Raw genomic sequence first — 56,421 nt, 5'->3', positions numbered from 1 at the left:
GACATGGCCCACATGGCGCGCTTCGCCCTGCAATTCTGCGCCGAGGAATCCTGCGGCAAATGCACCCCGTGCCGCATCGGCTCGACCCGCGGCGTAGAGGTCATCGACCGCCTGCTGGCAGCCCCCGATCAAGGCCGCCGCGACGAGCAGGCGCTGATCCTCAAAGACCTGTGCGACACCCTGCAATACGGTTCGCTGTGCGCCCTGGGCGGGATGACCTCCTACCCGGTGGCCAGCGCCCTGAAGCACTTTCCCGCCGACTTCGGTCTGCAGCCCTCGGAGGCCGACCAATGATCAGTATTTTCGACCCTGCCACAGACATCGACCTCAACGCCGTGGACTTCGGCACCCCGGCCCGCGACAGCCAGGTGCAAGTCAGCCTGAACATCGACGGGCGCAGCATCAGCGTGCCCCAGGGCACCTCGGTGATGCGCGCCGCGGCGCTGATGGGCACCACCATTCCCAAACTCTGCGCCACCGACAGCCTGGAAGCCTTCGGCTCGTGCCGCATGTGCCTGGTGGAGATCGACGGCATGCGCGGCTACCCGGCCTCCTGCACCACCCCGGTCAGCGAAGGCATGGTGGTGCATACCCAAACGCCGAAACTGGCGACCCTGCGGCGCAACGTGATGGAGCTGTACATCTCCGACCACCCACTGGACTGCCTGACCTGCTCGGCCAATGGCAACTGCGAACTGCAGACCGTAGCCGGCCAGGTGGGCCTGCGGGAAGTGCGCTACGGCTATGACGGCGCCAACCACCTGGACGATCAGAAAGACAGCTCCAACCCCTACTTCGACTACGACCCCAGCAAGTGCATCGTCTGCAACCGCTGCGTGCGCGCCTGCGAGGAAACCCAGGGCACCTTCGCCCTGACCATCAGCGGCCGCGGCTTCGAGTCCCGGGTCGCGGCGGCCGGTGGCGACAACTTCCTGGACTCCGAATGCGTGTCCTGCGGCGCCTGCGTGCAGGCCTGCCCGACGGCGACCCTGATGGAAAAAAGCGTGGTGGAAATGGGCCAGCCGGAGCGGGCAGTGATCACCACCTGCGCCTATTGCGGGGTCGGCTGCTCGTTCCGCGCCGAGATGAAGGGCGAGCAGCTGGTGCGCATGGTTCCGGACAAGAACGGCCAGGCCAACCACGGCCATTCCTGCGTCAAGGGCCGCTTCGCCTGGGGCTACGCCACCCACCCGGATCGCATCACCAAGCCGATGATCCGCAAGCACATCAACGACCCGTGGCAGGAAGTCAGCTGGGACGAGGCGGTGACCTACGCCGCCAGCGAGCTGCGGCGCATCCAGTTCAAGTACGGCCGCGACTCCATCGGCGGCATCACCTCCAGCCGCTGCACCAACGAAGAAACCTACCTGGTACAGAAGCTGGTGCGGGCGGCCTTTGGCAACAACAACGTCGACACCTGCGCCCGGGTCTGCCACTCGCCCACCGGCTACGGCCTCAAGCAGACCCTGGGGGAATCCGCCGGGACCCAGAGCTTCGACTCGGTGATGCAGGCCGACGTGATCCTGGTGATGGGCGCCAACCCCAGCGACGCCCACCCGGTGTTCGGCTCCCAGCTCAAACGGCGCCTGCGTGAAGGGGCCAAGCTGATCGTCATCGACCCACGGCGCATTGACCTGGTGGACGCGGTGCACGCCCGCGCCGAACTGCACCTAGCCCTGCGCCCGGGCACCAACGTGGCCATGCTCAATGCCCTGGCCCATGTCATCGTCACCGAGGGCCTGGTCAATCAAGCGTTCGTCGACAGCCGCTGCGAGCCGCAAGCCTTCGCCCAATGGAGCGCCTTCGTCAGCCGCGCCGACAACTCACCGGAAGTGCTCAGCGCGATCTGTGGCGTGCCCGCCGCCGACATTCGCGCCGCCGCGCGTCTGTACGCCACCGGTGGCAACGCGGCGATCTACTACGGCCTGGGCGTCACCGAACACAGCCAGGGCAGCACCGCGGTGATGGGCATCGCCAACCTGGCCATGGCCACCGGCAACATCGGCCGCGAAGGGGTCGGGGTGAACCCGCTGCGGGGGCAGAACAACGTCCAGGGTTCCTGCGACATGGGCTCCTTCCCCCACGAGCTACCGGGCTACCGGCACATCTCCAACCAGGCGGTGCGCCAGGAGTTCGAGCAGGCCTGGAACGTCACCCTGCAAGCCGACCCCGGGCTGCGCATTCCCAACATGTTCGAAGCGGCCCTGGGCGGCAGCTTCAAGGGCCTGTACTGCCAGGGCGAGGACATCGCCCAGAGCGACCCCAACACCCAGCACGTGACCGCGGCCCTGTCGGCCATGGAATGCGTGGTGGTGCAGGACATCTTCCTCAACGAAACCGCCAAGTTCGCCCACGTGTTCCTGCCGGGCTCCTCGTTCCTGGAAAAAGACGGCACCTTCACCAACGCCGAACGGCGCATCTCCCGGGTGCGCAAGGTCATGGAGCCCCTGGGCGGCAAGGCCGACTGGGAAGGCACCCTGGCCCTGGCCGCGGCCCTGGGTTACCCGATGCACTACAACCATCCCTCGGAAATCATGGATGAGATCGCCCGCCTGACCCCGACCTTCACCGGCGTCAGCTACGCCAGCCTGGACCGTCACGGCAGCCTGCAATGGCCGTGCAACGACGCCGCGCCTGACGGTACGCCAACCATGCACATCGACGAGTTCGTGCGCGGCAAGGGCCGTTTCATGCTCACCGGCTACGTGCCCACCGACGAAAAGGTCAACGGCCGCTACCCGCTGCTGCTGACCACCGGCCGCATCCTCAGCCAGTACAACGTCGGCGCCCAGACCCGGCGTACCGACAACGTTGCCTGGCACGCTGAGGACCGTCTGGAAATCCACCCCACCGACGCCGAGAGCCGGGGCATCAATGAAGGCGACTGGGTGGGCATCGGCAGCCGCGCCGGGCAGACCGTGCTGCGGGCCCGGGTTACCGAGCGGGTAGCGCCGGGGGTGGTCTACACCACCTTCCACTTCCCCGAATCGGGGGCCAACGTGATCACTACCGACAACTCCGACTGGGCCACCAACTGTCCGGAGTACAAGGTCACGGCGGTGGAAGTCAGCCGCGTCTACCACCCTTCCGAATGGCAGAAGCGCTACCAGGCCTTCAGTGAAGAACAGCAGAGTCTGCTGGACAAGCGCGGCCGGTCGCGGGGCGGCAAGGCGGAGGTGCGTCGATGAGTACCGCCAACCTGATCAAGATGGCCAACCAGATCGCCGCGTATTTTGCCAACGAGCCGGATCAGGCGCAGGCGGTGCTCAGCGTGCGCAATCACATGCAGATGTTCTGGACCCCGGCCATGCGCAAGGAACTGCTGGCCTGGCAGACCGAGCAGCAAGGCGCCGAACTGCATCCGTTGGTCCAGCAAGCAGTACGTGACGCGGGCTGGGAAGCCTAGGCAAAGGCTCCCTGGCCGGCTAACCCCCGGCCGGGGACACTCACTGACCGGGGCAACGCCGGTCCGCTGGAGGCCTGGACGGGACCGCCAGCGGCAGGGTTGCCCCCTCGTAGGACGGCAGGCGCGAAACGCGGCAGCATGTCGATCTGCCTTGGCTGCAGTGGAAACTGCGGATAGTTGATGTTCGCCTGTTGATCGCTGCCGAAGCGCCCGGCCTTGGCCAAGCGCTTGCTGTCACCCTGGCAACCGGCATAGGCCTCACCGCGCACCTCGCCATTGGTGATCACCCGCAACTGCGCCGTCGGCACACCCAGGGGCGGCTCCGAATAAGGCTCCACCGGCTTGACGCTACAGGCGCCGAGCAACGATAGCAGCGCCAGCAAGGGAATATTTCCAGGTTTCATGACTGATCTTTCCTTTGTCTGAAGCGGTATGAGCGGCTGAGCAGGCTATCGGCCGAGTGGGGGCCGTCTGCACTGAATCATCGGCTATCCGCCGATGATTCAAAGCCTCCTCGCGCTTGAGCCCCAGAGTGCCTGGGAACGCTAGGTATAGAGCCCGCATAGGCCCACGCAAAAATAGTCAGATTTCAGGGGTTTACAGAACCCCGCCAATCGCTATAATCGTCGCCCTAACACGCCGGTATAGCTCAGTTGGTAGAGCAACTGACTTGTAATCAGTAGGTCCCGGGTTCGACTCCTGGTGCCGGCACCATACAAAACGAAGCCCCTGCAGAAATGCAGGGGCTTTGTTGTTTCCGTACTTCCGAAAAGCCTCACGTCATGTCGTGAGAGCGTCCACAAATTGTCCACACCTACGCTTTCGCTTCCTGGCCTGCACATTTTTCTTGAGCGTCTCGTCATGCACTCAAAAGCCTGCTTTCTTGTGAACGTTATCTGCTCATTCACCAGAAACGCAGATTTTGCCGACACATAAAGCCACTGCCCTCCTGCGCCTTCGATCACTCATAAAATATCGCCTCGCATATCAAGGGCAGAGCCGTGCCTGACCAAAAGCACGTTTCGAAATCGAGCTGAAGCACTGTTACCGAAACCAATGAATTGGATCACCGCAACATCCCCAAATCACCGCACTTCATGCTCCAATACCCGCCGATCCCCGTTGTACACAGGCCGCCCATGAAGTCCATTTCCCTATCGATCCTGACCCTGTTGCTCCACTCCCTGCTGTTCAGCGCTCCGGCCCTGGCCGGCGATGCCGAAGCCGGTGGCAAGCTGTTCAAGCGCTTGTGCAGCGGCTGCCACAATATCGGGCCTTCGGTGCGCAGTTCGTTCGGGCCGCAGCTCAACGGCATCATCGACCGGCCGGCAGGCAGTGCCACGGACTATCAATACTCAACGGCCATGAAGTCGTCGGGCATCGTCTGGACCCGGGACAAACTCATCCAGTACCTGGAAGACCCAAAAGCCGTGGTGCCCGGTACCCGGATGATTTTCTGGGGGCTGAGCGATGAAGAAAAAATCGATAATCTGCTGGCCTATCTGCAGACCTTCCCCTCCCCCTGATCCAAGCTCGTTTGCCTACAAGGATGTTTTGATGAAGTTTCCTCTGCTGTCGCTTGCCGCCACGGGCCTGGCCCTGGCTGCATTCATGCCCCAGTTGCAGGCCGCCGGTTTCGACTGCGCCAAGGCCTCGACCCGGGTGGAGAAAACCGTCTGCGATACGCCGACCCTGTCCGCCAAGGACGATGAGTTGAACCGCCGCTATAAGGAGCTCAAGCACCTGCAGGTGTTTCGCTTGTTGCAAACCCAGTGGCTGCGGGAAGTGCGCGACACCTGCATCGACAGCGACTGCCTGGAGTCGGCCTATCGGGCCCAGGTGAAGATGCTCACGCTGTTGCCGATCCCTCCGGCACCCGGCAAGGGCGAGCTGCTGCCGATGGACCCCACCCGGCAGTACCGCCTGCAGGACCCCGATGACTGGCAGCGTTTCACCCTGGCCAAGTTCACCGCCGCTCCTGCCCAGGGCGATTAGCAGATCGTCGACGCCCAGGTGCTGGATGGCGTGCTGCATGTGGTGCTGTTCGTCGGTCAGTACCAGAGGGGGCGGGAAGGCTATGTCGGCACCCTCTACGAATATGCCGATGACCAGCCCGGCCTACATCCCATTGCCCGGGATATCGGCTTTGTCGGCTGGGCCTCTCCGGGGTCCAACGATCAGGGCCTGCGCTTCGCCGGCATCGTCGACGGCGTGCTCTATTACCGCCAGCGCAGCGGCGGCGAACTGCAGCAAGGCATGCGCTATCGCCTGGGCTCGCGCAGTGCTCCCGAAGCCAGCCAGCAGCTGTTCCAGTCGCTCTCCAACACCCTGCGCCATGCCCGGGCGCGGGTCGGCCAGGATCTGAATCAGGAGAACTACAGCCTGTCCCTGGACTACGACCGGCAGAGCAACAACACCTACTCCGAGAACGTCACCGAGCACAATGAGGTCGAAGCCGGCTGGAGCATCGTCAATCCCACCTGGAGCGAAACCCGCCCGGTGATGTACTTCGATAACGAAGGGCCGCGGGCCTGTATCTGGCGGGTCGACGTGCAGCACAAGGTGCTGTCCAAGATCGTCCCGGAGCATGAGGCGATTTCAGCCCGTCCTGTGGACATCCATGGACGCGAGGCGGTGGTGTACCTGGAAGGCGATCAGCTGAAGTTCGCGATCAATCCGGATGACTGACGGGCAAGGTTGCTGAAGAAAAAGGCTCGCCATACGGCGAGCCTTTTTCATTGCGTCGGCAAGGCTCTGCTCAGGGCAGGCTGATCTTGTATTCGGCCAGTTTGGCCTGGTGCTGCGGTTCGACGTACTTCTGGTCCACCCGCTTGGCGAACTGGGTAAAGTCGGCGCGGGCATCGTCGGTCAGGCCCAGTTTTTCGTAGGCCAAACCCCGGTGGTAGAAGGCCCAGGCGTAGTCCGGCTGCTTCAGCAGGCCGGCGCTGTAGGCTTCAGCCGCCTCACGGTATTGGCCCAGGTCGTAGAGGGTCTGGCCCAGGTGGTAGTAGGTCGGCATGTTGAAGCCGCTGCCCTTGCCCGCCTCGCCCAGGTTGGCGTCGAGGTTGGACTGCACCAGTTCCAGGGCCTTTTGCGGGTTGCCCGATTCACGATAAAGACGGCTCAGGTCCAGCACCGCACGGGCATCGGGTTTGGGCCCCAGCTCGATGGATTTTTCCTTGGCGCTGATGGCTTCCGGGTAACGCTTGAAGCTGGCGTAGGCGTCGGACTTCAGCCAGTACACCAGGCTCTGCATCGGCTTGGACAGTTGGTTTTTCGACAGGCACAGGTCGGCCTCTTGCAGCACCACATCGAACTTCTCGGCCTTGGAGGCCTGGCCCACCAGGCGGCAATGGGCGTAGTTGATCTGGTCCTGGCTCTGCAGGCTGGCACAGCCAGTGACGGCAAGGGCACACACAAGCAGGATCGACCCGCGTACAGACAATGAAGGCATGTTTTTCAATCCAGCAGGTGAGCGTTGAGGTCAGGGCGATAGACCTGCAGCAGTGGCGCGGTAACCGTGCCCTGCAGGCTGCAGAAGATCGTGGTGCGACCTGAGATCGGCGCGTTGGCGATGCCTTTGTCGATGCTCAATACCCGCTCGACGAAACCGAACGGCGTGGCCACGCCGCCGACCAGACCTTCGGTGCGCCAGCTGTCGATAGGGTCGCCCACCCGACGGATCTCCACCCGGACCATGGCGCTGCGGTCTGCCTTCAGGCGGTGGTTGTCCACCAGCAGAGGTTTGAGCGCTGCGGCCACTTCACGGGGCTCACCCTCGGCAATAAACCCCCAGAACAGCAGGTTACCCACCGACTTCAGCGACTGGGCTTCGTTGTAGTAGCCCACCAAGCGCACGCCGTTGACCAGCAGCGGCTGTTCGAACGCCTGGTAGCGTCCGCCTTCCTGCAAGGGGTTCAGGACCTTGGGCGCACTCACCGCGCCGTACTTGGCTACGGTCAAGGTCGCGGCCGGCAGTTGGGCGGTGTTCAGGCTCTGGAAAAACTGCGCATCGCAGCGTGAGAACTGGCTGAGCAACTGCTCGGATGCAGTCGCTGGCTGGCCGTGGGCGATGCTGGCGACGCTCAGCAGGCACAGGCCGGATAACAGGGTACGGAACATCGAAATCATCCGTGACAGGAAGGAGCCGCGGACTGTAGCAAGATTGATATCGACCAACCACTCGCCGAAAATCCCGCTGCCCCGTGACCAGGCCATTCATGGCCAGACCTCCCTGCCCCCAAGGACCACCCGCAGATGGAACTGTCAGAAAGACTACTGAAAATCCTCAAGAACAACCCCAGCTGGATCGGGCGGGTGTATGAGTCATTCATCATTTCGGCGATCAAGGACTTTGAGCGCAACAATCCGCCGGCCCATAGCCCTGACTTTAAGCCAGAGACCAACCGTAGGCCTTACGGTTACCTGCACAACAAGCTGTTCGACCCGGTCAGCGAAGACAATGGCGAAAGCGATGTGGCGGATATTTACTTTGGCTATCCGCAACCGCTCCTGGATTCGTGCAAGGTCACCACTGATCCCCTGAACGAAGACAAAGACTGGTTCTGCCGAACCACCTGGAACGGCTGGGCGGTGGAAGTCAAAACCAAGCTCGTCGACAAGACAGAGCGACCTCTTCGTCACATGGCCTATGCCAACGAACTGAAAACCGCGCTGCCGGTGTCTCCCAAGGCAGCCTGGATGCAGACCCGCAATGGCAAGGAATTAACCAGTAATCAGCTCAAACGACGCTGGGCAGACCTCTACGTTTATATCCTCTACCAACTCGACGACGGTATTCCGGACTTCACGGGCGCTACCGGCACCTACATCATGGTGATCCCGACCTTCATCTTGAATGAAGCCTTGAAAGACACTGGCGAAAACGCGGAAACCATTCAGCTCAACAAGCTCATGAAGGTTCTGGCCCCTCACCACCTACGCTACTTCACCTACCTGACGGAACACATTCCAGGGAAAATGCTCCAGCTCGCCAGTGAACATTGGCAAGAAATGTTTGCCTACAAGCGCGAAGGCGACGCCTTGAAAAGACAGTGGTACGAAAACATCCACCTGCCCTCTCTGGCAAAACCCCGCAAGCGATAACCGAACATGAAAAAGCCCCGAACCAGTCGGGGCTTTTTTGCACGACAACCACCCAGAGTCAGGTGGTGATCAAACGCTCATCAGAACACGTTGATCGGGTAGTCGACGAACACACGCAGTTCGTTGCCACCTTTGTTGTACTCATACGACTTCTGCGACACACGCAGAACCGAGCTGCGCACTTTGACGCTCAGGTCCTTGGCCGGGCCGCTCTGCACCACGTACTTGAGCTGGTTGAAGATTTCTCGCTCGCTGCCACCCGTGCTGTTGACGGTGGTGATGTTGTCGCCACGCACGTAGGCCACGTTGTAGGTCAGGCCCGGTACGCCGAAGGCGCCGAAATCCAGACCGTAGCCCAGTTGCCAGCTGCGTTCGTCTTCCGCGTTGAAGTCGGACCAGTAGGAGTTGGCCAGGTAGATGGTGTTGCCGCCATCACCCACATAGCCGGACTTCTGATAACCGCCATAGGCGTAGCCCAGGTGGCTGTCGCCGGTGCTGCGCTGATGGGCAACGGTGAACGAGTGCGGGCCAGTGGCGAAGGTCGCCGCCAGGCTCCAGATCTTGTTGTCCTGGCCGCCGGCGTTGAGGTCCTTGGCGAAGGATTTGTCCAGCTTGGTGCGGTAACCGTTGAAGTCCAGGGTCAGGGACTGATCGGTGGCCAGTGGGAACACGTAGTTCAGGTTCACGTATTGTTTCTTCAGCACGTCTTCGACGTCGGAAGCGTACAGCGCGCCCTTGAACTGTTCGGTGAACTGGTAGCTACCGCCCAATACGTTGATCGACTTCAGACCACCGCTGTCACGGCCTTCGGCGCTCTTGCGCGATTCGGCGGTGAAGTGACCGGCGTTCAGCTCCAGGCCCTTGATCTCCTTGGAGGTGATCAGGGTGCCGGTGTAGCTTTCCGGCAGCAGACGCGAGCTGTCGTAGTTGAGTACCGGCAGGGCCGGCATCTGGTCACCGTAGGTCAGCACAGTATTGGACAGGCGGAACTTGACCGCCGCACCGAACTTGCTCAGGTCATCGGCGGCGTTGCCGCTGTCGCCTTGCTTGAAGAAGTCGATACCGCTAGCGCCGCTGCGGCCCTTGCCGCCGTCCAGGCGCAGTGCGTACAGGCCGAAGGCGTCAACGCCCACGCCCACGGTGCCCTGGGTGAAACCCGAGGAGAAGGTGCCGATGGCAGCCTGGCCCCACTCGGCCTTGTCCTTGTTACGGTCTTTGTAGTCACGGTTGATGTAGGCGTTGCGCAGCAGCACTTTCAGGCTGCTGTCTTCGACGAAGCCCTTGGCATCGGCCTGGCCGTCGGCCATGGCCTGTGTAGCGCTCAAAATCCCCAGTGCAATCAAGCAGATCCGCTGTTTCGACATTTTATTTTCCTTATTACGGTTTGATGACGCGCTGTGAGCTCTTTCGGCTATGGCGTTTGAACGCTCTTCTACCGTCGAAACAAAAAAGCCCGACCGCGGGTGATCGCGACGGGCCTTTTATTATTCTGAAATATGGCTCTTGGCCACAGGCGTTGGGGGCGAATCCTATCTGCGCCCTGAACAACGTGTCAATTTCGTGAATCGTCTTTGAATAGCTGAAAATGTTCTAAGAACTGCGGGCTAGAGCATTGCCAGCTGCACGCTATGGCTGTCGACGAATTGTTCGAAGTGGGTGACTTTGCCGTTTTTGAGGGTCCACAAATGGGCCACTCGCACATTGATCGGCTTGCCCGAGGCCTTGTAGATGCCTTGGTAGTTGCCATACGCGAACACCTTGTCGCCCTGGGCCACATAGTTTTCCACCTTGAAGGTGAAGTCCTGCCATTCCGAGCCCAGGCGCTTGAAAACATGCTCCAGCACCGCCTCGAAACCGACGTAGGTGCCGGCATAGGGAAAGCCCGCCGCTTCGGTCCAACGCGCATCCGGGGCCAGGGCCGCAGCGGTGTTGCGCGCATTTTCCTGGGAGTTGGCACCTTCATAGGTGCTTTTGATCAACGCTAGGTTATCCATGGGTGACTCCACGCAGGTCAGGTGAGATCAAAGCGCACAACCGTCCAGGCCACAGGCCTGGACCGCGCCATGTTGAGGGGCATTACTGGCCCCCTGGGAAGCCTTCAACCACTGCGCGAAGGCCTCGGGCTTGCCCAGCCAGGGGCTGATGTCGAGCAACTGATAGCGCCCGTCCCGCTCCAGCGCCAGGGTTGGGAAACCCTGGCCGCCAACTTTGGCCAGCAGCGCCCGGCTGCTCTTTATATGCTCGTCCAGCTCAAGGGCCACCGCCTGATCGTAGGCGACGGCGAACGGTTGTGGAGCGAACCCCAGGGTCTGCGCCAGTTCCAGCAGGACGTCGCGATCGGCAATCCGCCGGCCCTCCAGGTAATGAGCCGTCTGCAGGCGCCCCAGCAATTCCAGTCCACGACCGCCCAGGGCCTCGGCGGCCAATACAGCGGCGATCGGCGGTGCCGAGTCGAACACTGCCGTGTGGTCACGCAATAGACCCTCGAAATAGGCCTCGCCAAAAGGTTGCCCTGTGTACTCGGCAATGCGTCGGTCATGGGGCATGACGTAATCACGCAACTGCGGCGACACCGGCTGGCGGTTGCGACCGGTCATCATGCCACCGGCATGGGCCACCACCGGCACCACTGCCTGGGCAGCCTGGACCAGTGGCTTGGCGCCATAGCACCAACCGCACAGCGGGTCATAAATGTAGTGAAGGGTGGCCGAGGACATAAGGGACTCCAACAGGATCTTGAGCATTCGATGGCCCGCAGACTATGCCCCGCACGCCAGGGGAAAAACCTCGAAATGGCTTTTAGTCTGTTGCTGTATTCGGTCGAATCAGTCTGTTTAGCCTGTGTATGCGTGCAGATACGGCGCCGACATAATTAGAAACAATAGTGCAAAGGAACTTTTGGCGAATAATTAACATAAGTAAATAGCACGCATTATCATTCGCACCCCTTGACTCACCTTCCTTTCGGATGCGCTTCAGATGCCTGCCCATTTCCGCCTTACGCCCCTGTCACTGGGACTCTGCACCCTGCTGACCGCCGGTTTTGCCTGTGCCGCCAGCACCACCCTGCCAACGACCTCCATCAGCGCCGAAGCCGAGGCCGACCCCGACGATCCCCGGGTCAAGGAAGTCAGCACCGCGACCCGCACCGCCACCGCCGCGCGCTATGTGCCCCAGGCCATCGACACGATCAAGACCGCCAACGTCCTGGACTACGGCCACAACGATCTGGGCAGCGCCCTGAGCGGCATTCCCAACGTCAGCAGCGGCTCCGACACCCGCTTCGACAGCCTGCGGATTCGGGGTTTCGATGCCAGCAACGACTTCTACCTGGACGGCATCCGCGACGACAGCCAGTACGTGCGCGACCTGCACAACATCGAACGTATCGAAGTGCTCAAGGGCCCGGCGGCCGTGCTCTACGGCCGTGGCAGCCAGGGTGGCATCGTCAACCGGGTGAGCAAGCTGCCGGAGTTCGGCCGCCGCTCCAGCGTCGAAGTCCAGGGCGGCAGCCAGGACCTGCGCAGCCTGTACGCCGACCTCAGTGCCGATCCGACGGAGAACCTCAGCCTGCGCCTGAACCTGGGCAATCAGGACCAGAACAGTTTCCGCGACGGCGTCAGTGGCAATCGCCAGCTGTTCGCACCGTCCATGAGCTGGCAACTGACCCCGGAGCTGAACTGGCTGGTGCAGTACGAATACAGCCGCTACAACCGCACCCCGGACCGCGGCATCACCAGCCTCAACGGCCGCCCGGCGAACGTCGGCCGTGAAACCACCTACGGCGACCACCGCGACTACATCGACGACAAATCCCAGTCCTTGCGCTCCAAGCTGACCTACGAGCTCAACGACAGCTGGCAACTGCGCCACACCCTGGCCGTGTTCAAGCTCGACAGCGACTTCGACAACACCTACCAGACCGGCTACAACGCCAACACCGGCAAAGTGCAGCGCCAGCGCTGGCAGCAGGATCTGAAGACGCGCAACATCTACAACAACACCGAACTCGAAGGCCGCTTCGACACCTTTGGCCTGGAACACCGCCTGCTTACCGGCATCGAGATCGGCAGCCAGCGCCGCGACCCGATCCTCTACAACGCCGCCACCGCAGGCCCCGGCAGCCAGGCGGTGCCCGCCGTGGATCTGTACAACCCCAATCCGTACCAGAGCCACACCGGTCGCATGCAGGTCTCCAGCAACAACCACACCGAGGTCGAAAGCCGAGCGCTCTACGTGCAGGACCAACTGCGCCTGAACGAGCAATGGCAATTGCTCGCCGGCCTGCGTTACGACAACTTCGATGTCGAGACCACCAACCGCCGCACCGGGGTTTCCGATAGCCGCAACAGCCACAGTGTCAGCCCGCGTCTAGGGGCAGTCTGGACGCCACTGGAGCACCACTCGTTCTATGCCTCGTGGAGCAAATCGTTCTCACCGGTGGGTGGCGGCCTGATCGGTATCACCCCGAACGCCGCCGGTAACGGCAACGACCTGAGCCCGGAGCTGACCCGGCAGAAGGAGGTCGGGGTCAAGAGCGATTGGCTGGGCGAGCGCCTGAGTACCACCCTGGCCGTGTACGAACTGGAGCTCTACAACCGTCGCACCACCGATCCGCTGGATCGCAACATCATCCTGATGACCGGCCTGCAACGCTCCCGGGGTATCGAGTTGACTGCCAACGGCAAGCTCGTCGGCAACTGGTACCTGCGCGGCGGCATCGGCCTGCAGGACGCGGTGGTGGTCAAGGACAACAACGGTTTCGAAGACAAGCGCGTGAACAACGTGGCCAAGCGCAACGGCAGCCTGTTCATCACCTGGAAACCGGAACTGGGCTGGTACGCCGAGACCGGCCTGACCCTGGTGGGCGACCGCTACGCCGATGGCGCCAACACCGTGGTGCTGCCGGGCTACGGCCGTTGGGACGCCCTGGCCGGCTACCGGCACAAGGACTGGGACGTGCGCGCGGCGCTGAACAACATCGCTGACCGCGAGTACTACAGCTCCGCCACCAGTGCCTTCCAGATCCAGCCGGGGGAGCCCCGTAGCCTGGTGGTCACTGGCAACTACCGCTTCTAAACGACCGGCCAAAAAAAAGCGCTGCCATCCCGGCAGCGCTTTTTACAATCCGTCGTTTTCTATCCTTTCACCACATCCCACAGTGCCTGCAGTTCCGCCTCGCTGAGCAATCCAGCGGGGTAACGCTCAACGATGATCCGGCGCGGATCAGGTTCCCTGATCTGACGCGTTCCATTGGACTTCAACCATTGCGCCAGAACCTGCAGCGACTCGTTATTCATTGCCAAGGGATGGGGTGCCCGCTCGCTGACCATATTCATTCCAGCGCTCTCTCCTGGTATCTGAGCGGCCTAACTTATCCAAGGTTTATGACAGAACAACAAAAGTTCCACCTGTCTCAGAATCACCACGAAGCAGATACAAGAGCTATGCCAAAGTGCCAGGTGGCTCGACGTACGGCCATGAAAAAGCCCGCAACCCATCTGGGCTGCGGGCTTGCTGAAAAGCACCAGGTGCGGAATCGGTCCGACGCCGTCAAACAGGCAACACCATCTGTTACAACGGCACTCAAATTCGCTGCGGCGCGGGCTGCTGTTGGGTAAGGCAATGGATATTGCCGCCACCCAGTAACAGTTCGCGCCCCGGCACCATCACCACTTCATGCTCGGGAAACAATTCCTGGAGGATGGCCTTGGCCGGTGCATCCATCGGGTCGTCAAAACTCGGCGCAATGATCCCGCCGTTGACGATCAGGAAGTTCACGTAGGAACCCGCCAGGCGCACGGAGGGATTACGCTCCTGGCTGCCTTGCACGGCATCGACACCGGCGCATTCCTCTTCGGTGGCATACAAGGGACCGGGAATCGGCATCTTGTGCACCTTGAAAGTGCGGCCCTTGGCGTCGCGGGTGTTTTCCAGCACCTGCATGGCCGCTCGGCAGCGGGGGTAGTTCGGGTCCTGGGGATCGTCGGTCCAGGCCAGCAGCACTTCGCCCGGGCGCACGTAGCAGCAGAAGTTATCCACATGGCCGTCGGTTTCGTCGTTGTACAGGCCATCCGGCAGCCAGACGATCTGCTCCACCGCCAGGTGCTCGCGCAATACCGCCTCGATCTGCTCACGGGACAGATGCGGGTTGCGGTTGTGATTGAGCAAGCATTCCTCGGTGGTGATCAGCGTGCCTTCGCCGTCGACGTGAATCGAACCGCCCTCGAGCACGAAGCCTTCGGTGCGGTACTCCTGGCAACGCTCGATCTCCAGCACCTTGCTAGCCACCTGCTCGTCACGGTTCCACGGCGCATAGAGGCCGCCTTCGAAGCCGCCCCAGGCGTTGAAGCCCCAGTGCACACCACGCACTTCGCCGCTGTGGTTGATGACGAAAGTCGGACCGGTGTCGCGGACCCAGGCGTCATCGCTGGACATCTCCACCACGCGGATGTTGGGTACGTCCAGGCGCGCCCGGGCGTTTTCATACTGGCCCGCGGAGACGGCCACGGTCACCGGTTCGAAGCGGGCAATGGCCTTGGCCACCGCCGCGTGGGCGGCCTGGGCCGGCTTGCCGCCCAGGCGCCAGTTGTCCGGACGCTCGGGCCAGATCATCCAGGTCTGGGTCTGGGTCGCCCATTCGGCCGGCATGTAGAAACCGTCGGCGCGCGGCGTGCTGTGCAAAGTGCTCATAGTGTTCAGGACTCCAGGGAACCGTCGAGGGTTTTCAGCGCGCCATAGAGGTTCGGACGACGGTCACGGAAACTGCCCCAGGCGCTGCGGATGTGCTCGAGCTCGTCGAGGTCGAAGCTGTGCACAAGGATACCTTCTTCGGTTTGGTTGAGCTCCTGAACCTTCTCGCCGAACTGATTGGCGATAAAGGACGAACCGTAGAAGGTGATGTCGTAACCGTCCTGCTCTTCGTTGCCGATGCGGTTGCTGGCGATCAACGGCATCAGATTGGCCCCGGCATGCCCCTGTTGCACTCGCTGCCAGTGGTCGCGGGAGGAAATGCTCTGGTCATGGGGCTCGCTGCCGATGGCGGTCGGGTAGAAGAGGATTTCCGCGCCTTGCAACGCCATGCTGCGGGCGCACTCGGGGAACCACTGGTCCCAGCAGATGCCCACGCCGATCTTCGCGTAGCGGGTGTTCCACACCTTGAAGCCGGTATCGCCCGGGTTGAAGTAGTACTTCTCGTGGTAGCCGGGACCGTCCGGGATATGGCTTTTCCGATAAATCCCCAGGTTGCTGCCATCGGCATCGATGATCGCGATGCTGTTGAATCGCGCACGCCCCGCCAGCTCGTAGAAGCTGATGGGCAGCACCACTTGCAACTCCCTGGCAACTTTCTGGAAGTGCGCGATGGCGACGTTGCTATCGACCGTGGTGGCCAGTTGCAGGTAGTCCGGGTTGGGCTTCTGGCAAAAGTACGGGGCCTCGAACAACTCCTGGATCAGGATGATCTGCGCACCTTTGGCGGCGGCTTCACGGACCAGTTTTTCGGCGGTTTCCAGATTGGCCTCAAGGTCCCAGGAACAAGCCATCTGGGTAGCGGCGACGGTAACGATTCGGCTCATGGAACAACTCCCGGGCAATGGACGCGGTCGATGACAACGGATAGGAAAAGGACGGGGCACGACAAGGTCGCGCCTGACGACGGCCACTTTATATCCGATAAATATCGACTTTAGAAGCCGAAGAATTCTTAACCGAGAAAAATATCCGACAAAATACCGATAACAATCGAATAAGCACAAACACATTCGCCGGCAAGCCGGCCCCCACAGAAAGGTGTAGGAGCCGGCTTGCCGACGAATGGAGATGAACGCAAGCGAACGACGAGCCCTTACAGATCTTCGCCCAGCACCTTGTCCAGCATGTCGACGAAGAAATCCACGCTCTGCCGGCTGGTGACCATCGGCGGCTTGATCTTGAGGATGTTCAAGTGATCGCCAGTGGGCTGCATGAAGATCCCCAGTTCCCGCAGGCGATCACACAGCAGGGTGGTCTCCTCGGTGGCCGGTTCCAGGGTCTGGTGATTGCGGATCAGCTCCAGCCCCAGGTAGAAACCGGAGCCATGCACCGCACCCACCAAGGGATGCAGATCCTTGAGCGCCTCCAGGCGTTGCCTGAAATGTTCACCCACCACCCGGGCGTTCTCCCAGAGGCCCTCCTCCTGCATCACATCCAGCACGGCGATGCCGATGCGGCAACTGACCGGGCTGCCACCGGATGAAGAGAAGAAATAGCCCTCGGCCTCCAGCGCCTCGGCAATCTCGCGACGGGTGATCACCGCCCCAAGGGGCTGACCGTTGCCCATGCCCTTGGCCATGGTGATGATGTCCGGCACCACGCCCTGCTCTTCAAAGCCCCAGAAGAACTTGCCCATGCGGCCATAGCCCACCTGGACCTCATCGGCGATGCACACGCCACCCCGGGCCCGAACCCGTTCGTAGACTTCCTGCAGATAACCCGGCGGCAGCGAGATGCCCCCGGCATTGCCGTACACCGGCTCACAGATGAACCCGGCCAACTGACGATGCTGCGCCTCCAGCTTGTGCAACTGCTGGTCGACGCTGCGCAGGTACTGCGGTGTGCTGTCCTGACCGCGGAACTCGCCGCGATAGGTGTTGGGCGCCGTCACCGGGTGCACCCAGTCGGGACGGCTGGTGAGAGCCTGGGGATTGTCGGCGATGGAGGTCGACACCGCGTCGGCCGCCACCGACCAGCCGTGATAGGCCTCCAGCACGCTGAGCATGTCGCGCCCGCCGCTGTAGGCCCAGGCCAGGCGAATCGCCAGATCGTTAGCCTCGGTGCCGCTGTTGACCAGAAACACCCGATCCATGGAGTCCGGCGCCAGGGCCAGCAGGCGCTCGGAGAACTCGGCGATCGCAGCATAGTGAAAACGCGAGTTGGTATTGAGCAGCGACCATTGGCGCGCCGCCTCGGCGGCCATGCGTGGGTGACCGTGGCCGAGCACCGCGACGTTGTTGAGCATGTCCAGATAGGACCGCCCTTGCATGTCGATCAGGTGATTGCGCCAGCCGCGCTCGATCCGCGGCGGGTCGACGTAGTAGTGCTTTTGCGAGCGGGCAAAGCTGGCATCGCGACGCTCCAGCAGGGTCTGCGGGTCCAGCTCCGGCTCGGCATCACAGGCCAGCCCCAGCAGCGCAGCCGGAGAGGGGCACAAGGCCTGCCAGGCAGGCGCCCGGGAAGGGGTACAGAACAGCGGTGGATCCAGCTCGGCCGCTCGACACAGCTGTACCTTGAGCCGACCGTCGGCTACCACGGCCCCCAACACCTGCCCCTTGACCAGGGCCGCCCCCGGGTGCAACGACGGCTCGACGCCCCACAAGCGCACGCTCAACGCCGGGCCATCCAGGCGCAGCAGGCCGTTCTCGGCACGGTGCAGCACACCGGCGAACGGTGCTTCTACCTGCGTGCCTGCCGGTACTTGCAACTGCACATGCAACGGGCAGGTTTGCGGCTCCAGGGCGCTGTCGGGGCAGGTCCGCGACAAGCGGTACTGGCCATAGCGACTGGCGGCCAGGCCATGGGCAACAGCGGCTTCGGCCAACAGGCGATCATCGATCCCCGACTGCTCCCAATTGCCGGCTTCGAAGTGCGGGCTGAGCACTCCCAGGTCGATCAGGGCGAACTCGCGCCCTACCAGGCTCGGCAGCAGCGGGACGAAGCCGTCACTGCCAATGGCCGGCAGCGACTCCCCGACAGCGCTGAGAATGGCCGCTTCCATGAACTCGAAAGACACGGAGCTGGCGACCCGGAAAATCTCCCACTCGTGGTGCAAATTGGCGCGGCTGTAGGCGTTGCCCGGATCGATGCTGACCTGCTGCTCGCCACTGAGCACCAGCACCGCGGCGCGGGCCACGATCAATGGCCAGAGCGCCAGCAGTTCGGCCCGTTGCAGCGGGTTGACCTGGTGATAGGCCTGGATCGCCGGCAGGATGCGCAGCGGATCGCCCTCGGCGTGATGCAGCAGTGCGGCGCACGTCACCGACAGATCGGTGATGCGCCAGGTACGGATCAGGTCGCCGAAATCGATCACCCCCTGCAACTGCCAACGGCGCGCGGCATCCCGCTGCCAGACCACGTTGTCGTCGGTGATGTCCATGTGGATCGCCTGCACCGGCAATTGCTCCTGCAAGAGCTGCAGCCGACGTTCGGCGCGCTGCGCGGTGTCAGCGATCAAGGCCCGTTGCTGCGGGTCATGGATGACTGGCAACAAATGCCCGATCAGCGCCTGGGCATGCCGGGCATCCCATTGCAGGGTGCGTTCGAGCCCCGGATGCTGGAAACCTTCCAAAGCCAGGTCCATCTGCCCGCAGAGCCGGCCAAGGCCCGCCACCAGCTCGTTCCCCAGGTGCGGCAGGTGGGTCAGGGAGCGACCCTCTATATAGTCGAGCAACCGCACGTGCAGCGCTTGCCCGGCAATCTCCAGGGACAGCAGGTCCGCACCGTTTTTGGCCGGAATCACCCTGGGCACTCGCAGATCGGGGTATTGCTGCAGGTGCTTGAGGCCCGCGTGCTGCGCTTGCAACTCCAGGGCCGAGTAGTCGCCGCGGCAGATCTTCAGGACAAAGCGGCCCCGGGGACTGTCGAGGCGATAGTTGAGGTCCTGCTGGCTGCCCAGAGACTGCAAGGTGCCTTGCAGACCGTAATGGGTTTCCAGCAGCTCCAGCGCTTGCTGTGCAGTGACCTGTGGGCTGGGCAGACTGGCGCGGTGGATCAAGGTGGCGAGCAACATACAACGATCCCTGGAATTGTTATAAGCCGCTTATATCGCCATTGCCCAAGGCGTTACGCAAGCCCAAAGAACGGGAAACAGACAGGCACCGTCCCCGCCTCAACCCTGCACTTTGCGAAATTTCCGACCGCTCGCGGTGAAATCGACTGATGGCGCCTATTGCGCCTAAGACGTCGTGTCGACAAGCTATGCTGCATTTTTTGCAGTAAATGATCGTTTTCAAGGACACAGGCCCTCCAACATGCGCATTCTCGTCACCGGCGGAGCCGGATTCATCGGCTCGGCTCTGGTCCGCCATCTGATCCAGCACACAGAACACGAAGTGCTGAACCTCGACAAACTGACCTACGCAGGCAACCTGGAGTCGCTGCACAGCATCGCCAGCGACAGCCGCTACGAATTCGTCAAGGCCGATATCGTCGACCAGGCCACCGTCAGTGCGGTGCTCGCACGCTTCCAGCCCCACGCGATCATGCACCTGGCAGCCGAGTCCCATGTCGACCGCTCCATCGACGGGCCGTCCGACTTCATCCAGACCAATATCGTCGGCACCTACAGCCTGCTGGAGGCAACCCGCGCTTACTGGCAGAAACTGCCCGAAGCGGAAAAGGCCGCTTTGCGCTTCCACCATATTTCCACCGACGAGGTCTATGGCGACCTGCATGGCGTCGACGACCTGTTCACTGAAACCACGCCCTACGCCCCCAGTTCGCCCTACTCCGCCAGCAAGGCTGCGTCCGACCATCTGGTCCGCGCCTGGCAGCGTACCTACGGCCTGCCGGTGCTGATCACCAACTGCTCCAACAACTATGGCCCGTTCCACTTTCCCGAGAAGTTGATCCCTCTGGTGATTCTCAACGCCCTCGCAGGCAAGCCGCTGCCGGTCTATGGCAATGGTCAGCAAGTGCGCGACTGGCTGTACGTCGAGGATCACGCTCGGGCGCTGTACAAGGTGGTGACCGAGGGTGTGGTCGGCGAGACTTACAACATCGGCGGCCATAACGAACAGAAGAACATCGACGTGGTACGCGGCATCTGCAGCCTGCTGGAAGAACTGGCCCCGCAAAAACCCCAGGGCGTTGCCCACTACGCCGACCTGATCACCTTCGTCCAGGACCGCCCGGGCCACGACCTGCGCTACGCCATCGATGCCGGCAAGATCGAGCGGGAACTGGGCTGGGTGCCAGAAGAAACCTTCACCAGCGGACTGCGCAAGACTGTGCAGTGGTACCTGGAAAACCTCGAGTGGTGCCGTCGAGTACAGGACGGCAGCTACCAGGGCGAACGCCTGGGTTCCACCGACATCAAGGATCTGATTGCATGATTAAAGGCATTGTTCTGGCGGGCGGCTCCGGCACCCGTCTGCACCCCATCACCCTCGGTGTCTCCAAGCAACTGCTGCCGATCTACGACAAGCCGATGATCTATTACCCGATCTCGGTACTGATGCTGGCCGGCATCCAGGACATCCTGATCATCTCCACCCCCCAGGACTTGCCGCAGTACCGCAACCTGCTGGGTGACGGCAGCCAGTTCGGCGTACGCTTCAGCTATGCCGAACAACCTTCACCGGATGGCCTGGCCCAGGCGTTCCTGATTGGCGAAGAGTTCATCGGCAATGACCCGGTGTGCCTGATCCTGGGCGACAACATCTTCCACGGACAGTACTTCGGCGAACAACTGTGCGCTGCCGCCAAACGCAGCTCCGGCGCTACGGTGTTCGGTTACTGGGTCAAGGACCCGGAGCGCTTCGGGGTCATCGACTTTGACAGCGAAGGCCGCGCCCTGTCCATCGAAGAGAAACCCAAGAAACCGAAATCCAGCTACGCCGTCACGGGTCTGTATTTCTATGACAACGACGTGGTGCAGATCGCCAAAGCAGTCAAGCCGTCGCCCCGTGGCGAACTGGAGATCACCGACGTCAACAACGCCTACCTCAAGCGTGGCGATCTGCATGTGGAGCGCTTTGGCCGGGGCTTTGCCTGGCTCGACACCGGCACCCACGATAGCCTGCTGGAGGCCTCGCAGTACGTGCAGACCATCGAGCACCGTCAGGGTTTGAAGGTCGCCTGTCTGGAGGAAATCGCCTACCAGAACCAATGGATCAGCCGTGAGCATCTGCTGGAGCGCGCCGCCTACTTTGGCAAGACCGGCTATGGCCAGTACCTCTTCACCCTGGCCGGGGAGACGCAATGAAGATCATCCCCACCGACCTGCCCGGCGTGCTGATCATCGAGCCCAAGGTGTTCGGCGACGAGCGTGGGTTTTTCTACGAGAGTTTCAATGCCAAGGCTTTCGCCGACGCCACCAGCCTGGATACTCAGTTCGTTCAGGACAACCATTCACGCTCGCAAAAAGGCGTGCTGCGTGGCCTGCACTATCAGTTGCAGAACACTCAGGGAAAACTGGTACGCGTGACACAGGGCGAAGTGCTCGATGTGGCTGTCGATATCCGTCGCAGCTCAGCACACTTTGGTCAATGGGTAGCCGTACGCCTCTCGGCCGAGAATCATCGCCAGCTCTGGGTTCCCGAAGGGTTCGCCCACGGTTTCGTGGTGCTCAGCGACTTTGCCGAGTTCCTCTACAAGACCACCGACTATTACAATCCCGCAGCCGAGCGCAGCATTCGCTGGGACGATCCGACCCTGGCCATTGACTGGGAACTCACCGAGCCCCCGCAATTGTCCGCCAAGGATCAGGCCGGCAGCCTGCTGGCCGAGGCCGATCTGTTCCCATGAGCACTCCCCTGAAAATCCTCATCAGCGGCCAGCACGGCCAGGTTTCCCGCGAGCTGCAGCAGCGGCTCGGCGACCTGGGCGAACTGGTGGTCCTTGGTCGAGACCAACTGGACCTGAGCCACCCGGAACAGATTCGCCAGCAGGTCCGCGCCATTGCTCCGCATCTGATCATCAACGCCGCCGCCCACACCGCCGTCGATCAGGCCGAAAGCGAGCCGGAGCTGGCCTTTGCGATCAACGCCACGGCCCCCGGGATCTTCGCCGAGGAAGCCCGGGCACTGGGTGTGCCACTGATTCACTACTCCACCGACTACGTGTTCGATGGCCGCAAGGACACGCCCTACGTAGAGGAGGACGAGCCCAATCCGTTGGGGGTCTACGGCCAGAGCAAGCTGGCGGGCGAACGGGCCATCAACCTGGTACAGGGCCAGCACCTGATCCTGCGCACCAGCTGGGTCTATTCCAGCCATGGCAAGAACTTCCTGCTGACCATGCAGCGCCTGCTGCAGGAGCGACCCGAGCTGCGGGTAGTAGCCGACCAGATCGGCGCGCCCACCTGGGCCGGCACCATCGCCAACAGCACGCGCGCCCTGATCGAACGCTGGCAGTCCGGGAATCACGGCGCCTGGGGCACCTATCACCTCACCGCCCACGGCGAGACCTCCTGGTTCGGTTTCGCCCAGGCCATCGGCGAGCAGTTGCTGGCCCTGGACAAGCCTTGTGCGGTGCTCGAAGCCATCCCCTCCAGTGCTTACCCGACCCCGGCTCCTCGGCCGCTGAACTCACGCCTGGACTGCAGCCGCCTGGCTCGCGAATGGGGCGTGATCCAGCCGGACTGGCACAGCGCACTGCGCGAGTGTCTTGCCGAGCAGGGCTAGGCATAATGCGCCTGTATCCACAGGCGCCCTTTCCATGACCGCACCTCTTCCCCGTCGTCCCCGCTGGCGCAGCCTGGCCCTGCTGGCCCTGTGCCTGGCGCCGTTGCTGTGGCCGCTGGAGCACTTGGCCGAGCGCTACTATCGCAACGAGCTGACCAGCCAGAATCGCCAGACCCTCGACCTCTACGTGGCCAACCTGCTGGGCACCCTGCACCGCTACGAAGTGCTGCCGCAGATCCTCGGCGACCTGCCGGCGCTGCGGGCGGTGCTGGGGGCCCCGGACGACGGCGTGACCCAGGGCAACGCCAACCGCCTGCTGAAAAACATCAGCGCCCAGACCGGCGCCGAAGTCATGTACCTGATGGACACCAACGGTAAAACCCTGGCGGCCTCCAACTGGGACAAGCACGACAGTTTCGTCGGGCGCAATTTCGCCTTCCGCCCCTATTTCAGCGAAGCCATGGCCGGACGCCTGGGACGGTTCTTCGGCCTGGGCACCACCTCGGCCAAGCGTGGCTACTTCTTCGCCGCTGCAGTGCGCGACGGCGAACGGATGCTGGGCGTGCTGGTGGTCAAGGTGGACTTGGACCATACCGAAAGCCTTTGGGGCAAGACCCCGGAACAATTGCTGCTGACCGACCACAATGGCGTGGTGATCCTCACCTCGCGCCCTGAATGGCGCTTTCGTGCGACCCGGCCACTGAGCGACGAGGAACGCCAGGCCATCGTCGCCATCCAGCCCTACCCAACCCGAGATCCGCGCCCACTGAGCCTCAATCCCGATGCCTGGCTGACCCAGACCCAGCAGATCGAGGAAACCCGCTGGAGCGTCAGCATCCTCGCCCCGCGCACCCTGATCGATCGTCCGGTGCGCACCGTGGTGGCGGTCGGCGCTGCTGCGTTGCTGGTGCTGATGCTGCTGCTCGGCCTGATGATGCAGCGCCGCCGCCACTACCTGGAGCGGATCGCCTTCGAAGCCAAGGCCCGGCGCGAGCTGGAGAGGCGCGTGGCCGAGCGCACCAGCGATCTGGAGAGCCTCAACCGGCGCTTGAAACAGGAAGTACTGGAACGCGAAACCGCCCAACAGGAACTGGTGCGCGCCCAGGACAATCTGGTCCAGGCCGGCAAGCTCTCGGCCCTGGGCACCATGTCGGCGAGCATCAGCCATGAACTCAACCAGCCCCTGGCGGCCATCCGCAGCTACGCGGAAAACGCCGAAGTGCTGCTGGACCACCAACGCACCGATGACGCCCGGGGCAACCTCAAGCTGATCAGCGAACTGACCGGGCGCATGGCCTCGATCATCGCCCACCTGCGAGCCTTCGCCCGGCGCGATCACCACGCCCCGGAAAGCGTCGCCCTGCAACCGGCCCTGGACGATGCCCTGGCCCTGCTGGCCAAGCGTCGCCGGGCCATGGAAGTGGAGCTGATCCGCGACCTGCCAGCCGCTACCCTGTGGGTCGAGGCCGGGGAAACCCGCCTGCGCCAGGTCCTCGGCAACCTGCTGGCCAACGCCCTCGACGCCCTGACCGAAAAGGGCCCGCCGCGCAAACTCTGGCTGAGTGCCGAGTCCACCGCCACAGGCGTCAATCTGTACATCCGCGACAACGGCCCGGGCTTCTGCATGGAGGCGCTGGGCCGCGCCGGCGAGCCGTTCTACACCACCAAGACACGGACCCAGGGACTGGGCCTGGGACTGGCGATCTGCGACACCCTGATGCGCGCCTTTGGCGGTGAACTGTCGTTCGCCAACCACCGTGAAGGCGGCGCCCTGATTACCCTGCGCCTGCGTGCCGGGGCCCCCGGCGTGAGCCTGCAGCCCTCCGAGGATCGCGGGGTATGAAACGCAGCGACAACTCGTTAGCCACCACGCCCGGCCCAGCGATGCTGGCCACGACACGACCTGGAAAGTGACCGATGACCCGTCCCGACAGCCTCGACCCTCAGCTGCAAGTGGTGTTGATCGACGACGATCCGCACCTGCGTCAAGCCCTGAGCCAGACCCTGGACCTGGCCGGGCTCAAGGTGCTGTCCCTGGCCGAGGCCCAGGGCCTGGCCCCGCGCCTGGAGCGGGACTGGCCGGGGGTGGTGGTCAGCGACATCCGCATGCCCGGCATGGATGGCCTGGAACTGCTCAACCAATTGCATGCCCAGGACCCCGAGCTGCCGGTGCTGCTGATCACCGGTCACGGCGATGTGCCCCTGGCCGTGCAGGCGATGCGCGCCGGTGCCTATGACTTTCTGGAAAAGCCCTTCGCCAGCGATGCCCTGCTCGATAGTGTGCGCCGCGCCCTGGACTGGCGGCGCCTGGTGCTGGACAACCGCAGCCTGCGCCTGGCCCTCAGCGACCGCCAGGAACTGAGCGCGCGGCTGGTGGGTCAGTCAGCGCCGATGCTGCGTCTGCGCCAGCAGATCGGCGCCCTGGCGGCAACCCGCGCCGATGTGCTGATCCTGGGTGAAACCGGCGCCGGCAAAGAAGTGGTAGCTCGCGCCCTGCATGACCTCTCGGGGCGGCGCAACGGGCCATTTGTGGCCATCAATGCGGGCGCTCTGGCCGAGTCGGTGGTGGAAAGCGAACTGTTCGGCCACGAACCGGGAGCCTTCACCGGCGCGCAGAAACGCCGCATCGGCAAGTTCGAATTCGCCAACGGCGGCACCCTGTTCCTCGACGAAATCGAAAGCATGAGCCTGGATGTCCAGGTCAAGCTGCTGCGCCTGCTGCAGGAGCGGGTGGTGGAACGCCTGGGGGGCAACCAGCTGATCCCCCTGGACATCCGCATCATCGCCGCGACCAAGGAAGACCTGCGCCAGGCCGCGGACCAGGGCCGCTTCCGCGCCGACCTTTACTACCGCCTTAACGTGGCCCCGTTGCGCATTCCACCCCTGCGCGAGCGAGGCGAGGACATACTGATGCTGTTCCAGCACTTTGCCGACGAGGCCAGTACCCGCCACGGCCTGCCACCCCAGGAACTGCAACCCGGGCATCGTGCCCTGCTGTTGCGCCATAGCTGGCCGGGTAACGTGCGGGAACTGCAGAACGCTGCTGAGCGCTTCGCCCTGGGTCTGGAACTGGCCCTGGACAACAGCGAGCCGGAGCAGGCTGCCATCGCCTCCCCGACGTTGATTGCCGGCGGTCTGAGCGAACAGGTGGAACACTTTGAAAAGAGCCTGATCGCCGCCGAACTGACGCAACCCCACAGTTCGATGCGCAGCCTTGCCCAAGCCCTGGGCATTCCGCGCAAGACCCTGCACGACAAGCTGCGCAAACACGGCTTGAGCTTCGCCGACGGCGGCGCCAGCCACTCCAGCGATGAATCCGAATGAGCCGCACCGTCAACCCTTCGTCCCTTGAGGCCCGTGCATGAACCGCGACAGTCGCTACCTGGAATCCATCCTTCACCACGACATTCCCCTGACCCGGGACATGGGCCTGAAGGTGCTCGACTGGCAGGCGCAGCAACTGCGCCTGCAACTGCCGCTGGACGCCAACGTCAACCACAAGAGCACCATGTTCGGCGGCAGCCTGTACTGCGGTGCGGTGCTGGCCGGTTGGGGCTGGCTGCATTTGCGGCTCAAGGAAGAAGGGATAGATGACGGGCATATCGTCATCCAGGAAGGGCAGATCAGTTACCCGCTACCGGTCACCGGCGATGCGGTGGCGATCTGCACCGCGCCTGATGACAAGCTCTGGAAGAAATTCCTTGCGATGTACCAGCGCCACGGTCGTGCCCGCCTGACCTTGCACAGCCGTGTGGTCAACGTCGGCAGCGACGACGACGCCGTACGCTTTGCCGGTCAGTACGTCCTGCACCGCTGACCCGTTTCGCAACCTGCTCAAATCTGTAGGAGCTGGCTTGCCAGCGAAGAGGCCGGAAATGCTTGCACAGGGCTCAAGGGCCCCTTCGCCGGCAAGCCGGCTCCTACACAAAAGGTGGCAGAGGCAAGTCGCCGTGGGGCGATCAGGCGCGGGCCAGCTCCAGCAGTTTGCCGCGCCACGGAGCCTTGGCCGGTAGCGCCAGGAAGAAGCCGTTGAGCAAGGATTCCCGAGGGGGATAACAGAACGGTGCGCCCGCAAGATCCAGCACTTCGCCACCCGCCCCTTCGAGTACACCCTGGGCCGCCGCGGTGTCCCATTGGGAAGTCGGCGCCAGGCGCGGATAACAGTCCGCCGCGCCTTCGGCCAGCAGGCAGAACTTCAGCGAACTGCCGATATTGGCCAATTGCAATTCACCCAGGGCAGCACTTAAGCCACCCAACAAGCGCTCCTGCTCCGGGCTCGAATGGCGCCGACTGGCCACCACGGTAAAGGCCTCGCCAACACCTGGCTGTTCACGCACCTGGATCGCTTGCGGCGCTTGCCCCTGATCCACACGCCAGGCGCCAAGGCCAGCACCACCGAGATAACAACGGCCATTGGTGGGCATCGACACCACGCCAAACACCACACGCCCCTGTTCGATCAGGGCGATGTTGACGGTGAACTCTTCACTGCCGGAAATGAACTCCTTGGTGCCATCCAGCGGGTCCACCAGCCACCAGCGCTGCCAACCGGCCCGAGTCGCCTGGGGAATATCGGCATCTTCTTCGGACAGCACCGGGATGCTCGGGTCCAACGCCGTCAGGCCAGCCACGATCAAGTGATGGGCCGCAAGGTCGGCGGCGGTCACCGGCGACTCGTCAGCCTTGTGGTTGACCGCCACTTCGGCGCGCCAGAACGGCAGGATCGCCTCGCCAGCGCGCAAGGCCAGCTCGGCCACCGGCGCCAATAAAGGATGGGGAAAATTCATCGCGTTCATGCTCATGCTGGAAAGGCTCCGCGCTGGCTCAGCAGGTCGCGGGTCAGGTACAGCGCGGCCAGGGCCCGGCCTTCGCTGAATTGAGGATTCTGCGCCAGGCTGGCCAGCTCGCGCAGGTTGATCTTGTCGACCCGCATCGGCTCCGGCTCATCGCCCTCCAGGCGCTCTTCATACAAATCGGTGGCCAATACCACCTGGATCTTCTGGCTCATGTAGCCCGGGGACAACGACAGCTCGGTCAGATGCTCCAGTTGCCGCGCGCCAAACCCGGCTTCTTCCTTGAGTTCACGTTCGGCCGCCGCCAGCACATCTTCTCCCGGCTCGATCAGGCCTTTGGGCAGTGACAGTTCGTAGGCGTCGGTGCCGCCGCAATACTCCTCCACCAGCACCGCATGCTCGGCATCGAGCATGGCCACGATCATCACCGCGCCATAACCCGCCCCTTTGCCCACCAGGCGCTCATAGGTGCGCTCGACGCCATTGGAAAACCGCAACTGCACCTCTTCGACACAGAACAGACGACTGGTGGCGACGATCTCGCGGGCGAGTACAGTGGGTTTCTGGCGCATAGCGGGCTCCTTGGCGATAGCGGGTTACTATACAGGCTGTTTTCTTACCGCTGGAGAAGTGTTCAATGGCCCTGCTGCCCTGGTGCGATATCGATACCGTCCTGCTGGATATGGACGGCACCCTGCTGGACCTGCACTACGACAACCACTTCTGGATGGAACACTTGCCCCAGCGTTACGCCGAATTGCACGGGGTCAGCCGGACCATGGCCGAGCTGGAACTGCAACCGCTGTTCGAACGCAACGCCGGCCAGTTGCAGTGGTATTGCCTGGATTTCTGGAGTACCGAGCTCAAACTCTCGGTGCGTGAGCTGAAGCTGGAGACGGCTCACCTGATCGCCCTGCGACCGGATGCCGACACCTTTCTCGCGGCGATCAAGAAGGCCGGCAAGCGGGTGATCCTGATCACCAACGCTCATCGTGATTCCTTGTCATTGAAGCTGGAGCGGATCGAGCTGGCGCCTTACTTCGAGCGCCTGATCAGTTCCCACGACTACGGGTTCCCCAAGGAGAATCCACAGTTCTGGGATGCACTGCAGGCCGATATTCAGTTCGATCCGGCCCGCAGCCTGTTTATCGACGACACCCTGCCGATTCTGCGCAGCGCGCGGGATTTCGGCGTAGCGCAGTTGCTCGCGGTGAGCCAGCCGGACAGCCGCAAAGGGCCGAAGGATACGGCGGAGTTCGCGGCGGTGGGAGATTACCGGGAACTGATCGAAGGGCTGTGAAAGCCTTCGCGGGCGATCCCGCTCCGGCACTGGGAGCGGCATCGCCGGCGAAGAGGGTCGATCATTCAGGGATGCGCAACACCTGGCCCGGGTAGATCTTGTCCGGGTGGGACAGCAGCGGCTTGTTGGCCTCGAAGATCTTGTTGTACTTGTTGGCGTCACCGTATTGCACCTTGGCGATGGCGCTCAGGGTATCGCCCTTCTTCACGGTGACGAACACCGCAGAAACCACCACGGGACCGGTCACCGTAATCTGGTCCTCGACACTGCTGACACCGGCGATGTTGCCCAGGGCCAGAAGGATTTTTTCCTTCTCTTCCTGGCTCGCCACTTCACCGCTGACGATCACCTTGTCGCCTTCCACCGTGGCATGGACATTGGGATTGCCCAGGCCGACCTTTTCGATGTGCTCCTTGAGCTGCTCGCTGGCATTGGCATTGCCCGGGGTCAGCAGGTCGATCAGTTTTTCACCGGCTTCTTTCACAAAGCTGAAAATGCTCATGTCGCACACTCCTTGGTTGATAGATCCAGACGCGAAAGACTAGACCAGCCTGGAACAATGAGGTTCCCGGGCGACCAATGACCCAAGGCCCAGCCACCACGGTAGAATCCCGGCCTTTTGCCGCTCCGGAGCGAAGATGGACCTCAAGCAGCTGAAATTCCTCATCGCCCTCGACGAAACCCGCCACTTCGGCCAGGCCGCCGCGCGCTGCCATATCACCCAGCCAACCCTGTCCATGCGCCTGCGCAGCCTCGAGGAAGAACTCGACCTGCCCCTGGTCAACCGTGGCCAGCGTTTCGAAGGCTTTACCGCCCCCGGCGAACGGGTGCTGGCCTGGGCCCGCAGCGTGATGACCGCCTATGACGGCTTGCTGGCAGAGGCCGCCGCGTGCCGGGGCAATCTGGTGGGCACCCTGCGCCTGGGGGTGGTGCCGCTGTCGAGCTTCGACCCTCTGCCGTTGATGCAGCGCCTGCATGCCGAACACCCGAACCTGCGCTTCGAACTCTCGTCCCTGAGCTCGGAGCAGATCCTCGAACAGTTGGCGAGCAATCGTCTGGACCTGGGCGTGTCCTACCTGGATCGCCTGGACAGCGAGCACTTCGACTTCCTGACCCTGGACCCGACCCACATGGGCCTGCTCTATGACCAGCGGTATTTCAGCTTCGGCGAACAGCCCTTGAGCTGGGAGGCGCTGATCGAGTTGCCCCTGGGCCTGCTCACCAGCGGCATGCACTTTCGCCAGTCCATCGACCACCACTTCCACATTCGCGGGCTGCAGCCGCAACCGGTACTGCAGACCGATGCCGTCCATCAATTACTGCGCATGGTCCACGGCGGCCTGTGCTGCGCAGTGATGCCCCTGGACAGCGGCCTGGAGATCGTCACCGAACACTTGCGCCTGCATCCCATCGCCGACGCCCAGACCCTGGCCCGCCTGGGCCTGATCATGCGCCGCAGCGCGCCGCGCTCGGCCCTGGCGCAAGCCTGCTTTACCCTCTACCAGGAATCCTTCAGCCCTTCTTGATCGACGCCATCTATCAATAGATCAGTACTAGCAATTAGACGCGACACAATGCCGCGCTTAGTCTTGGGACCCGATGGCCGCTGGTCCCTCATTCAATGCCAGCCCCGGCAACTCCCGCACCCGCGCTCGACGCCAGCCAGACCCACTGCGACCTTGAGCGCCCGCTAGCGGATGACACCAGCCAGGCCGCGCAAGGGCCGCGTCATCACCGCCTCAACCCTGCCCACCTGCCGCAGAACCGTGCGCCGCGGGTCCACAGCCCCGCGATGGAGAACCCCTGTGAGTACACACAACCAAGCCGATCAGACACCCGTTGCCCGCTACAAGCCTTACAAGGGCCCGGCCGGTGGCTGGGGTGCCCTGATCAGCGTGGCCCAGGCCTGGCTGACCAGCGACAACGCCCTGAAGAACATCCGCATGATGCTCAAGACCAACCAGAACGGCGGCTTCGACTGCCCGGGCTGCGCCTGGGGCGATTCGCCGGAAAGCGGCATGGTCAAATTCTGCGAGAACGGCGCCAAGGCGGTGAACTGGGAAGCCACCAAGCGCCGGGTAGACGCGGCCTTCTTCGCCAAGCACAGCGTCACCTCCCTGCTGGAACAAAGTGATTACTGGCTGGAGTACCAGGGCCGGCTGACCGAGCCGATGCGCTACAACGCCGAAACCGACCGCTACCAACCCATCAGCTGGGAAAACGCCTTCAGCCTGATCGCCCAGCACCTGCACAACCTGCCCAGCCCGGACATGGCCGAGTTCTATACCTCGGGCCGGGCCAGCAACGAAGCGGCGTACCTGTATCAACTGTTCGTCCGCGCCTACGGCACCAACAACTTCCCCGACTGTTCGAACATGTGCCACGAGGCCAGCGGCGTAGCCCTGGCGCAAAGCGTCGGGGTCGGCAAAGGCACCGTGACCTTCGACGATTTCGAACATGCGGACGCGATTTTCGTCTGGGGCCAGAACCCCGGCACCAACCACCCGCGGATGCTCGAACCGCTGCGCGAAGCGGTGAAACGCGGCGCCCAAGTGGTGTGCATCAACCCGCTGAAAGAGCGTGGCTTGGAACGCTTCCAGCACCCGCAGAACCCGCTCGAAATGCTCACCAACGGCAATCGCCCGACCAACACCGCCTACTTCCGCCCGGCCCTGGGCGGCGACATGGCGCTGCTGCGCGGCATGGCCAAGTTCCTCCTGCAATGGGAACGCGATGCGCAGAAAGCCGGCGCAGAATCGGTGTTCGACCACGACTTCCTCAATGCCCACACCGCCCACGTCCTCGATTACCTGGGCACCCTCGACGACACCCCCTGGGAGCAGATCGTCGAGCAGTCCGGCCTGACCCTGGTGGAAATCGAGCAGGCAGCGCGCATGTACGCCAAGGGCAAGAACGTGATCATGTGCTGGGCCATGGGCATCACCCAGCACCGCCACTCGGTGCCGACCATCCAGGAAATCGCCAACCTGATGCTGCTGCGGGGCAACGTCGGCAAGCCCGGCGCAGGACTGTGCCCGGTGCGTGGCCACAGCAACGTGCAGGGCGACCGCACCATGGGCATCAACGAGCGCCCGCCGGTGGCCTTCCTCGATGCCCTGGAGCGGCGCTTCCAGTTCAAAGTGCCGCGCGACAACGGCCACAACGTGGTCGAGGCGATCCACGCCATGCTCGAAGGCCGCTCCAAGGTGTTCATCGGCCTGGGCGGCAACTTTGCCCAGGCCACCCCGGACAGCCCGCGGACCTTCCAGGCCCTGAGCAATTGCGACCTCACCGTGCAGATCAGCACCAAGCTCAACCGCAGCCACCTGGCCCACGGCAAGGACGCGCTGATCCTGCCGTGCCTGGGTCGCACCGACATCGACCTGCAGGCCGGCGGCCCGCAAGCGGTGACCGTGGAAGACTCCTTCAGCATGGTCCACGCCTCCAACGGCCAATTGCAGCCACTGTCGGCGCAGATGCGCTCCGAGCCGTGGATCGTCGCGGGCATCGCTGCCGCGACCCTGGGCAGCCAGCCGGTGGACTGGAACTGGCTGGCGGCGGATTACGGGCGTATCCGCGACCTGATCGCCGATACCATTCCCGGCTTCAAGGACTTCAATGAACGACTCAAGCACCCGGGCGGTTTCTACCTGGGCAACAGCGCCGGTTCGCGCCAGTGGAACACCCCTTCGGGTCGGGCCAATTTCCGCGCCAACCTGCTGCCCAAGGACCTGATCCACGAACGCACCCGGGCCACCGGCCAACTGCCGGATCTGATCCTGCAGTCCATGCGTTCCCACGATCAGTACAACACCACCATCTACGGCCTCGATGACCGCTACCGCGGGGTCAAGGGCCAGCGCGACGTGCTCTTCGCCAACGAAGCGGACATCATCCGCCTGGGCTTCAAGCCGGGGCAGAAAGCCGACATCGTTTCCCTGTGGGATGACGGCCGCGAGCGTCGGGTCAAGGACTTCACCTTGCTGGCCTTCGACATCCCGGCCGGCCAGGCTGCAGCCTACTACCCGGAAGTGAACCCGCTGGTGCCCCTGGAAAGCACCGGCGATGGCAGCCACACCCCAACGTCCAAGTTCATCGCCATCCGCCTTGAGGCGGCCAGCGACAACGGCCTGATCATGGCTCGCTCGGCCTGATTCATGAGTTGAGGGCCTCTGCGCTGGCAAGCCAGCTCCTACAGTTAGCGCGTGAATCGTAGGAGCCGGCTTGCCGGCGAAAGCCGCTGCGCAGCCTTGAACCGCAGGCACAAAAAAGGCCGCTTTGTTAACAAAGCGGCCATTCCGAAGTAGCTAAAGACCGGCGAAATTCACTTAAGTTCCGCAATAAAAACAGTAAGTTACGAGATTGTGTACAACTCGTGCTATTCGTCGGATTTCGTTTGTAAGCGGCGTTGCCCGGCCTCAGGATCGCGCCGTCATCCCTTTGAGGCTCCTGTATGAAGTTCTCCTCGATTCTCTTGTTGTCCCTTGGCCTGGTCAGCGGCGTTGCCTCTGCCGGTGGCACCGTTGAAGCTGGTGTGGGCGGCGCATTGGGTGGGGTTCTAGGCTCGGTGGTCGGTCAGCAGATCGGCGGCAACACCGGTTCGGCCATTGGTGCGGCCCTGGGCGGTGCCGGCGGTAGCGCGGTGGGTGCGGACAAACGCAGCCGTGGCCAGGCAGCCATTGGTGGCGCCCTGGGCGCAGCCGGCGGCAACGTGGTAGGCCGCAGCATGGGCGGCAATACCGGCAGTCTGATCGGCGCCGCGGCAGGCGGTGGCGCCGGCGGTGCACTGGGCAACTACATGGGCAACGAAAGCGCCCGGGAAGATCGCGACTACCGTGGTCGCGATGACCGCCGCTACTACCGCGACGGCCACCGTGGCCGTGGCCATGCCTACGGGCATCGCAAGCACCGTCACTATCGCGACTGACCCCCCGCCCTGTAGCCGCTGCCGCAGGCTGCGCACGAGGCCGCAGGTCTCGCCAAGCCAGGCGCTGCGGTGGGTCAGTTGCCCCGTGGATTCAGGTTTGGCGTCTCCTGCGGAGCCGATCGCAGCCTTCGGCAGCGGCTACAAGTGCCAGTGCCGGGGTTGAGATCGAGTATCGAAGTTCACGCCAGCAGCAGGCGCTCCAGAGCCGCTCGCAATGCGGGCGGAATCGGCACCGGCTGGTTCGACCGCCGATCCACGAATACATGGACGAAACGGCCAGCCGCACAGGCATCCGCCTCTCCCGCCTTGAACACCGCCAGCTCGTACTGCACCGAACTGTTGCCCAGCTTGCCGACCCGCAGGCCGATCTCGATACGTTCGGGAAAGGCGATGGACGCAAAGTAGTCGCAGGCCGAGCTGACCACGAATCCCACCACCTCGCCATCATGGATATCCAGGCCGCCCTGTTCGATCAGGTAGGTGTTCACCGCCGTGTCGAAGAAGCTGTAGTAGGTGACGTTATTCACATGGCCGTAGACGTCGTTGTCGTGCCAGCGGGTGATGATCGGCTGGAAGTGGCGATAGTCGCCACGTTGCGGCATAGGCTCGGACATCGGGGCTCTCTCCCTTGGATTGAAGGCCGGACGATCGGTTGATCGCCCGGCATTTCACAGCAGACAGCCAAGCCTGGGCAAACCCTTTTGCGTCCATTGCTCCAGTGGCTTGTCAGGCGGCCAGATGAGCCTCGCACCACTCACGCACGGCAGCGTATGGATAGTCCTCCAGTGCCGCGAACCCGGGAATGCTGCGGGCCTTGAGCTTGGTGAACAAAGGCACGCTGAGGCCGCAGAGAAAACGCGTCAGCCGCTCTGCTCCCGGCACATCGCCGGTGTGTTGCTGATGGCTGTGGATAAAATCGCCACACAACCCGTTGAAGTTTTTATCCACAAGCGCGGGCAACGCGGGTGGCTCCGGCAGTCGTGCCACCTGGCCGTGACAGACCGAGCAATGCCCACAACGCTGGGGCGCCTGATCGTCACCAAAATACTGCGCCAGGCGTTGCCCCAGGCACTGCTCGGTGGCGAACAGGTCGAGCATGGCGTGAATCCGCGCTATTTCGCTGCCTTCGTGCCGGGTGAAATAAGCATGCAGATCAGTGCTCAAGGCAGCGGCATCGAAGTCGGTTTGCAGCAGGCTGTAGACCTCGGTCATCTGCTTGCTTTCCAGCTCCACCCAACCCTTCTCCTGGAAATAATCCAGGGCCTTGACCACCCGGTTGCGCGGCGCCTGGTACTGCTCGTAGAGCGCGTCGAAATTCACCGTGGCCCAGGTCCGGGCCCGGCTGGAGGTGTTGATGATGGCCTGGACAAAGTCCCGGCGCTCGCCTTCGAAACGCGCCAGCAAGGCCTCGGGTTCCAGCAGCAACTTGAAGCGGTACTCGGCGAAGTAGGCATAGCGTGGGGCGATCAGGCCCCGCAGTTCCAACTGCACCAACAGGGTCTTGAGCGGCAACTGGCGGATGTTGCTCTGGTCCGCCAGGGGCCCGAGCAGGAACTCCCATTGTCCTTCCGCCACCGAGGCCTGCAGTTCATCCAGCACACAGCGGATGCCGCTCAACTCCGGGGTGTCGCCATAGACGAAGTTCTCCAGCACGTTGAGGCTGTCGCGGTTGGCCAGCACCAGGCAGTCCGAAGGCTGGCCGTCGCGCCCGGCGCGGCCGATCTCCTGGCTGTAGTTCTCGATGGACTTGGGCAGATCGAAGTGCACCACGTTACGGATGTCGCTCTTGTCGATGCCCATGCCGAAGGCGATTGTCGCGACGATGTAGTTACTGCGCCCTTCCATGAACCGGCGCTGGATCGACTCGCGCTGCTCGTGGGGCAGACCGGCGTGGTAGGCCTCGGCGGCGATACCCTGGCGGCTCAAGTGCTCGGCGATCTGTTCGGCGGTCTTTTGCAGGGTCACGTAGACAATGCTTGGCTGCCCGGCCCGTTCACCCATCCACTGCACCAGGCGCCGGCGCTTGTCCGCGCCGCGCACCGGCTCCACCAGCAGGTTGAGGTTGGGCCGGTAGAAGCCGGTGGTCACCACGTCGGCAGCATCAATGGCGAACTTGGCCTGCATATCGGCGATCACCTTGGGCGTCGCCGTGGCCGTCAGCAGCAGGGCCTGGGGAATGTTGAACTGGCGCTGGTAGTCCGGCAGTTTCAGGTAGTCGGGACGGAAGTTGTGGCCCCATTCGGAGATGCAGTGGGCCTCGTCCACCACCAGCAGGGAGATGGGCACCTGCTGCAAGAAATTGCGGAAGCGCTCGTTCTTCAAACGCTCCACCGAGATCATCAGGATCTTCAGTTCACCGGAGCGGGCCCGGGCCATGACGTCATTGGCTGCATCGCGGCTCTGGGCCGAGTCAATGCTGGCGGCGGCAATGCCATGACGCTGGAGAAAGGCCAACTGATCCTGCATCAACGCCAGCAGCGGCGAGACCACCAGGGTCAGGTGCGGCAGCAGCAAGGCCGGCAATTGGTAGCACAGGGACTTACCGGAGCCGGTGGGAAAGATCGCCGCCGCCGAGCGCCCAGCCAGCACCGCACTGACTGCGGCCTCCTGACCCGGACGAAACTGTGGATAACCGAAGACCTGTTCGAGGGTGCTGTGCATAAGGGTCACTCCTTTGACCGCTGACCTGTCCTTGAAGACTAGCGGCACAGGTCGGCGGTTCGAGAAAAGGTCGCAGGAAAACAGATACCGGATGATACCGGGCGGGAGCACTTTCACCGGTAAGCCGGCTCCTACCCAGGAGTCGGCTGGCCGACGATAGGGAGCCTAGGCCTAGCGCAAGGTTCGGCAGTCCAGCCATCGCACACCATTGTGCCGATTGGCCTCAAGCAGTGCCGGCACCGCCTGGGCGGCCTTGGCGTGGGTGTCATGGAACAGGATGATGCCGCGCCGCCAGAGCAGCATCAGGGTCTGCACCCGCTGGGCTGCGGCTGCGGCGCTGACCTTTTTGCTCCAGTCCTGGGAGTCGATGTTCCACAGCATCAGTTGCAGCCCCTGGGCCTTGAAGAAGTCGGCACTGTCAGCGCGTCGCTGCCCATAGGGCGGACGAAACAGCGGCTGGTATTCATCCGCCAGAGTGCGGTTGGCCAGGTTTGCGCTGTGGATCACCGAATGCTGCCACTCGCTCCACGAGGCGTGGGATTTGTGTTCCCAACCGTGTACGCCCACACACTGGCCATCGTACAACTGGCGCATCTGCCCTGCCGAAGATTGACTCAGGCGCGCCTGAAACGAGTCCCCCAGAACAAAGAACAGGCTATGCAGATCCTTGGATCGCAGCACATCGATCAGTTGATCGGTATGCCCACCCCGCAGGCTCGGCCCGTCATCGAAGGTCAGCAGAAACTCCCGGTCCGCCAGCTCGTCCCCCAGGCGTTCCGTCGGCCCCATGCGCTGGATCTCGCTGCTGACCACGGTGAACAGCGCCGCCAGGCGCAGTTGCTCGTTCAGGTACTGCTGATGAAACCGGGTGCTGGCCTCGGCCCACGCCCCATAAGTGGATTTACTCTCCCCGGTAAAACTGGCCACCAGTTGCCGCAGCTCACCGAGATTGCGTACAGGGAGGCAGAACGGCGTACCTTCACAGTCCCGGCTGGCCAAGCGGTAGTTGTTCAACAGCAACTCCCAGAAGCGCTGGCGCACCTGATTCACTGACTTCAGATCCAGTTGCCTGACTCCTAGCCGCTGCTTCAAGGCTTGTTCGTCCAAGGCTTCGCTGGCCAGCAGCGCTTTGCCGAACATCAGAATCTCGCCCCGTGAGGCGGTGTCGAATTCCGCCGTGCTGGTCAGGGCATTCGGCCAGCCACTGCGGTCGATGGTGGCGAACACCTGCGGCCCGGCCGCCCGGGCCACGCCGCTGGACAGACACAGCGCCAGCAGCCAGGGGAGAACACCAATTCGCATACCAACCTCCATAAATGCACAACGCGCCACTGTCGGCGCGTTGTGGAGATAACTTCTGCCTGTGTGATCAGCGGTTTTGCAGCCGCTCAATGGCCTTGTCATACACCGGGTTGGCCTTTTGTTCCCGGGCTTTGTGGTAGTGCTCAAGCGCCATGGCCAACTGCCCGGCGTCTTCATAGATGCGCGCCATGTCGTAGTAGGCACTGGCGCGAATGGTCGATGCGGCCGGGCCACTGGCCAGGGCGATGGCCTTGCGGTCCGCGGCTATGGCGTCGTCGGGGCGGCTGTTCTTGCGATTGGCCAGGGCCAGGTTGCTGTAGGCCTGGGCAAAGCCCGGGTCGAGCTCGATGGCTTCGCTGTAGAGGATCCGCGCCCCGCCGAAATCACCCTTGCGGTAGGACTCCTCGCCCTTAAGGTTGAGGCTCTTGGCATCCACCGGCCCGAAGTCCGCGCCCACCACTTCATCGATGGACTTGGCATTTTCCAGCAGCGGGTCGAGCACGCTCATGACCGATTCCGGCTCCTCGCTGCCTAGCAGCAGCCGATTGATATCCTGCAGGCGGCCATCGGCGGTCAGGCGAAACACCACCCACAGATTGCCCTTGCGGTTCTGCGGCACGCGGTAGCTGCGGATCAGCGCAGCGCCTTTATAGACAAAGACCCGCGCCTGGCTGCGGCCCAGGCGCAACGCTTCGTAACTGGTGCTGTTGGTGAAGTCGTGCACGGCAAAAACGTAGGCGTCGCCCGGCACACGCTGGTCGATGGTGATGGTTTCCGGCCGGCTGCTGTCACTGCTGTCCGATTCCAGGCGAGCTCCGGGTCCCTTGCCGGTGGCGAAGTACAACAGCTTGTGGGGATAACTCAGATGGGCATCGAGGTCCTCCCCCGGCGCGCTCCAGCTCAGCACTATTCGCAGGCTTTCCGGGTTGTCCAGCAGCGGACTCAGGGCGTAATTCAACCCCTGGCACGGGCACTTGACCCGCAGGTCGGCGTAGCCAGCTTTACGGATCAGCAACTCACTGGCCGGCGAATCGGCCACCTGGGCCGTCAGGGTGACCCGGCCCTGGGCATCGGTGCTGCCTGCAACCTGAGTCGCGCCCTGTTGCACCTGCACCTGGGCATCGGCCAGCGGCGCGCCCTTGGCCAGCGCATCCAGCACCTGGATCGACAGCGCCTGAGCCTGTACCGAGCTCGCCAGCATCCCTAGCCACAACAGCGCCGCAAGGCGAAAAAAAGCCATAACAAAATCCCTGTAGATAAGGGTGACCGGGCCTCTGCCCCGGCCCACCAGCCAGCGGCGAACCATACACAGTTTTGCCCGCCAATGCTCGGTCCAACCAGGGAAATACCGGGCAAAAAAACAGTGCCGATCTCTCGAAATGGCCCGCTGGCGCAACCACTTGGTGACTTGCAACTCAGCCGGAGAATCACCGTACACTCCACCTTCTCAAACGCCGCAAGTGAACTCCGATCATGCAACTGGCCCCCGGCTTTCCCGACGACGCCACCATGCGCCAACTGCTGCAGTTGCTGCATGAAGAAATCGGCCTGCCCGAGCGCAAGACCCTGCGCCTGAGCACCGCCATCAACCTCGACCTGGGCTGCGACGGCGCCGACGCCCGGCATTTGCTGCAGGCCCTGGAGGAGCAGTTCGGCATCGATTTTGTCGACTTCGACAGCTATCGCTACTTCCAGCCAGAAGGCTTCGACCCATTTCAGAAACGCCGGGCCAAGGGCCGGGGCGACAAGGTGCCGCTGACCATCGGCATGCTGTACCAGGCGATCAGGCAACAGCGCTGGGACACCCAGGTGCTGGAAGCGCTCTAACTGCGCAACCATGGCTTCATGCTCGAACCCGGGCGCGGCTGGCGCCTGTCCCCGGCCTACGACATGAACCCCTGCGCCCACGCCAACGGGCTGAAACTCAACATCAGCGAAGCCGACAATGCACTGGACCTTGAACTGGCACGGGAAGTAGCGGCATATTTCCGCCTCGGTCGTGCAGAGGCAGAAGGCATCATCGAACACTGCCAGAGCGTGGTTCGCCAATGGCCCACCCTGGCCCAGGCCCTGGGGCTGTCCCGGCGTGAACAAGAACGCATGGCCCCGGCGTTTCGACTCGCACAGCAGTAAACAGCACGGCCGTTGGACTCCGCCAACCCGTCAATCGACAAGGACAGTCAGTGGACGTATTGATGGGCTTGCTCGCCGCCCTGCTCTGGGGCGGCACCGATTTTCTCGTGGGGCTCAACGTCCGCGCCGTGGGCGTGAAACGGGCAGTGTTCTTCAGCCAGAGCCTGGGGTTCATCCTGATGAGCCTGCTGCTGGTGATCTTTCCCGCCATCCTCTACAAGGCCCTGGCCGCGCCCGCGCAAGTCTGGCTGATGGGCGTGGTCGCCGCGGCCTTTACCGTCTCCGGCGCCCTGGCCCTGGGCAAGGCCTTCGCCCTGGGCAAAGCCTCCATCGTCGCCCCATTGGTGACCTCCTACGGCGTGGTCACCACCCTGCTGTCCTGGGCCAGCGGCGAACAGATCAGCCTGCTGCAACTCATGTGCATCCTGTTGTGCGTGATCGGCGTCATCCTCTCCAGCCTGCACTCGGACAGCAAACTGCCCCACAGCACCGCCGCCGGCCGCTCGATCTTCTTCGCCCTGCTCTCGGCCGTTCTGTACGGCACCAGCTTCTGGCTACAGGGCCGCTACACCCTGCCGCAACTGGGGCCGATCAGCATGCTCTGGCTGGGTTACGCCGTGGGCAGCGGTGTGATGCTGCTGATGGTGCTCAAAGTCGTGGACGGGCTGAAGATCCCGCCGCTGAAGAACTGCGGCCTGCTGGCCTCCACCAGCCTGATGAACCTGGGCGCCTTCTTCGCCTTTTCCTGGGGCGCCATGAGCGGCTCGGTGTCGGTGGTGACGGTGATCAGCACCCTGTCCGGCGGCATCGCTGCGGTGCTGGGCTATGTGTTCTTCAAGGAGCGGCTGACGGCGGTGCAAGTGACTGGCGTGGTGCTGGTGTTGCTCGGGGCGTTGGTGTTGCACCTGAAGACGTGAGGCTTTCTGTAGCCCATAAAAAAGCCGCCCCGAAGGGCGGCTTTTTCATGGCAGGTCGAAGCTTACAGCTTAGGACCGGCAGCCTTGATCGCGTCGCTCACGTCGAACTTCTTGAAGTTCTCGATGAACAGGCCGGCCAGAGCCTTGGCGGCTTCGTCGTAGGCCGCTTTGTCAGCCCAGGTGTTGCGTGGGTTGAGCAGGCCGGTTTCGACGCCCGGTACGGCTTTTGGCACGTCCAGGTTGATGATGTCCAGGTGCTCGGTCTCGGCACCGATCAGCGCGCCGCTCTGGATCGCTGCAATCACGCCACGGGTGGTGGGGATGTTGAAGCGTTTGCCCACGCCGTAGCCACCGCCGGTCCAGCCGGTGTTGACCAGGTAGACCTTGGAACCGAAGCCGCGGATGCGCTTGATCAGCAGCTCGGCGTATTCGCCCGCCGGACGCGGGAAGAACGGGGCGCCGAAGCAGGTGGAGAAGGTCGACTTGATGCCCGAGCCCGAACCCATTTCAGTCGAGCCCACCAGAGCGGTGTAGCCAGACAGGAAGTGGTAGGCGGCTTGTTCTTCGCTGAGGATCGACACCGGTGGCAGTACGCCGGTCAGGTCGCAGGTCAGGAAGATCACGGCATTAGGCTCGCCACCGAGGTTCTTCGGTGCGCGTTTTTCGATCAGCTCGCGCGGGTAAGCAGCGCGGCTGTTCTGAGTCAGGCTGTCGTCGGCGTAGTCGGCTTTCTTGGTGACCGGGTCGATCACCACGTTTTCCAGTACGGCGCCGTGCTGGATGGCTTTCCAGATCACCGGCTCGTTCTTTTCCGACAGGTCGATGCACTTGGCATAGCAACCGCCTTCGATGTTGAACACCACGCCCACGCCCCAGCCGTGTTCGTCGTCACCGATCAGGTAACGGCTTTCGTCGGCCGACAGGGTGGTTTTGCCGGTGCCCGACAGACCGAAGAACAGGGTCACGTCGCCGTCTTCGCCCATGTTGGCGGCGCAGTGCATTGGCAGCACGTCGGCAGCTGGCAGCAGGAAGTTCTGCACGGAGAACAGGGCTTTCTTCATTTCACCGGCGTAGCGCATGCCGGCGATCAGCACTTTCTTGGCCGCGAAGTTGAGGATCACGGTGCCATCGGAGTTGGTGCCGTCGCGCTCAGGCTCGCAAACGAAGTTTGGCGCGTTGAGGATCTGCCACTCGTCCTTGCCACCGGCGTTGTACTGCTCGGGGTTGATGAACAGGCAACGGCCGAACAGGTTGTGCCAGGCAGTCTCGGTGGTCATTTTCACTGGCAGGTAGTGCGCCGGATCGGAACCTACATGCACGTGGGAAACAAAACGCTCGCGCTCGCCCAGGTAGGCTTCAACGCGGTCCCACAGGGCGTCGAACTTGGCCGCCGGGAACTTGCGGTTGATCGGGCCCCAGGCGATAGCGTCCTGGGTGGTGGGCTCTTCAACGATGAAACGGTCCACTGGCGAACGGCCGGTACGATGACCGGTGCGAACCACCAGAGCGCCGGTATCGGCCAGTTCGCCCTCACCGCGGTTCAGGGCTTCTTTGACCAGATCATCCACACTCAGATCGGTGTACACGGCGTTATTGGCTTGCGTCATGAGGTTCCCCGTCGGCCAGTGGCCGAGTGCTCCAAACGTTTTGTAGTAGAAACTCGCGCACTACTACCGCGAAAAAAGTGCGCCGGATTATGCCAGAAAAGCCCAAAAATAGTAGGGTCCTCCCGTCAGTACGGCGTAATTCCGGCGTTTGCCAGGTGATTTACCTGCGCTGAACCGTTTTAGTGACGAGTATCTGACGGCGTGTCGACGCCCGCACCGGCAAACAATTGCGTGATATCGGCGGCATCGAACAGATAACGCTCGTTGCAGAACTGGCAATCGATCTCGATGCTGCCGCCATGTTCCACCACCAGTTCCTGAGCATCTTCGAGCCCCAGGCTGACCAGCGCGTTGCCCGAACGCTCGCGGGAGCAGCTGCAGCGGAAGCGCAGCGGTTGCACGTCGAACAGGCGCACGGCTTCTTCGTGGTACAGGCGGTGCAGCACGGTTTCGTTGTCCAGGCTCAGCAGTTCATCGGCGGTCAAAGTGCTGGCCAGGGCGGTGAGGTGTTGCCAATTGGCTTCGCGTTCTTCCGGATCGCGCAGGCGGTCGGCAGGCAGTTGTTGCAAGAGCAGGCCGCGGGCATTGCGGCCGTCGGCGTAGAGCCAGAAACGGGTGCCGGTCTGCTGCGACATGACGAAGTAGTTGGTGAAGCATTCGGCCAGGGTGGCGCCGTCCAGGTCGACGATGCCCTGGTAACGCTGGCCCTGGGTCGGGTCCACGGTCAGGGCCAGGACGCCGTTGGGCATCATGTCGGCAAGGGTCGCGTCAGGGGCGATCTGCGACGCGTCGTAGCGGGCCAGGCCGCGGATCTCGCGGTTGCTGGAGCACTCGATCATCAGCAACGGCACCGGGCCTTCGGAGCGGGCCTGGAGAATCAGCAAGCCATCGAACTTCAAGGTGCCAACCAGCAACGATGCCGCCGCCATCAGCTCGCCGAGCAGTTGTGCCACCGGCTCGGGATAGGAATGTTTGGCGAGGACTTCAGCGTAACTGCGCTCCAGCGCCACCAGCTCGCCGCGGGCGTCGCTCTCATCAAAGATGAAGCGTTGAGTGAAGTCGGTATCCGGCAAATCAGTCATAGGTCTGGGTATCTGAATGATGACAAAAAGGTTACAAGCACCGAAAATTGCGGTTTTGCACCATGAAGGTGCAGTTTTTGCGGTGACTGGAGATATTTTATGAACAATCCGGGTTTGTTCCAAGCAAGGTGGAACCTCGGCAAGCTGGTTCTGTGCAATTTACTCCCTTTGGCCCTGCTGGGATTCTGGTTGTGGCCAACCGGGCAGATGTACTGCCTGATGTTCGACGAGTGGCTGTTCCGTCACCTCAACACTCCCCTTGCAACAAACTCCACCTGGCTGCACATCTGGGCCGTGGCCAGCCTGCGCCCCTTCGATATCGTGGTGGGGCTGATCATGCTCGGCCTGCTGATTCGCGGTGACTGGGTGTTCAAGGCGGTGGACGTGCGCCGGGCGTTTTTCGGCTTCCTGTCGATCCTGATTCTTATGGTGGTGATTCGCGCGCTGTTTTCCAAGCTGGTGGCGCTGATGAACTGGCAACACAACAGCCCGTCCATGGTGCTCGAAGGCGCCGTGCACCTGAGCGACTACTTCCCCGGCTGGGAAAAGACCTGGGAACTCAAGGACCGATCCAGCCAGAGCTTCCCCGGCGACCACGCTTCGGTGCTACTGATCTGGGGCCTGTTCATGGGCATGTTCAGCCGCAGCGTCGGCCAGTTCCTGATCGTCTGGGGCCTGACCCTGCTGTTCATGATGCCGCGCCTGGTGGCAGGCGCACATTGGGGCCAGGACGACTACATCGGCGGCGTGCTGCTGGCGGTGCTGGCCTTGGGTTGGGGCTACTACACGCCGTATGCGGCACGGATGTCGAACTTCCTGCTGCGCCTGACACACCCGCTATTCAAGCTGATGACCCGGATGCCGGTGCTCTCGCGCATGAGTGTGGTCCGCTCCAGCAGCCTGCTGCGCTGATCAGACCTGTAGGAGCCGGCTTGCCGGCGAATGGACCCTTGAGGACGCCTTCGCCGGCAAGCCGGCTCCTACGCTTTCACTCGTGGCTGCTGCCGTGGAACTTGAACAGATCACGGCGCTGCTTCTTGCTCGGTTTGCCTTCCGTGCTGACCCCCAGGGCGCCAGCCTTGCGCTGGGCCGCCGCGGTTTCACGCTTGGCGATGCTGGCTTCGGTTTCCGTGTAGAGCGTCTGCGCTTCGGGCGCGCCACGACGGACGATGGAAAGCGCCTGGACCACCACGGTGCGCTCGTCGAAGCCGGCGCGAATCTGATACTCGTCGCCTACCCGCGGCTCCTTGCCCGGCTTGCAGCGCTCGCCACGGTGATGCACCTTGCCGCTTTCAATAGCCGCCTTGGCCAGGGCGCGAGTCTTGTAGAAGCGCGCCGCCCACAGCCATTTATCCAGACGAACCTTGTCCTCTTCTTCCTGCTTGTGCGCCACTGGAATTCCTCTTGCTGAAAAATGTCGCAACTGTACGGCCCGCCTACGGGCTCTCATAAATCCTGCCACTCACCTAAAATAACCCAGGTTGCGTCCTGACACGCGAGGAGTCCCCGTGACTGATTTCCCCACTTCCCTGACCTCGCCGGACAACCGCTGCGAAGGCTGCCAAAAAAGCCCGCCACTGGGCTTCGATTTTTCCTTCGCCTATCAACCCATAGTCGATCTGCGCGACCGCTCGATCTTTGCCCATGAAGCCCTGGTGCGCGGGGTCAATGGCGAAGGCGCCCACACCGTGCTGGACCAGGTCGACGACAGCAACCGCTATCGCTTCGACCAGCGCTGCCGGACCCTGGCCATCACCACGGCCGCGCAGATGGGGATGCAAAGCCACCTGTCGATCAACTTCATGCCCAACGCCGTGTACCGCCCGGAACTGTGCATCCGCAGCACCCTGGAAGCCGCCCGCGCCCAGCACTTTCCCCTGGACCGGCTGATTTTCGAAACCCTGGAAAGCCAGCACGTAGATAACAGTCGCCATTTGACCCATATTCTGCGTGAATACCGCGAATTCGGCTTCAAGACCGCCATCGATGACTTCGGCGCGGGGTACTCGGGGCTGAACTTGCTGGCGAATTTCCAACCCGACCTGATCAAGCTCGACATGGCGCTGATTCGCGATGTCGACCAGGATCGCGTACGCCAGGCGATCGTTCGTGGGATTGTCACAATCTGTGCGGAGTTGGGCGTTACAGTCATTGCCGAAGGCATTGAAAGCGCTGGTGAACGGGACTTTCTCAGCGACTGTGGAATTTATCTGATGCAGGGTTACTGGTTCGCCAAACCTGCATTCAAAGCCCTGGCCGAGGTTCCGGTCGCGGCCTGGAAAAGCTAATTGCGGATTTCCCCTATTTGAAGACTTTTGACCATTTGACCGTTGTCGGTCTGCGCGAGTGGGTGGCGCTTCCTGATCTGGGAGTGGCCGGCCTGCGCGCCAAGATCGATACCGGAGCCAGTACCTCCAGCCTGCATGCCACCGAGATCGAGCCCTTCGAACGCGACGGTGAACAGTGGGTGCGTTTCAATGCCCACTTGGGCAGTGTGGTGCAGTTGCGTCACCGGCGTTGCGAAGCGCCGCTGGTGGCGATGAAAACTATTAAAAGCTCCAACGGCCAGGCTCAGGTGCGCTATGTGATCAGCACCACCCTGGCCCTGGGCGATCGCGTATGGCGGGTGGAATTCACCCTCGCCTGCCGCAAGGCCATGCGCTATCGCCTGCTGCTGGGTTCCAAGGCGCTGATCGACGGCCAGTTGGTGGTCAATCCGGGCATCAAATACGTACAAGACAAACCGGTGTTCCCGGTATCCACTACCTCTGCCACAGGTGTTGCATGAAGATCGCTGTGCTGTCGCGTAACCCGCGTCTGTATTCCACTCGTCGTCTGGTCGAAGCCGGCACCGAGCGTGGCCATGAAATGGTAGTGGTCGACACCCTGCGCGCCTACATGAACATTGCCAGCCACAAGCCGCAGATCCACTACCGCGGCAAGCCCCTGGAAGGCTTCGATGCGGTGATCCCGCGGATTGGTGCCTCGGTGACCTTCTATGGCTGCGCGGTGCTGCGCCAGTTCGAAATGATGGGAGTCTTCCCGCTCAACGAGTCGGTGGCCATCGCCCGCTCCCGGGACAAGCTGCGCTCGCTGCAGTTGCTGTCGCGGCGTGGCATCGGCCTGCCAGTGACCGGCTTTGCCCACTCGCCGGACGACATTCCCGACCTGATCGAAATGGTCAACGGCGCGCCCCTGGTGATCAAGGTACTGGAAGGCACCCAGGGCATCGGCGTGGTGCTGTGTGAAACCGCCACTGCGGCGGAATCGGTGATCGAGGCCTTCATGGGCCTGAAGCAGAACATCATGGTCCAGGAATACATCAAGGAAGCCGGCGGCGCCGACATTCGCTGCTTCGTGGTGGGGGACAAGGTGATCGCGGCGATGAAACGCCAGGCCAAGCCGGGTGAGTTCCGCTCCAACCTGCATCGTGGCGGCAGCGCTAGCCTGATCAAGATCACCCCGGAAGAACGCATGACCGCACTGCGGGCGGCCAAGGTCATGGGCCTGAGCGTGGCGGGGGTGGATATCCTGCGCTCCAATCACGGGCCGCTGGTGATGGAAGTCAATTCCTCGCCGGGCCTGGAAGGGATCGAGACCACCACCGGCAAGAACGTGGCAGGGATCATCATCGAACACATCGAGAAAAATGGCGGGCCGAACATGACCCGGACCAAGGGTAAGGGCTAAGGGGTACGCTCGATCGGCGGCCCCTGTAGCCACTGCCGCAGGCTCTGACCGGCTGCGCAGCAGTCGCGCTTGCGGGCCGCGCAAGGGCCTTCGGCCCTTATCGCAGCCTGCGGCAGCGGCTACAGGTGTTCAGTCCGCATCGCGTGGCAGCAACAAGCCCAAAGGCAAGCGCACTCGCGCTTCCAGGCCGCCATCGGGACGGTTGCGCAGTTCGACGTTGCCGCCGTGCATGGCGGCAATCCGCTTGACGATGGCCAGGCCCAGGCCGGTGCCCTTGCCACCCCGGGCACGGTCGCCACGGGTGAAGGGGTTGAAGATCGCCTCCAGTTCGGACGGATCGATCCCCGCGCCGCGGTCCATCACGCTCAGCACCACATAAGGCGCATTGGTGTCACCGGACACATAGGCCGCCACTTCGACATCCGTTCCCGCATGATTCAAGGCGTTGCCAATCAGGTTGTTGAGCAGACGCTTCATCGATACCCGACGCAGCGGGAACGGCTGGATCGACTCCAGGCGCAGGTGCACCCGCTCCTGGTTCTGGTTGTAGGGCGCGGCCACCTCACGCACCAGATCGCTCAAGTCCACCTCTTCCACCGACTCGTCGCGGCCGTCGCGGATGAAGGCCAGGAACTGATCGAGAATGGCGTCCATGTCCTCGATATCCCGCACCATGTCGTCGGTCAGGTCGGTGTGCGCACCCATCAACTCCAGCGACAGGCGCAAGCGGGTCAGCGGCGTGCGCAGGTCGTGGGACACCCCCGCCAACATCAGCTCCCGTTCACGCCCCGCCTGCTCCACATCCTCGGCCATCTGGTTGAAGGCGCGGTACACCTCGGTCATCTCGCTCGGTGTATCGCTGATGGGCAGGCGCACGCTGCGCCCCTGACCCAGTTGCCGAGCGGCGTAGACGAGGCGCTTGAGCGGTTGGTTGAGCTGGCTGACGAAGATCCACGCCGAGGCGGTGGATAACAGGCCGATGGCCAGGAACCAGCCCAGCACGCTCCAGATCTTCTGCCCCCGCAGCGGATGCGGATACAGCGGCACCTTGAGCCAGCCATCCCCCAGGCTCGGGGCCCTGACCCAAAGCGCCGGAGGTGCATGCATGCGCAGGCGCACTTCGGTGTCGGCACCCAACTCGGCCTGCATCTGCCGCTGGTAGATCTCGCTGTAGGGCCAGTGCTGCTCGCCGGCCGGCACACCGCTGCCCACCACCTTGATCAGGCCGGCGGCTTCGGCGATCTGATCGCGGTTGGATTCGTCGGCGGCCCAATAGGCGCGCAGGGTCAGGGCCACGCCGTGGCTGTACTGCCGGTCCACCAGCACGTCCTCGTTCATCAACAGATAAACCAGGGTCAATGCCTTGGAAAACAGCACCACGATCAGCACCAGCCACAGGGTGCGGGAGAAGAAACTCTGGGGGAACCACAGCGGGGTTTTCATAACAGCCAATACACACTTTGCAGGAGCGGCTCGCGCTCGCGGAGTGGCAGAATGCGAACGCCCGGGTCGTTACCGGCCCGGGCGTTCGCTCCTACAAATCACCTATCACTTGGTCGCGGTGCCATCCGGCACGAAGACATAACCCACGCCCCAGACGGTCTGGATATAGCGCGGTTTGGAAGGGTCGGGCTCGATCATCCGCCGCAGGCGGGAGATCTGCACGTCGATGGAACGCTCCAGGGCATCCCACTCGCGGCCACGGGCCAGGTTCATCAGTTTGTCGCGGGTCAACGGCTGGCGGGCGTTCATCACCAGGGCCTTGAGCACCGCGAACTCACCGGTGGTGAGCATGTGCACTTCATCGCCACGCTTGAGTTCGCGAGTGGCCAGGGACAGTTCGTAGTCACCGAAGGTCACGCTTTCGTCTTCGCTGCCCGGCGCGCCCGGCACCGGAGCCGACTGACGACGCAGCACGGCCTTGACCCGGGCCATCAGTTCGTCAGGGTTGAACGGCTTGGCCAGGTAATCGTCGGCACCCAGCTCCAGGCCCTTGATGCGGCTCAGCTCGTCGCCCTTGGCGGTGAGCATGATGATCGGAATCTGGTTGTTGGCACTGCGCAGTCGGCGGCAGGCGGTCAGGCCGTCTTCGCCGGGCAGCATCAGGTCGAGGACCACCAGGTTGAACACTTCGCGACCCAACAGACGGTCCATTTGCTCGGTGTTCGGTACCGCGCGGGCACGGTAGCCCTTGCTGACGAAAAAACGCTCCAGCAGGCTGCTCAGCCCCGGATCGTCGTCAACAATAAGAATTTTTTCGCCTTCAGCAGTTTGTGCAGTGCTGCTCATTGGATGCTCCTCTAATCTCGGTGCGCATTATGGCGTAGCTGCCGTTATACGCACCGTGTGCATTGTTAGCAGATTTTTCCTCTATCGCCAGCAAACCCGCTGTCGGCCTGAGGCTGGCCATCACCCCGAAGACCGTAACGCTGGGTATAATGCGCCGCCTTTTGTGTTGGGCAATATCTGATCAGTACGCCTGCGGCCAGTTTTTTTATTTGCCTGGGCCGGCAGTATTTTTTCGATTTCACGGGTCAACAGCCAGCCTTTTGATCCAGGTGGCGGCGCGGGCCAGGCCGCTCAACCAGACTCGCCGGGCCTTACTTTCGTGCCCGCGGGCCTGCTTTCACACATTTGTCAGGTGGTTTTATGGACAGCATCAACAGCCGCATTGCCGAGGAACTCGGCGTACGCCCACAACAGGTCGAAGCGGCCGTCGCTCTATTGGATGAAGGCTCCACCGTGCCCTTCATCGCCCGTTACCGGAAAGAGGTCACCGGCAGCCTCGATGACACTCAACTGCGTCATCTGGAAGAGCGCCTGCGCTACCTGCGAGAACTCGACGAACGGCGGATCAGCATCCTCGCCAGCATCGAAGAGCAGGGCAAGCTGACCCCGGAGCTGGCTCGCGACATCAAGCTGGCCGACACCAAGACCCGCCTCGAAGACCTGTACCTGCCTTATAAGCAGAAGCGCCGCACCAAGGGCCAGATCGCCCTGGAAGCCGGCCTCGGCGAACTGGCGGATGGCCTGTTCAACGACCCAAGCCTGACTCCGGAAGCCGAAGCCGCCCGCTTCGTCAACGCCGACAAAGGCGTGGCCGACGTCAAGGCCGCCCTGGAAGGCGCCAAGTACATCCTCATGGAGCGCTTCGCCGAAGACGCGGGTTTGCTGGACAAGCTGCGTAACTTCCTCAAGCAGGAAGCCACCCTCAGCGCCCGCGTGGTTGCCGGCAAGGAAGAGGAAGGCGCCAAGTTCCGCGACTACTTCGAACACGACGAACCGCTGAAAAGCATGCCGTCGCACCGCGCCCTGGCGATTTTCCGTGGCCGCAACGAAGGCATTCTCAGCTCCGCGCTGAAAGTCGGTGACGAGCTGCCGGGCACCATGCACCCCTGCGAAGGCATGATCGGCCAGCACGTGGGCATCCAGAACCAGAACCGTCCCGCCGACAAATGGCTGGGTGAAGTGGTGCGCTGGACCTGGAAGGTCAAGCTCTACACCCACCTGGAAACCGACCTGCTGGGCGAGTTGCGCGACAACGCGGAAACCGAGGCGATCAACGTCTTCGCCCACAACCTGCACGACCTGCTGCTGGCCGCTCCGGCCGGCCCGCGCGCCACCCTGGGCCTGGACCCGGGCCTGCGCACCGGCTGCAAAGTGGCGGTGGTGGATGCCACCGGCAAGCTGCTGGATCACGCCACCGTCTACCCGCACGTGCCGCACAACAAGTGGGACCAGACCCTGGGCATCCTGGCCGCGCTGTGCGCCAAGCACTCGGTGGACCTGATCGCCATCGGCAACGGCACCGCCAGCCGCGAGACCGACAAGCTGGCCGCCGAACTGATCAAAAAATACCCGGCCATGAAGATGACCAAGGTCATGGTGTCCGAAGCCGGTGCATCGGTGTACTCGGCCTCGGAGCTGGCGGCCAAGGAGTTCCCGGACCTGGACGTGTCGATCCGTGGCGCCGTATCCATCGCCCGCCGCCTGCAGGACCCCCTGGCGGAACTGGTGAAGATCGATCCGAAATCCATCGGTGTCGGCCAGTACCAGCACGACGTGTCGCAGCTGAAACTGGCCCGCGGCCTGGACGCCGTGGTCGAGGACTGCGTGAACGCCGTCGGCGTCGACGTCAACACCGCCTCCGTGGCATTGCTGGCGCGGATCTCCGGCCTCAATGCGACCCTGGCGCAGAATATCGTCAGCCACCGCGACGAACACGGTGCCTTCAAGACCCGCGCCGCGCTGAAAAAGGTTGCGCGCCTGGGTGAGAAAACCTTCGAACAGGCCGCCGGCTTCCTGCGCGTCATGAACGGCGACAACCCGCTGGACGCCTCGGCGGTGCACCCGGAGGCCTACCCGCTGGTGCAGCGCATCGCCGCCGACACCGGCCGCGACATTCGTTCGCTGATCGGCGATAGCGGCTTCCTCAAGCGCCTGGACCCGAAGAAATTCACCGACGAAACCTTCGGCCTGCCCACCGTCACCGACATCCTCCAGGAACTGGACAAGCCCGGCCGCGACCCGCGCCCGGAGTTCAAGACCGCCGAGTTCCAGGATGGCGTGGAAGACCTCAAGGACCTGCAACTGGGGATGATCCTCGAAGGCGTGGTGACCAACGTCACCAACTTCGGTGCCTTCGTCGACATCGGCGTGCACCAGGACGGCCTGGTGCACATCTCGGCGCTGTCGGAGAAGTTCATCAAAGACCCGCGTGAGGCGGTGAAGGCCGGCGACGTGGTGAAAGTGAAAGTCATGGAAGTCGACATTCCGCGTAAACGCGTGGGCCTGTCGATGCGCATGAGCGACACCCCGGGCGAGAAGATCGACGGCGCTCGCGGTTCCCGTCCAGGCTCGGCGCCGCGCTCCTCCCAGGGCAACGCACCACGCAAGGAAACCACCGCGGCCGCTCCGAGCAACAACGCCATGGCCTCGCTGTTCGCCAACGCCAAGCAGTTGAAGAAACGCTGATGCAGATCCCTGCCGGCCTGACCGAAAGCGCCTTCAGCCAATTGCTCGGCTGCCGTCTGCAACGCCTGGAAACCGGCGAGGCGGACGTCGCCCTGGAGCTGACCCCGCAGCTGCGCAATCGCGGGCAAAAGCTGCACGGCGGGGCGATCTTCAGCCTGGTGGACATTGCCATGGGGCTGGCCTGTTCCAGCACCCACGGCTTTGACCAGCAGAGCGCCACCATCGAGTGCAAGATCAACTACATCCGCGCCGTGGCCGAGGGTGAAGTGCTGTGCCGGGCCAAGGTGATCCACCCCGGCCGCCGCACCCTGGTGGTGGAAGCGGATGTGATCCAGGGCGACAAACTGGTCGCAAAAGCACAAGGCACCTTCGCCGTCCTATAGCTCCCTGTCATGAATTTGGGTTAATTTCGGCGCTGCGAAAGCGGCGTCGGAGTTTTTTGCCTGCGCTAAAGCCAGATTCAGGGATGAAGGATTGGCGTTTTCAAGCGAGTCGGCTTGACTCAAAAACCAGGCGAAAACGCCAGTTTTAACTTCACCCTTGTAGACCGTCCTGCCCACCCCCATATTGGGGCGACTGACGCGTGAAGGAATCCAACTTGAGCGAACTTCTCAACCGCCGCCTGGCTCTGCTCGGCGAGCGCGCTAACCTCTCCCTGCTCGAGCAGTGCCTGCACGGTATCGAACGTGAATGCCTGCGTGTTACCGGCGAAGGCCGCCTGGCACAGACCCCGCACCCGGAAGAACTGGGTTCCGCGCTGACCAACGAACAGATCACCACCGACTATTCCGAGTCGCTGCTGGAGTTCATCACCCCGGCCCTCACGGACCCGGCGGACACCCTGGCCAGCCTCGACAAGATTCATCGTTTCGCCTACAGCAAGCTCGGCAACGAGTACCTGTGGAGTCCATCGATGCCGTGCCCGTTGCCGGCCGAGGAAGACATCCCGATCGCCTACTACGGCACCTCCAACATCGGCCAGCTCAAGTACGTGTACCGCAAGGGCCTGGCCCTGCGCTACGGCAAGACCATGCAGTGCATTGCCGGGATCCACTACAACTTTTCCCTGCCGGAACAGCTGTGGCCGCTGCTCAAGCAAGCCGAAGGCTTCGTCGGCAGCGACCGGGACTACCAGTCTTCGGCCTATATCGCGCTGATCCGCAATTTCCGTCGCTACAGCTGGCTGTTGATGTACCTGTTCGGTGCTTCGCCGGCCCTGGACGCGGGCTTCTTGCGTGGCCGTTCGCACCAGCTGGAGCAGCTGGACGCCGAGACCCTGTACCTGCCCTACGCCACCAGCCTGCGCATGAGCGACCTGGGCTACCAGAGCCAGGCTCAGGCCGGCCTGACCCCTTGCTACAACGATCTGAACAGCTACACCGACAGCCTGCGCAAGGCCGTGGCCACGCCCTACGCGCCTTACGTGGCGGTCGGCACCCACAAGGATGGCGAGTGGGTGCAACTGAACACCAACATCCTGCAGATCGAAAACGAGTACTACTCCAACATCCGCCCCAAACGCGTGACCTACACCGGTGAGCGGCCGATCCAGGCGCTGATGGCCCGGGGCATCCAGTACGTCGAAGTGCGTTGCCTGGACATCAACCCGTTCCTGCCCCTGGGCATCGACCTGCAGGAAGCGCGCTTCCTCGACGCCTTCCTGCTGTACTGCGCGCTCAACGACAGCCCGCTGTTCGAGAACAACGAGTGCGGCAACGCCACCTCCAACTTCCTCGCCGTGGTCAAGGAAGGCCGGCGTCCGGGCCTGCAACTGCAACGCCAGGGCCAGCCGGTGGAGATGAAGGAATGGGCCGCCGAACTGCTGGAGCAGATCGCGCCACTGGCTGCCCTGCTCGACCAGAGCCACGGCAGCAACGTGCACAGCAAGGCCCTGGACGCCCAGCTGGCCAAGGTCAAGGATTCATCCCTGACCCCATCGGCCCAGGTGCTGGCGGCCATGAGCGAGCACAAGGAGAGCTTCAGCCAGTTCTCCCTGCGCCAGAGCCAGGTGCATGCCGAGCACTTCCGCAGCCAGGCCCTGAGCAAGGAAGAGCAAGCCGCCTTCGAAGACGCGGCGCGCAAATCCCTGGAGCAGCAGACCGAGCTTGAGCAAAACGAAGTGGGTGATTTCGACGTGTTCGTCGGCGCCTACCAGGCCAGCATCCTGGCCATCAGCAACTAGGGCCATGGCGAGGGCGCCTGCTCCCGCTAGGCCGGCCGGCCGTCCGCGGCGCAGCCCCTGCCAAACCTGGCGACCGGGTATTCCTGCATAAGCGCGTGGCCTGAGCTGGGGGCCGCGTTGCAACCCGGCGAGAGCCGGCGCCCTCGCCATAACACTTTTCTGGCTACGGCCACGAATTTCACCTCATAAGCTAATGCAAATAAGTTATTTATTTCTGCATTCTTAGATCATTTAGTCTCCTCCCACGCCGATCACCGGCCGCCTATGAGGAGCACCCCCATGAAACTGCATTTCCCCCTTCGCCTCCTGGCGGCCGCGTCCCTGGCCGCTGCGAGTTTCTTTGCCCAGGCGGCCGACGTCACCGTCGCCTACCAGACCACCGTCGACCCGGCCAAGGTCGCCCAAGCCGACGGCAGCTATGAAAAAGCCACCCAGGCCAAGATCAACTGGCGCAAATTCGACAACGGCGCCGACGTCATCGCCGCCATCGCTTCCGGCGATGTGCAGATCGGCTACCTGGGCTCCAGCCCGCTGACCGCCGCCATCACCCGCAAGGTGCCGGTGCAAACCTTCCTCATCGCCACCCAGATCGGCGCCGCTGAAGCCCTGGTGGCCCGCGACGGTTCCGCGATCAACAGCCCTCAGGACCTGATCGGTAAAAAAGTCGCCGTGCCCTTCGTTTCCACCGGCCACTACAGCCTGCTGGCGGCGCTGAAGCACTGGAACATCGACCCCTCGAAAGTGCAGATCCTCAACCTCGCGCCACCGGCGATCATCGCCGCCTGGAAGCGCGGCGATATCGACGCCACCTACGTCTGGGACCCGGCCCTGGGCGTGGCCAAGGAAAACGGCAAGGTGCTGATCACCTCTGGTGAACTGGCCAAGTTCGGCGCACCGACTTTCGACGCCTGGATCGTGCGCAAGGATTTTGCCGAGAAGCACCCACAAATCGTCAGCGCCTTCGCCAAGGTGACCCTGGAGGCCTACGCCCAGTACCGCAAGGACCCACAAGCCTGGCTGGCCAACCAGGGCAACGTCGACAAGCTGGTCAAGCTCTCCGGGGCCAAGGCCAGCGATATCCCGCTGCTGCTGCAAGGCAACGTCTACCCACTGGCCGCCGACCAGGTGCTCAGCCTCGGCGCCCCGACCACCAAGGCCATCACCGACACCGCGGTGTTCCTCAAGGAACAAGGCAAGGTCGAGGCGGTACTGCCGGACTACGCCCCCTACGTCAGCGCCAAGTTCATCCCTGAATAACCCGCGACCGGACAGGAGATAGCCGTCATGGCCTTGCTACAACTGGAGCGCATCAGCGCACAGTACCCCGGCGCCGCCGAACCGGTGCTGGCGGATATTTCCCTGACCCTGGGGCCACAGCAACTGCTGGTCGCCCTGGGGCCTTCCGGCAGTGGCAAGACCTCGCTGCTGAACCTGATTGCCGGCTTCGTCGATCCCAGCGCCGGGCGCATCAGCCTCGACGGCGTGCCGGTCAAGGGCCCCAGCGCCGAGCGTGGCGTGGTGTTCCAGGACGACGCCCTGCTGCCCTGGCAGGACGTGCTGGGCAACGTCGCCTTCGGCCTGGAACTGGCCGGCATCGCCCGGGATCAACGCGAAGCCCGGGCGCGGGAGATGCTCGCCCTGGTGGACCTGGCCGGCTTCGACAAGCGCCGCATCTGGCAACTCTCCGGTGGACAGAAACAGCGCGTGGGCCTGGCCCGCGCCCTGGCCGCCGACCCGCGCGTGCTGCTGATGGATGAACCCTTCGGCGCCCTGGATGCCTTCACCCGCGAGCAGATGCAGGAGCTGTTGCTGCAAGTCTGGCAGCGCACCGCCAAGCCGGTGTTCCTGATCACCCACGACATCGAGGAAGCAGTGTTCCTGGCCACCGACCTGATCCTCCTGGCACCCAACCCGGGGCAGATCGTCGAGCGCCTGAACCTGGACTTCGGCCAGCGCTACG

At 62.9% G+C, this 56,421-nt stretch carries 52 protein-coding genes, 1 tRNA gene and 1 pseudogene (2 of these 54 only partly in view); 32 read left to right on the top strand and 22 right to left on the bottom strand.

Annotation, left to right across the window (positions count from 1 at the left end; genetic code table 11):
* The 3 genes in view from WIN67_RS01620 to WIN67_RS01610 are tightly spaced (each overlapping or abutting the next) and all read left to right on the top strand, a layout consistent with a single transcriptional unit that may run on beyond the window.
* Positions 1-294 carry the final stretch of an NADH-ubiquinone oxidoreductase-F iron-sulfur binding region domain-containing protein gene (locus WIN67_RS01620; RefSeq protein WP_339070542.1) on the top strand. Its footprint begins 1,266 nt before the window's first position, so 294 of the gene's 1,560 nt are visible here — the last part of the coding sequence; the start codon falls outside the window, past its left edge; the stop codon is at positions 292-294.
* Entirely contained in the window at positions 291-3,188 is a 2,898-nt protein-coding gene (gene fdhF / locus WIN67_RS01615; RefSeq protein WP_110595343.1) for a formate dehydrogenase subunit alpha, read from the top strand. The genes WIN67_RS01620 and fdhF overlap by 4 nt, the downstream gene beginning before the upstream one ends.
* Positions 3,185-3,406: a formate dehydrogenase subunit delta gene (locus WIN67_RS01610; RefSeq protein ID WP_102862704.1), complete on the top strand. Its 222-nt coding sequence runs from the start codon at positions 3,185-3,187 to the stop codon at positions 3,404-3,406. The genes fdhF and WIN67_RS01610 overlap by 4 nt, the downstream gene beginning before the upstream one ends.
* Here the strand turns inward: WIN67_RS01610 and WIN67_RS01605 are convergent.
* Positions 3,403-3,810: a hypothetical protein gene (locus WIN67_RS01605; protein ID WP_339070541.1), complete on the bottom strand. Its 408-nt coding sequence runs from the start codon at positions 3,808-3,810 to the stop codon at positions 3,403-3,405. The genes WIN67_RS01610 and WIN67_RS01605 overlap by 4 nt on opposite strands.
* A gap of 234 nt (positions 3,811-4,044) precedes the next feature.
* Between WIN67_RS01605 and WIN67_RS01600 the strand changes: the two genes are divergently transcribed.
* The 4 genes from WIN67_RS01600 to WIN67_RS01585 all read left to right on the top strand — a co-directional run bounded on the left by WIN67_RS01600 (position 4,045) and on the right by WIN67_RS01585 (position 6,094).
* Positions 4,045-4,120 (top strand) — tRNA-Thr (locus tag WIN67_RS01600).
* A gap of 425 nt (positions 4,121-4,545) precedes the next feature.
* Entirely contained in the window at positions 4,546-4,932 is a 387-nt protein-coding gene (locus tag WIN67_RS01595; RefSeq protein ID WP_115581395.1) for a c-type cytochrome, read from the top strand.
* A 31-nt stretch (positions 4,933-4,963) separates the two neighbouring features.
* Positions 4,964-5,401, top strand: coding sequence for a hypothetical protein (locus tag WIN67_RS01590; RefSeq protein WP_339070540.1), 438 nt, complete (start codon positions 4,964-4,966; stop codon positions 5,399-5,401).
* Between the two features lie 30 nt (positions 5,402-5,431).
* Positions 5,432-6,094, top strand: a complete 663-nt coding sequence (locus tag WIN67_RS01585) for a hypothetical protein (RefSeq protein WP_339070539.1) — start codon at positions 5,432-5,434, stop codon at positions 6,092-6,094.
* Between the two features lie 70 nt (positions 6,095-6,164).
* Here the strand turns inward: WIN67_RS01585 and WIN67_RS01580 are convergent, their stop codons facing one another.
* On the bottom strand, positions 6,165-6,860 hold the full coding sequence (locus tag WIN67_RS01580) for a tetratricopeptide repeat protein (RefSeq protein ID WP_339070538.1): 696 nt from the start codon (positions 6,858-6,860) through the stop codon (positions 6,165-6,167).
* Between the two features lie 5 nt (positions 6,861-6,865).
* Positions 6,866-7,528: a hypothetical protein gene (locus WIN67_RS01575; RefSeq protein ID WP_339070537.1), complete on the bottom strand. Its 663-nt coding sequence runs from the start codon at positions 7,526-7,528 to the stop codon at positions 6,866-6,868.
* A gap of 135 nt (positions 7,529-7,663) precedes the next feature.
* On the opposite strand from WIN67_RS01575, the gene WIN67_RS01570 reads away from it, so the two are divergent.
* Positions 7,664-8,512 carry a hypothetical protein gene (locus WIN67_RS01570; RefSeq protein WP_170002015.1) on the top strand — a complete coding sequence of 283 codons (849 nt, stop codon included), beginning with the start codon at positions 7,664-7,666 and terminating at the stop codon, positions 8,510-8,512.
* Between the two features lie 80 nt (positions 8,513-8,592).
* On the opposite strand, the gene WIN67_RS01565 is transcribed toward WIN67_RS01570, so the two are convergent.
* From WIN67_RS01565 to WIN67_RS01555, 3 genes are all read right to left on the bottom strand, one after another.
* On the bottom strand, positions 8,593-9,876 hold the full coding sequence (locus WIN67_RS01565) for an OprD family porin (protein WP_213664570.1): 1,284 nt from the start codon (positions 9,874-9,876) through the stop codon (positions 8,593-8,595).
* A 240-nt stretch (positions 9,877-10,116) separates the two neighbouring features.
* Positions 10,117-10,506: a nuclear transport factor 2 family protein gene (locus WIN67_RS01560; protein WP_339070536.1), complete on the bottom strand. Its 390-nt coding sequence runs from the start codon at positions 10,504-10,506 to the stop codon at positions 10,117-10,119.
* Between the two features lie 27 nt (positions 10,507-10,533).
* Positions 10,534-11,229 carry a DsbA family protein gene (locus tag WIN67_RS01555; RefSeq protein WP_110595337.1) on the bottom strand — a complete coding sequence of 232 codons (696 nt, stop codon included), beginning with the start codon at positions 11,227-11,229 and terminating at the stop codon, positions 10,534-10,536.
* A gap of 262 nt (positions 11,230-11,491) precedes the next feature.
* Here WIN67_RS01555 and WIN67_RS01550 point away from each other — a divergent pair, with 262 nt between their 5' ends.
* Complete coding sequence (locus WIN67_RS01550) at positions 11,492-13,591, top strand: TonB-dependent receptor (RefSeq protein ID WP_123391750.1); 2,100 nt, start codon at positions 11,492-11,494, stop codon at positions 13,589-13,591.
* 59 nt (positions 13,592-13,650) lie between these two features.
* Here the strand turns inward: WIN67_RS01550 and WIN67_RS01545 are convergent, their stop codons facing one another.
* From WIN67_RS01545 to WIN67_RS01530, 4 genes are all read right to left on the bottom strand, one after another.
* Positions 13,651-13,851: a hypothetical protein gene (locus WIN67_RS01545; protein WP_102862685.1), complete on the bottom strand. Its 201-nt coding sequence runs from the start codon at positions 13,849-13,851 to the stop codon at positions 13,651-13,653.
* Between the two features lie 247 nt (positions 13,852-14,098).
* Positions 14,099-15,205, bottom strand: coding sequence for an agmatine deiminase (gene aguA / locus WIN67_RS01540; protein WP_102862684.1), 1,107 nt, complete (start codon positions 15,203-15,205; stop codon positions 14,099-14,101).
* 5 nt (positions 15,206-15,210) lie between these two features.
* A complete protein-coding gene (aguB, locus tag WIN67_RS01535) occupies positions 15,211-16,089 on the bottom strand; it encodes an N-carbamoylputrescine amidase (RefSeq protein WP_102862683.1) in 879 nt (292 codons plus the stop codon).
* A gap of 269 nt (positions 16,090-16,358) precedes the next feature.
* Positions 16,359-19,277, bottom strand: a complete 2,919-nt coding sequence (locus tag WIN67_RS01530; protein ID WP_339070534.1) for an aminotransferase — start codon at positions 19,275-19,277, stop codon at positions 16,359-16,361.
* A 241-nt stretch (positions 19,278-19,518) separates the two neighbouring features.
* Here WIN67_RS01530 and rfbB point away from each other — a divergent pair, with 241 nt between their 5' ends.
* The 7 genes from rfbB to WIN67_RS01495 all read left to right on the top strand — a co-directional run bounded on the left by rfbB (position 19,519) and on the right by WIN67_RS01495 (position 26,710).
* Positions 19,519-20,601, top strand: a complete 1,083-nt coding sequence (gene rfbB / locus WIN67_RS01525; RefSeq protein WP_102882164.1) for a dTDP-glucose 4,6-dehydratase — start codon at positions 19,519-19,521, stop codon at positions 20,599-20,601.
* On the top strand, positions 20,598-21,473 hold the full coding sequence (gene rfbA, locus WIN67_RS01520; RefSeq protein ID WP_273923637.1) for a glucose-1-phosphate thymidylyltransferase RfbA: 876 nt from the start codon (positions 20,598-20,600) through the stop codon (positions 21,471-21,473). Before rfbB ends, rfbA begins: the two co-directional genes overlap by 4 nt.
* Entirely contained in the window at positions 21,470-22,015 is a 546-nt protein-coding gene (gene rfbC, locus WIN67_RS01515) for a dTDP-4-dehydrorhamnose 3,5-epimerase (RefSeq protein ID WP_339070532.1), read from the top strand. Before rfbA ends, rfbC begins: the two co-directional genes overlap by 4 nt.
* Complete coding sequence (gene rfbD, locus WIN67_RS01510; RefSeq protein ID WP_306398930.1) at positions 22,012-22,893, top strand: dTDP-4-dehydrorhamnose reductase; 882 nt, start codon at positions 22,012-22,014, stop codon at positions 22,891-22,893. The genes rfbC and rfbD overlap by 4 nt, the downstream gene beginning before the upstream one ends.
* 34 nt (positions 22,894-22,927) lie before the next feature.
* On the top strand, positions 22,928-24,736 hold the full coding sequence (locus tag WIN67_RS01505; RefSeq protein ID WP_110595333.1) for a sensor histidine kinase: 1,809 nt from the start codon (positions 22,928-22,930) through the stop codon (positions 24,734-24,736).
* 74 nt (positions 24,737-24,810) lie between these two features.
* Positions 24,811-26,217, top strand: coding sequence for a sigma-54-dependent transcriptional regulator (locus WIN67_RS01500; RefSeq protein ID WP_102882167.1), 1,407 nt, complete (start codon positions 24,811-24,813; stop codon positions 26,215-26,217).
* Between the two features lie 37 nt (positions 26,218-26,254).
* Entirely contained in the window at positions 26,255-26,710 is a 456-nt protein-coding gene (locus tag WIN67_RS01495) for a thioesterase domain-containing protein (protein ID WP_110595331.1), read from the top strand.
* Positions 26,711-26,852: 142 nt separating this feature from the next.
* On the opposite strand, the gene cysQ is transcribed toward WIN67_RS01495, so the two are convergent.
* Both cysQ and nudE read right to left on the bottom strand, forming a co-directional pair.
* The gene (gene cysQ / locus WIN67_RS01490) at positions 26,853-27,680 is read right to left on the bottom strand and encodes a 3'(2'),5'-bisphosphate nucleotidase CysQ (protein ID WP_339071673.1); all 828 of its coding nucleotides are present in this window, start codon (positions 27,678-27,680) and stop codon (positions 26,853-26,855) included.
* 11 nt (positions 27,681-27,691) lie between these two features.
* Positions 27,692-28,258 (bottom strand): ADP compounds hydrolase NudE, encoded by a 567-nt coding sequence (gene nudE, locus WIN67_RS01485; RefSeq protein ID WP_060837055.1) that lies wholly within the window; start codon positions 28,256-28,258, stop codon positions 27,692-27,694.
* A gap of 65 nt (positions 28,259-28,323) precedes the next feature.
* On the opposite strand from nudE, the gene yrfG reads away from it, so the two are divergent.
* Positions 28,324-28,986, top strand: a complete 663-nt coding sequence (gene yrfG / locus WIN67_RS01480) for a GMP/IMP nucleotidase (RefSeq protein WP_102862673.1) — start codon at positions 28,324-28,326, stop codon at positions 28,984-28,986.
* Between the two features lie 61 nt (positions 28,987-29,047).
* Here the strand turns inward: yrfG and lysM are convergent, their stop codons facing one another.
* Positions 29,048-29,488 (bottom strand): peptidoglycan-binding protein LysM, encoded by a 441-nt coding sequence (lysM, locus tag WIN67_RS01475; RefSeq protein ID WP_102862672.1) that lies wholly within the window; start codon positions 29,486-29,488, stop codon positions 29,048-29,050.
* A gap of 136 nt (positions 29,489-29,624) precedes the next feature.
* Between lysM and WIN67_RS01470 the strand changes: the two genes are divergently transcribed.
* From WIN67_RS01470 to WIN67_RS01460, 3 genes are all read left to right on the top strand, one after another.
* A complete protein-coding gene (locus WIN67_RS01470) occupies positions 29,625-30,512 on the top strand; it encodes a LysR family transcriptional regulator (protein ID WP_102862671.1) in 888 nt (295 codons plus the stop codon).
* Positions 30,513-30,791: 279 nt separating this feature from the next.
* Complete coding sequence (locus WIN67_RS01465) at positions 30,792-33,140, top strand: FdhF/YdeP family oxidoreductase (protein WP_339070531.1); 2,349 nt, start codon at positions 30,792-30,794, stop codon at positions 33,138-33,140.
* A gap of 299 nt (positions 33,141-33,439) precedes the next feature.
* Entirely contained in the window at positions 33,440-33,913 is a 474-nt protein-coding gene (locus WIN67_RS01460) for a YMGG-like glycine zipper-containing protein (protein WP_102862669.1), read from the top strand.
* A 179-nt stretch (positions 33,914-34,092) separates the two neighbouring features.
* Here the strand turns inward: WIN67_RS01460 and WIN67_RS01455 are convergent, their stop codons facing one another.
* The 4 genes from WIN67_RS01455 to WIN67_RS01440 form a co-directional block, all read right to left on the bottom strand.
* Positions 34,093-34,527, bottom strand: coding sequence for an acyl-CoA thioesterase (locus WIN67_RS01455; RefSeq protein WP_102862668.1), 435 nt, complete (start codon positions 34,525-34,527; stop codon positions 34,093-34,095).
* A 112-nt stretch (positions 34,528-34,639) separates the two neighbouring features.
* Positions 34,640-36,574 (bottom strand): ATP-dependent DNA helicase RecQ, encoded by a 1,935-nt coding sequence (locus tag WIN67_RS01450; RefSeq protein ID WP_339070530.1) that lies wholly within the window; start codon positions 36,572-36,574, stop codon positions 34,640-34,642.
* A gap of 171 nt (positions 36,575-36,745) precedes the next feature.
* Positions 36,746-37,876: a polysaccharide deacetylase family protein gene (locus tag WIN67_RS01445; RefSeq protein ID WP_339070529.1), complete on the bottom strand. Its 1,131-nt coding sequence runs from the start codon at positions 37,874-37,876 to the stop codon at positions 36,746-36,748.
* A gap of 67 nt (positions 37,877-37,943) precedes the next feature.
* A complete protein-coding gene (locus tag WIN67_RS01440; protein WP_339070528.1) occupies positions 37,944-39,116 on the bottom strand; it encodes a YfaP family protein in 1,173 nt (390 codons plus the stop codon).
* A gap of 233 nt (positions 39,117-39,349) precedes the next feature.
* Here WIN67_RS01440 and WIN67_RS01435 point away from each other — a divergent pair, with 233 nt between their 5' ends.
* The 3 genes and pseudogenes from WIN67_RS01435 to WIN67_RS01425 all read left to right on the top strand — a co-directional run bounded on the left by WIN67_RS01435 (position 39,350) and on the right by WIN67_RS01425 (position 40,926).
* On the top strand, positions 39,350-39,703 hold the full coding sequence (locus tag WIN67_RS01435; protein WP_253164219.1) for a DUF1493 family protein: 354 nt from the start codon (positions 39,350-39,352) through the stop codon (positions 39,701-39,703).
* Positions 39,704-40,009 (top strand): annotated as a pseudogene (locus WIN67_RS01430) (HipA domain-containing protein); the annotation flags it as partial. It abuts the gene before it with no gap.
* 62 nt (positions 40,010-40,071) lie between these two features.
* Positions 40,072-40,926, top strand: a complete 855-nt coding sequence (locus tag WIN67_RS01425) for a DMT family transporter (protein ID WP_181433902.1) — start codon at positions 40,072-40,074, stop codon at positions 40,924-40,926.
* A gap of 62 nt (positions 40,927-40,988) precedes the next feature.
* On the opposite strand, the gene WIN67_RS01420 is transcribed toward WIN67_RS01425, so the two are convergent.
* Together WIN67_RS01420 and hslO are read right to left on the bottom strand one after the other, a co-directional pair.
* Complete coding sequence (locus WIN67_RS01420) at positions 40,989-42,533, bottom strand: phosphoenolpyruvate carboxykinase (RefSeq protein ID WP_102882178.1); 1,545 nt, start codon at positions 42,531-42,533, stop codon at positions 40,989-40,991.
* A gap of 179 nt (positions 42,534-42,712) precedes the next feature.
* Positions 42,713-43,615 (bottom strand): Hsp33 family molecular chaperone HslO, encoded by a 903-nt coding sequence (hslO, locus tag WIN67_RS01415; protein ID WP_102882179.1) that lies wholly within the window; start codon positions 43,613-43,615, stop codon positions 42,713-42,715.
* A 99-nt stretch (positions 43,616-43,714) separates the two neighbouring features.
* Here hslO and WIN67_RS01410 point away from each other — a divergent pair, with 99 nt between their 5' ends.
* On the top strand, positions 43,715-44,527 hold the full coding sequence (locus WIN67_RS01410) for a phosphatase PAP2 family protein (RefSeq protein WP_102882180.1): 813 nt from the start codon (positions 43,715-43,717) through the stop codon (positions 44,525-44,527).
* A 76-nt stretch (positions 44,528-44,603) separates the two neighbouring features.
* Here the strand turns inward: WIN67_RS01410 and WIN67_RS01405 are convergent, their stop codons facing one another.
* Positions 44,604-45,008: an RNA-binding S4 domain-containing protein gene (locus tag WIN67_RS01405; protein ID WP_265074042.1), complete on the bottom strand. Its 405-nt coding sequence runs from the start codon at positions 45,006-45,008 to the stop codon at positions 44,604-44,606.
* Positions 45,009-45,123: 115 nt separating this feature from the next.
* On the opposite strand from WIN67_RS01405, the gene WIN67_RS01400 reads away from it, so the two are divergent.
* Genes WIN67_RS01400 through rimK form a run of 3 tightly spaced genes read left to right on the top strand, consistent with a single transcriptional unit; the run spans position 45,124 to position 47,305 of the window.
* The gene (locus WIN67_RS01400) at positions 45,124-45,903 is read left to right on the top strand and encodes an EAL domain-containing protein (RefSeq protein ID WP_110595317.1); all 780 of its coding nucleotides are present in this window, start codon (positions 45,124-45,126) and stop codon (positions 45,901-45,903) included.
* Between the two features lie 35 nt (positions 45,904-45,938).
* Positions 45,939-46,403 (top strand): ATP-dependent zinc protease, encoded by a 465-nt coding sequence (locus WIN67_RS01395; RefSeq protein ID WP_370505884.1) that lies wholly within the window; start codon positions 45,939-45,941, stop codon positions 46,401-46,403.
* Positions 46,400-47,305 carry a 30S ribosomal protein S6--L-glutamate ligase gene (rimK, locus tag WIN67_RS01390; RefSeq protein ID WP_007931744.1) on the top strand — a complete coding sequence of 302 codons (906 nt, stop codon included), beginning with the start codon at positions 46,400-46,402 and terminating at the stop codon, positions 47,303-47,305. Before WIN67_RS01395 ends, rimK begins: the two co-directional genes overlap by 4 nt.
* A gap of 129 nt (positions 47,306-47,434) precedes the next feature.
* Here the strand turns inward: rimK and WIN67_RS01385 are convergent, their stop codons facing one another.
* Positions 47,435-48,748 carry an ATP-binding protein gene (locus WIN67_RS01385; RefSeq protein WP_273907806.1) on the bottom strand — a complete coding sequence of 438 codons (1,314 nt, stop codon included), beginning with the start codon at positions 48,746-48,748 and terminating at the stop codon, positions 47,435-47,437.
* Positions 48,749-48,853: 105 nt separating this feature from the next.
* The gene (ompR, locus tag WIN67_RS01380; RefSeq protein ID WP_016966992.1) at positions 48,854-49,594 is read right to left on the bottom strand and encodes a two-component system response regulator OmpR; all 741 of its coding nucleotides are present in this window, start codon (positions 49,592-49,594) and stop codon (positions 48,854-48,856) included.
* Positions 49,595-49,954: 360 nt separating this feature from the next.
* Here ompR and WIN67_RS01375 point away from each other — a divergent pair, with 360 nt between their 5' ends.
* The 5 genes from WIN67_RS01375 to tauB form a co-directional block, all read left to right on the top strand.
* Entirely contained in the window at positions 49,955-52,279 is a 2,325-nt protein-coding gene (locus tag WIN67_RS01375) for a Tex family protein (protein WP_102882182.1), read from the top strand.
* Positions 52,279-52,662 (top strand): PaaI family thioesterase, encoded by a 384-nt coding sequence (locus tag WIN67_RS01370; protein ID WP_011058654.1) that lies wholly within the window; start codon positions 52,279-52,281, stop codon positions 52,660-52,662. The genes WIN67_RS01375 and WIN67_RS01370 overlap by 1 nt, the downstream gene beginning before the upstream one ends.
* Positions 52,663-52,877: 215 nt before the next feature.
* The gene (gshA, locus tag WIN67_RS01365; RefSeq protein WP_102862654.1) at positions 52,878-54,461 is read left to right on the top strand and encodes a glutamate--cysteine ligase; all 1,584 of its coding nucleotides are present in this window, start codon (positions 52,878-52,880) and stop codon (positions 54,459-54,461) included.
* A 279-nt stretch (positions 54,462-54,740) separates the two neighbouring features.
* Positions 54,741-55,718 carry a taurine ABC transporter substrate-binding protein gene (tauA, locus tag WIN67_RS01360; RefSeq protein WP_102882184.1) on the top strand — a complete coding sequence of 326 codons (978 nt, stop codon included), beginning with the start codon at positions 54,741-54,743 and terminating at the stop codon, positions 55,716-55,718.
* Between the two features lie 27 nt (positions 55,719-55,745).
* A protein-coding gene (tauB, locus tag WIN67_RS01355; protein ID WP_339070527.1) for a taurine ABC transporter ATP-binding subunit crosses the window boundary here: on the top strand, positions 55,746-56,421 show its 5' portion. Its footprint extends 119 nt past the window's final position; the window shows 676 of its 795 coding nt (coding positions 1-676); its start codon is at positions 55,746-55,748; its stop codon lies beyond the right edge, outside the window.

The sequence above is a fragment of the Pseudomonas idahonensis genome (genome assembly GCF_037903935.1).
Lineage (GTDB): Bacteria > Pseudomonadota > Gammaproteobacteria > Pseudomonadales > Pseudomonadaceae > Aquipseudomonas > Aquipseudomonas danubii.
This window is presented reverse-complemented; position numbering and strand designations above follow the sequence as displayed.

What these genes read in the sequence shown, in the direction of transcription:
- WIN67_RS01565 (WP_213664570.1), bottom strand. Translation starts at nt 9,876, where the DNA reads ATGTCGAAACAGCGGATCTGCTTGATTGCACTGGGGATTTTGAGCGCT.
- WIN67_RS01450 (WP_339070530.1), bottom strand. Translation starts at nt 36,574, where the DNA reads ATGCACAGCACCCTCGAACAGGTCTTCGGTTATCCACAGTTTCGTCCG.
- WIN67_RS01425 (WP_181433902.1), top strand. Translation starts at nt 40,072, where the DNA reads ATGGGCTTGCTCGCCGCCCTGCTCTGGGGCGGCACCGATTTTCTCGTG.
- WIN67_RS01505 (WP_110595333.1), top strand. Translation starts at nt 22,928, where the DNA reads ATGACCGCACCTCTTCCCCGTCGTCCCCGCTGGCGCAGCCTGGCCCTG.
- WIN67_RS01440 (WP_339070528.1), bottom strand. Translation starts at nt 39,116, where the DNA reads ATGGCTTTTTTTCGCCTTGCGGCGCTGTTGTGGCTAGGGATGCTGGCG.
- hslO (WP_102882179.1), bottom strand. Translation starts at nt 43,615, where the DNA reads ATGACTGATTTGCCGGATACCGACTTCACTCAACGCTTCATCTTTGAT.
- WIN67_RS01445 (WP_339070529.1), bottom strand. Translation starts at nt 37,876, where the DNA reads ATGCGAATTGGTGTTCTCCCCTGGCTGCTGGCGCTGTGTCTGTCCAGC.
- WIN67_RS01560 (WP_339070536.1), bottom strand. Translation starts at nt 10,506, where the DNA reads ATGGATAACCTAGCGTTGATCAAAAGCACCTATGAAGGTGCCAACTCC.
- WIN67_RS01460 (WP_102862669.1), top strand. Translation starts at nt 33,440, where the DNA reads ATGAAGTTCTCCTCGATTCTCTTGTTGTCCCTTGGCCTGGTCAGCGGC.
- WIN67_RS01545 (WP_102862685.1), bottom strand. Translation starts at nt 13,851, where the DNA reads ATGAATATGGTCAGCGAGCGGGCACCCCATCCCTTGGCAATGAATAAC.
- aguA (WP_102862684.1), bottom strand. Translation starts at nt 15,205, where the DNA reads ATGAGCACTTTGCACAGCACGCCGCGCGCCGACGGTTTCTACATGCCG.
- WIN67_RS01375 (WP_102882182.1), top strand. Translation starts at nt 49,955, where the DNA reads ATGGACAGCATCAACAGCCGCATTGCCGAGGAACTCGGCGTACGCCCA.
- fdhF (WP_110595343.1), top strand. Translation starts at nt 291, where the DNA reads ATGATCAGTATTTTCGACCCTGCCACAGACATCGACCTCAACGCCGTG.
- WIN67_RS01550 (WP_123391750.1), top strand. Translation starts at nt 11,492, where the DNA reads ATGCCTGCCCATTTCCGCCTTACGCCCCTGTCACTGGGACTCTGCACC.
- WIN67_RS01575 (WP_339070537.1), bottom strand. Translation starts at nt 7,528, where the DNA reads ATGTTCCGTACCCTGTTATCCGGCCTGTGCCTGCTGAGCGTCGCCAGC.
- WIN67_RS01385 (WP_273907806.1), bottom strand. Translation starts at nt 48,748, where the DNA reads ATGAAAACCCCGCTGTGGTTCCCCCAGAGTTTCTTCTCCCGCACCCTG.
- aguB (WP_102862683.1), bottom strand. Translation starts at nt 16,089, where the DNA reads ATGAGCCGAATCGTTACCGTCGCCGCTACCCAGATGGCTTGTTCCTGG.
- WIN67_RS01420 (WP_102882178.1), bottom strand. Translation starts at nt 42,533, where the DNA reads ATGACGCAAGCCAATAACGCCGTGTACACCGATCTGAGTGTGGATGAT.
- WIN67_RS01370 (WP_011058654.1), top strand. Translation starts at nt 52,279, where the DNA reads ATGCAGATCCCTGCCGGCCTGACCGAAAGCGCCTTCAGCCAATTGCTC.
- cysQ (WP_339071673.1), bottom strand. Translation starts at nt 27,680, where the DNA reads ATGAATTTTCCCCATCCTTTATTGGCGCCGGTGGCCGAGCTGGCCTTG.
- WIN67_RS01570 (WP_170002015.1), top strand. Translation starts at nt 7,664, where the DNA reads ATGGAACTGTCAGAAAGACTACTGAAAATCCTCAAGAACAACCCCAGC.
- WIN67_RS01435 (WP_253164219.1), top strand. Translation starts at nt 39,350, where the DNA reads ATGCAACTGGCCCCCGGCTTTCCCGACGACGCCACCATGCGCCAACTG.
- rfbB (WP_102882164.1), top strand. Translation starts at nt 19,519, where the DNA reads ATGCGCATTCTCGTCACCGGCGGAGCCGGATTCATCGGCTCGGCTCTG.
- rfbD (WP_306398930.1), top strand. Translation starts at nt 22,012, where the DNA reads ATGAGCACTCCCCTGAAAATCCTCATCAGCGGCCAGCACGGCCAGGTT.
- WIN67_RS01595 (WP_115581395.1), top strand. Translation starts at nt 4,546, where the DNA reads ATGAAGTCCATTTCCCTATCGATCCTGACCCTGTTGCTCCACTCCCTG.
- WIN67_RS01605 (WP_339070541.1), bottom strand. Translation starts at nt 3,810, where the DNA reads ATGAAACCTGGAAATATTCCCTTGCTGGCGCTGCTATCGTTGCTCGGC.
- WIN67_RS01530 (WP_339070534.1), bottom strand. Translation starts at nt 19,277, where the DNA reads ATGTTGCTCGCCACCTTGATCCACCGCGCCAGTCTGCCCAGCCCACAG.
- WIN67_RS01410 (WP_102882180.1), top strand. Translation starts at nt 43,715, where the DNA reads ATGAACAATCCGGGTTTGTTCCAAGCAAGGTGGAACCTCGGCAAGCTG.
- WIN67_RS01470 (WP_102862671.1), top strand. Translation starts at nt 29,625, where the DNA reads ATGGACCTCAAGCAGCTGAAATTCCTCATCGCCCTCGACGAAACCCGC.
- WIN67_RS01500 (WP_102882167.1), top strand. Translation starts at nt 24,811, where the DNA reads ATGACCCGTCCCGACAGCCTCGACCCTCAGCTGCAAGTGGTGTTGATC.
- rimK (WP_007931744.1), top strand. Translation starts at nt 46,400, where the DNA reads ATGAAGATCGCTGTGCTGTCGCGTAACCCGCGTCTGTATTCCACTCGT.
- nudE (WP_060837055.1), bottom strand. Translation starts at nt 28,258, where the DNA reads ATGCGCCAGAAACCCACTGTACTCGCCCGCGAGATCGTCGCCACCAGT.
- WIN67_RS01590 (WP_339070540.1), top strand. Translation starts at nt 4,964, where the DNA reads ATGAAGTTTCCTCTGCTGTCGCTTGCCGCCACGGGCCTGGCCCTGGCT.
- WIN67_RS01455 (WP_102862668.1), bottom strand. Translation starts at nt 34,527, where the DNA reads ATGTCCGAGCCTATGCCGCAACGTGGCGACTATCGCCACTTCCAGCCG.
- lysM (WP_102862672.1), bottom strand. Translation starts at nt 29,488, where the DNA reads ATGAGCATTTTCAGCTTTGTGAAAGAAGCCGGTGAAAAACTGATCGAC.
- WIN67_RS01610 (WP_102862704.1), top strand. Translation starts at nt 3,185, where the DNA reads ATGAGTACCGCCAACCTGATCAAGATGGCCAACCAGATCGCCGCGTAT.
- yrfG (WP_102862673.1), top strand. Translation starts at nt 28,324, where the DNA reads ATGGCCCTGCTGCCCTGGTGCGATATCGATACCGTCCTGCTGGATATG.
- WIN67_RS01555 (WP_110595337.1), bottom strand. Translation starts at nt 11,229, where the DNA reads ATGTCCTCGGCCACCCTTCACTACATTTATGACCCGCTGTGCGGTTGG.
- WIN67_RS01580 (WP_339070538.1), bottom strand. Translation starts at nt 6,860, where the DNA reads ATGCCTTCATTGTCTGTACGCGGGTCGATCCTGCTTGTGTGTGCCCTT.
- WIN67_RS01495 (WP_110595331.1), top strand. Translation starts at nt 26,255, where the DNA reads ATGAACCGCGACAGTCGCTACCTGGAATCCATCCTTCACCACGACATT.
- tauA (WP_102882184.1), top strand. Translation starts at nt 54,741, where the DNA reads ATGAAACTGCATTTCCCCCTTCGCCTCCTGGCGGCCGCGTCCCTGGCC.
- rfbA (WP_273923637.1), top strand. Translation starts at nt 20,598, where the DNA reads ATGATTAAAGGCATTGTTCTGGCGGGCGGCTCCGGCACCCGTCTGCAC.
- rfbC (WP_339070532.1), top strand. Translation starts at nt 21,470, where the DNA reads ATGAAGATCATCCCCACCGACCTGCCCGGCGTGCTGATCATCGAGCCC.
- ompR (WP_016966992.1), bottom strand. Translation starts at nt 49,594, where the DNA reads ATGAGCAGCACTGCACAAACTGCTGAAGGCGAAAAAATTCTTATTGTT.